The following is a 54416-nucleotide window of genomic DNA, read 5'->3' as shown; positions in this document are numbered from 1 at the left end:
CATCTTGGACGAAATGAAATAAAGCGCACGACGAATCGCACGCTTTATCTCAAGGCAGTGGATAGTCCCATTTGCAGGGATTTCCAAGGGCAAATCTGCCCCGCCGGGTATAATCGCCGCAGCTCAGGCAGCCGCCGCCAGCACCCCTGGTGTCAGGCAGCCGCGAAGCACCCGGGCCTCCGCCGCGCTCAGCGTCATGGCTGCGGTTTCGCCAAAGGCGCCAGCGCCCCCGGCCAGCTCCGGGAACAGCACCAACAGCTCGCGGCGCTGGCTGGCCCCCAAGGCTGCCACGGAACCCGCCGCCAGAAAGAAACTCTCTGTCAGCACGCCGTTTGACCTTAGGATGTGGTGACGGTCGAACATGACATGATGGTAGCGGACCGTCTCCTGAGCACGGATGGCGACGCCTGGAAGTCCGCAAAGGTGCTTTGCGGCGACCAGAACCTCGGCCCGGCTGAACAGCATCTCGGCAACCGGCAGCTCGAAGTGCACCCGGTGCTGCTGAGACAAAACCAGCTCCCGGCCGTTTCCGATAGCCCCCGGCGCAAACACCACCGGGGCGAATGCACCGCTGCCCGCCACCTCAGCGGATGACATCCAGCGGATGGGCTGAAGGCCGCCATCCTTTGTCCAGACGAGCTGCCCCGGGGTCAGATCCTCAACGGGAACCGGACCGTCAGCGGTCTCGATCAGGGTGCCATCGCCAAAGCAGGTGACAAAGTCGTTGTATCGGGCAGTTCCAGTGTTGGAGCCGCCAACCTTCACATACGAAAAGCCGCTCTCAAGCGGTGCGCTGGCGGCATAACCCCAAACATTGGACGTTTGCCCGTTCTGGGAAAAGACATAGATGGTTATTTCAGGCCCCGCGGGATTGCCGTCGCCATCCAGCTGCCGGACCCGAATCTGCGACTCCGCCTCCACTTCGGTGCCATCGGCCACGATGCCGCCGCCATCGGTGATGATATGGTCGTCTTCCCGGTCATCGTTAAACCGGTTCCGCCCGCCCCCGGAATCGTCCAGCGTCACCGTGGTTCCTGTTCCGCCGGAATAGGTGAAGACCGTGCCGTCCGGAGTGTCCGAATTGTTGATGATCGGATTGCCAACGATCGCGCCGCTGGAGCTCGATTCAACAATGAGGCTGGAACTGTCCTGTGCAAAGAAACTGCGTAGTGTCATGGGCCGCAAATATTCTCCGGTGAGGCGTGAACAAGATTTAACCCAAGGATAACCGTATGAAATTTCCGTGAGAAGACCTGCGTGCACGAGCGGCGGAAACCTGCCCTGGGGCCGGATTGCAAGCCCCCCCTGCCCAAGACCAGCCCCAAAGAAAAAGCCCCGGACGTTTGCACATCCGGGGCTTCGAAGTCTGGCAAGGCCGCCCGATTACTCGGTAACAGCGTTGTCCACGTCAACCGTGATGCCCGGACCCATGGTCGAGGACAGGTTGATCTTTTTCATATAAGCGCCTTTTGCGCCCGACGGCTTGGCTTTGGCCACGGCCGACACGAAGGCACGGACATTCTCGACCAGCTTGGCTTCGTCAAAGGACGCTTTGCCGACGCCTGCGTGCACAACGCCGCCTTTTTCCGCTTTGAACTGGACTTCGCCGCCCTTGGCTGCTTCCACGGCCGCTTTCACGTCCATGGTCACGGTGCCGACCTTCGGGTTCGGCATCAGGTTGCGCGGGCCCAGGATTTTGCCCAGACGGCCGACGACCGGCATCATGTCCGGGGTGGCGATGCAGCGGTCAAAGTCGATCTTGCCGCCCTGGATCGCTTCCATCAGGTCTTCGGCGCCGACGATGTCTGCACCGGCTGCCTGCGCTTCTTCCGCTTTCGGGCCGCGGGCGAAGACTGCAACGCGCATGTCCTTGCCGGTGCCGTTCGGCAGGCCGACCACACCGCGGACCATCTGGTCTGCGTGGCGGGTGTCGACGCCCAGGTTCATCGCGATCTCGATGGTCTCGTCGAATTTGGTGGTTGCGTTGGCTTTCACCAGGGCAACTGCTTCTTCCACGGACAGGTTTTCTTTGCCTGCGAAAGCTTCGCGCGCGGCGCGGGTGCGTTTACCGAGCTTTGCCATCTTACTTCACCTCGATGCCCATGGAGCGGGCAGAGCCCAGGATGATCTGCATTGCCGCGTCGATGTCGTTGGCGTTCAGATCTTTCATCTTGGCTTCGGCGATTTCTTTCACCTGGGCCACGGACACGGTGCCGACGGTTTCCCGGCTCGGGTTGTTCGCGCCGGATTTCACCTTGGCCGCCTTCTTCAGGTAGTAAGACGCGGGCGGCGTCTTGATGTCCATGGTGAAGGACTTGTCCTGATAGTAGGTGATCACGGTCGGGCACGGCGCGCCGGGCTCCATGTCTGCGGTCTTGGCGTTGAACGCCTTGCAGAATTCCATGATGTTGATGCCGCGCTGACCCAGCGCCGGGCCGACGGGCGGAGAGGGGTTTGCCTGACCTGCAGGAACCTGCAGCTTCATCGAACCAACAAGCTTCTTAGCCATTTGGTTGTCCTTTCAACGAGGGCGGGACGCGTCCTGCCCGGAGAATGTTGCGTGGTCAGATTTCAGGATCGCGATCCGTCCATCTCCCACGAGAGAATCTCGCCCGAAGACGATAGAGGCGGCGTTTACAGGGGAACGGCGGGGTTGGCAAGTGGGTGAGACAAGCAATCAAGTGGCAGCATCATCCCCTCCGCCCTGCAGAGGATCCTTCTGCCCCGCCATCGGCTGCAGGACCAAATGCCAGGCCGCCATGCGTGCCCGACCCGCAAGTCGGCAGGAAGATGCTAAGTCAAGGCGGCCGCATTTGCCGATAGGTGCGGATTTCCCCTTTGACGGGTCCGGTATTGAAGGATTTTTTGCTGTGCTGCCTTGACCGTCAGGCATTTACGCGCCGGCGCGCCGTTTAGCGCGCCTTCGGGTCCCGGCACCGGGCCGTAAATACCTGCCAGCTGCTGGCGGCCGGCGCGCGGCAGCCCCTGCAGTACCATCGGCCCCAGCAGCAAGGATTCTGAAAAGCAGCCGTTGGCGATTACAATCTCATGCTGGTCGCACGCAAAGTGAACCCAGGTCGCCCTGGTCTTTCCCAGCATATGACGGATCCCCGGCGCCGCGGTCAGCGACTTGGCCGGGGCAAGCCCGCTGTGCAAGAATTCGCGGTGCAGCTGCCCTGCCTCACCAACCAGTATCCGGTGCTGGGGCGAAACCGTCAGATCCTGTGCGGGCCGCCCAGCACCCAGAGACCCAGCCTTGATCAGAACCGGCTTGGCGTGATCGCCCGCCGCATCAAGCGAATGATCGCCACAATGCGTCCAGCGGACTTGCTGAGGACCGTGATCCTTGGTCAGCACATAGTCACCAGGGCGCAAGGTTTCGACCCTCCGGGCCCCTGATGGGGTCTCTATCCGGACTCCCGGCACGTAGCAGGTTGCAAATTCAAAGGCATCCCGCGATGCATACAGACCGGATGTGGTGTCATGAGTCAAACTGTCCAATCTGATCGAACGGATTGGCGCGGCCTCAAGCGCATCCTGATTAGCGTTCTGACTGGTTTCCGGCGCCAGATAGGTATTGCCCAGGACATCCTGAAAAATCGCGACATTCGCCGTCGCTGTTGTCCCGTCGATATATGTTATCGTGACATTGAACCGGGCCGCGCTGTCAAAAGCCTGATCCGCGCCGCCGTCAATGCGAAAATTCTCGGCCGGTGCGTTGTCCTGATCAAAATAACTGGCCGCCCCGCCGCCATAGCTGCCAGTCCCGGGTGAGAAGGAAACAAAATCATCAACCAGCGCATCGCCAACACCACCCAGCGTCGTGCCCACCAGCGCCGAGGCATTTTCAGCCACGTCATTGCCTTCAATGGTATCCATATCGGCCAGATTGCCGAGTGAGATCACATTGAAAGTCGTCGCCATACCACGCGCTCCGCATAACCCAGCTTTCGCCGTTCCAAGCGAAAGCCATTTGCGGCAGTACGTTACCCGAACAATTCTACCGGCTCGTTAATCACGGATTCAACGCCCGGCGCACCCCCCCGCGCGCGTTCACGAGCGCCGAGGCCAAAGCAACGAAAATGCCGCAAGGCTGGACCCCGCGGCACCTAATATTCCAAACTAAAAGACTTATCACCCCTGCTTGGTCACCTGGGTGAAGTCCAGTTCCACCGGGGTCTCGCGGCCGAAGATCGACACGGTGACCTTGAGCTTCTGGTTGTCGTCGTCGACCTCTTCGACCATGCCGTCGAAATCCTCGAACGGGCCGTCGTTGACCTTGACCTTCTCGCCGACCTCGAATGTGATCAGGGTGCGCGGCGCCTCGACGCCTTCCTCGACGCGGCCCAAGATGCCCTGCACCTCTGCGTCGCGCATCGGCATCGGGCGGCCCTGCGGGCCGAGGAAACCGGTGACGCGGTTGATCGAGGAAATCAGGTGATAGCCGCGGTCGGACATTTCCATATGCACCAGCACGTAGCCGGGCATGAAGCGGCGCTCGGTCGAGACCTTCTTGCCGCGGCGGATCTCGATCACCTCTTCGGTGGGGACCAGCACCTCGTCGATCTCGTCCTCAAGGCCCTGTTCTGCGACCGAGGTGCGGATCTGCTCTGCGATTTTCTTTTCGAAGTTCGAAAGAACGCTGACCGAATACCACCGTTTCGCCATGAACCGTTGTCCTTGTTCTGCCGGGCGGGCCTATGCCGCGCCGCTGCTAAATCATCCCGCTGCAGCCCAATGGCTGCGCTCTCCAACAAAAAGCGGCGTGCAAACCGAATCGCTGCACGCCCGCCTCAATAGTTCCGGTTCCCTACCGCCCATCACATCCAAGATCAAGGGCCGCCAAGATCAAGGCCTGCGCAGCAGCCGCATAGGGAGCCTCAGTACCGCTGCGGGCTTAGCCGAACATCCCCAGAAGCCCTTGCAGGCCAAAGCGGATCAGCAGATCGACCAGCGCAAAGAACAGCGCCGTCAGCGCCGCCATGATAAACACCATGACCGTGGTCAGCAGCACTTCGCGGCGGGTCGGCCAAACGACCTTGGATACTTCGGCGCGAACCTGCTGGATGAACTGAACGGGGTTGATAGTCGCCATACCGGGGGAGTCTCTCTGCTAGCAGTGCAGGCGATGTAACGCCTGCCGCCGCTGAATTCAAGCCCCGCCCCGCTGTTGCGCAGGCAGCGTCCGCGCGGTCAATCCAATTTTAATCCACTTCCTGCAAAACTGACTCTAGCAGCCCCGGCCCCTTGATGCGCCGCGCAGGCTTTTTTCGTGTTGATGAATGAGACAGGATGCCATGACACCCGCATTTTCCTTATCCCAGGCCGAACAACTGGAACGCGATTCCAAATTTGAGGATGCCGTCCTGGCCTATTCCGGCATCCTGGCCCGCAACCCCAGGAATACCCGCGCCATGCAAGCACTGGAGTCGCTGCGCGGGCGCCTGCGTGAACAGCGGGAACCGTCAGATGACACCAAGGAAGAGCTGGAGTCAGCTCTGGCGGCCGGACGCCACTTTGATGCGGCTGAAAGCTGCGGCGCCCTGCTCAAGACATTCCGCGAATCGCATTTTCTATGGGACTTCCTGGGCCGCTGCCATCTGGCCGCCGGACATCTGGACAATGCCGCGACCTGCCTGAACAAGGCCTGCGGCCTGAACTCCAAATCCGCCGGAACCTATGCTGCAATGGGCCGCGTTCTGATGGCGCGCGGGCAGCGTGAAAACGCCATCGCCCTGTACCAGAAAGCCCTGGGGCTGGATGCCAATTGCCTTCCCGCCCTGCTCAGCATGGCCGAAGCCCTGCCGCAGGACGGCCGCAGCGCGGAGGCTGCCGTCATGCTGCGCAAGGCAGTTTCCATCGCGCCCGAGGACGCCGCATCCCGCTTTGCCCTCGCCAGCCTGCTGCGCAGCCTTGGCGCAGCAGACGAGGCGAAGGAGCATTATACCCGCGCCGCCAGCCTGAACCCGGACCTGGCAGAAGCCCATTTCCAGCTTGGCCTGCTGCTGAAGGCCGAGGGACGGTTTGCGGAGGCCCTGCCCTGCTTTGACCGGATGCTCAGGATCTCGCCGTCCGACGACCGTGCCCGGACCCAGCGCCTGCACATGCTTGCGGAGCTGAACGATTGGCGCTGGATGCAGGAATACGCAGATTACCGGCGGCTGCTGGGCCTGCGCTGCGGCGGCTGCGACCCCAGCGCGCTGATGCTGATGGAAGACAACCCGGATCTGCTGAGGGCCCGCGCCCAGGCCTATGCCAGCGACGTGTTCCCGGGAGCAGTGCTGCAGACGGAGCCGCCCGCGCAGCAACGCCCGGCCCGTCTGCGGATTGGCTATGTCTTCACTGCCGCAAATGCCGCAGCGGTCCTGGATCAGCACGCCGCCCTGCTCGCCGGGCACGACAGCAGCCGGTTTGAAGTCTGCGCCTATGCCGCAGGCCCCGGCCTGGACAGCGAAGCGGCCCGCAAAATCAGCAGCTGCGTTTCTATTTTCCGGCAGTTGGATGGAACAGCCCCAGACAACGGCGCCGCGGCGATTCAGGCGGACCGGCTGGACATTGCGGTGGATCTGTCCGGTTACAGCGATGGCAACAAGGCACATCCCTTTGCAGCGCGTCTGGCACCACTGCACATCGCCTGGCCGGGCTATCCAGGCACAATGGGCTCTGCCGCCTTTGACTACCTGATCAGCGATGAAACCGTTTGCCCGCCCGGCAGCGAGCGGTACCACAACGAACATCTCCTGCAGCTGCCCGCCAGCTGCCAGGCAGTGGCAAGCGCGGCCCTTGACGCAAACGCCAAACCCGGCCGGGCGGACTTCAGCCTACCGGAGGATGGCTTTGTATTCTGCAGCTTTGCCAGCGGCAGCCGGATCACCCCGCGGGAGTTCGATCTCTGGATGCAGCTGCTGGATGGCGCTGCCGGCAGCGCGCTCTGGCTGCTGGACAATGGCCCCCACGCGGTGTCCAACCTGCGCCGCGCCGCTGCGGCCCGCGGGGTCGACCCGGACCGGCTGATTTTCACCCCCAAGGCAGATGGACATCCTGCCGGCCTGTCTGCGGCGGATCTGTTTCTCGACACATTTACGGTTAATGCATCCGCCGAAGCCAGGAGCGCGCTGGCGGCCGGGCTGCCGGTCCTCACCCTGCCCGGGCAGCAGCTGGCCGCACGCACGACCGCAAGCCTGCTGCAGGCTGCCGGCCTTCCGGACCTGATCGCCGGCAGCATGGAAGATTACAAAGCCAAGGCCGCGGAACTGGCCAGCGATGCCGGCGCATACAAGGCACTGCGCGGCAAACTTATGGCACAGCAGAAGACCGCGCCGCTGTTCGACACTCCCCTTTTCACCCGGCAGGTGGAGACCGCCTATGACGCGGTATACGAACAGCATATGCGCGGAATGCCACCGGGCCATCTGTCCCTCGCCAGAGCTGCGCCGCAAATTGAATAGACGTCCGTTCCAGCGCCCGGAAAGCGCACAGGCGAACCCTGTTTGCAATGTCAGGAAAATGGCAGGGGCAGCAGGGTTCGAACCCGCGACCTACGGTTTTGGAGACCGTCGCTCTACCAACTGAGCTATACCCCTGTGGTGCGGCATGTCCTACGGCAGGTGCGCTGCAGAGGCAAGAGGGAAAAGCGCATTTTCTTGCGCCGCCCGGGCGGTTTGCCCGCCACAGGCTCTCCCTGGGCTTTGCCCCGGCGCAGCCATGCAGTATGACAGGGCAATTGCCGGGGCCAAGCCCCTGTGCCCCTTGCAGGAATGAGCCCTAGCCCCGTGAGCCTCAGAAAGAAAATCGCCGACAGCCCAAGGGTCAACCGCGCCATCGAGGGGCTGTTTGCCGGCTATGTGCGATTCGCCTTCCGCACCTCCCGCTGGACCCGCACCGGGTTTGAGGAGATGGACGCCTGCGTGCGCCGCGGCGAGCCGGTGATTTTCGTGCTCTGGCATCAGCGGCTGATCATGGCGCCTTATCTGTTCGACACCTCGCTGGGCCGCATCTGCGCGCTCACCTCCGCCGCCCGCGCCGGGCGGCTGGCCGGGCAGATCCTGGTGCGGCTGGGGTTCGAAACCATCCCGATGTCCAGCCACAAGCGCCACGTTGCCCTGTCACGCGAAGTGCTGCGCCGCACCCGGGAGGGCTGTTCCATCGGTATCGCTGCTGACGGCCCGCGAGGCCCGGCCCGGGTGTCTTCGACCGTGCCGGTGGTCTGGGCGCGGATGACCGGCTGCCGGGTGTTCACCGTGGCCTTTGCCGAGAAGAAGGTGATGAAGCTGCCGACCTGGGATCGGCAGATGCTGCCGATGCCGTTTTCGCGCGGCGTGCTGATGTGCCGGGAATGGACGGACGAGGTTCCGAAGAAGTCCAGCGAAGAAGAGGTGGAATCGTTGCGGCTGAGCCTGGAGGCGTCGCTGGATACCATTACCGATGCCGCGGATGCCGCAGCCGGGTGCAGCAGTGAGGATCCAAAGACACAGGCGGGCTGAGCCGGCGTTTGCGGCGGCGGGCGGATTACCTGCCCTGCGAACATAATACAACGCACGGGCATGCAGATTGTCCGCAAGAAGTTCGTTGGTTTTTGACCTGGAAAAGACCGCACCAGATTGTATTCAATCGCAAGATGCGTAACGCTGGCTGGAGCCAGCATTCATATTTTCAGTTTGAATTTCCACAGGTCAAAATGCAGTCCATCACCCTACGCCCCCTGCAGGCAGCATCTCTCTTCGCCGTTTCTGCCGCTTTCCTGATTTGCGGCGAGGCCCGGGCGGAGACGGAAATTGATCTTGGGTCCCGCAACACGGTTTCCTTGGAAACAAAACTGCTCTGGCCCCAAGAGTACCGCTTGTACTTGCTGCTGCAGAAAAGCACGGAGCTTTTTTTGGGAACTGACCAGAAACGGGTACGGCGTCAGCCCGCCCAATCAGACAACGGATGACCCAGGCCTGCTCACCTTTTCTGTGAAAATCTACGAATGGGGGAGCGGCGAAGATAAGCTGGTCTTTGAGCAATCGAACCTGCTGCCAAGTGTTCATATGATTTTAACGAAGAATTCGGGCTGGAAGTCGCTTCGGCCCAGCTGTCCACCGGCAGATACCGGATAGAGGCCACACCGGAGAATACGAGTCACGCCCTGGCGGACATCCCCGCAAGGCTGATGTTTATCAAAGCACTAAGGGGAAAATAGGCCGCATTCTATTCCCCGCCCGGACGCTGCGCGTTCGGGCCGCGTCCGGCCTGCGCCGAACCGGAGGTTTGCCTCCGGCAAAACGGGTGGGCGCGATTGCATAGCACCCGGAGCTGACGCTCCCTGCGGCCTCAAAAGCTCCACTGTAGCTTTTGCAATACGGCCTCCGGCCCCAGGCCGGTTCCTGCCCTGTTCTGAGATTGCCGTATAGAAAAAGAGCCTCCCGAGGGAGGCCCTTTCTATTGTCTCAACGGCGCCGGCTCTCATTGATTTTGCTGCGCAAAACCAACTGCCGCCCGCCAGACGGCAAAGCCGTCTTACTCAATGATTTTGGAAACAACGCCAGCGCCGACGGTGCGGCCGCCTTCGCGGATGGCGAAGCGCAGGCCGTCTTCCATCGCGATCGGGGCGATCAGCTCAACCGCGAACTTCAGGTTGTCGCCCGGCATCACCATCTCGGTGCCTTCCGGCAGGGTCACGGTGCCGGTCACGTCGGTGGTGCGGAAGTAGAACTGCGGACGGTAGTTCGCGAAGAACGGGGTGTGGCGGCCGCCTTCTTCCTTGGTCAGGATGTAGGCTTCGGCTTCGAACTTGGTGTGCGGGGTCACGGAACCCGGCTTGCACAGAACCTGGCCGCGCTCAACGGAATCACGGTCCACACCGCGCAGCAGGGCGCCGATGTTGTCGCCCGCTTCACCGCGGTCCAGCAGCTTGCGGAACATTTCCACGCCGGTGCAGGTGGTTTTCGAAGTGTCTTTGATGCCAACGATTTCGATTTCGTCGCCAACGTTGATCACACCGCGCTCGACACGGCCGGTCACAACGGTGCCGCGGCCGGAGATCGAGAACACGTCTTCGATCGGCATCAGGAACGGCTGGTCAACCGCACGCTCCGGGGTCGGGATGTACTCATCCACGGCCGCCATCAGCTCTTTGATCTTCTCTTCGCCGATTTCCGGGTTGTTGCCTTCCATCGCCGCCAGAGCGGAGCCCGCAACGATCGGAATGTCGTCGCCCGGGAATTCGTAGGAGGACAGCAGCTCGCGGATTTCCATTTCCACCAGCTCCAGCAGCTCTTCGTCGTCGACCTGGTCAACTTTGTTCATGAAGACAACCAGGGCCGGAACGCCAACCTGGCGGGCCAGCAGGATGTGCTCGCGGGTCTGCGGCATCGGGCCGTCAGCTGCGTTCACAACCAGGATCGCGCCGTCCATCTGGGCTGCGCCGGTGATCATGTTCTTGACGTAGTCGGCGTGGCCGGGGCAGTCGACGTGCGCATAGTGGCGCGCTTCGGTTTCATATTCGACGTGCGCGGTCGAGATGGTGATGCCGCGGGCTTTTTCTTCCGGTGCGCCGTCGATCTGGTCGTAGGCTTTGAAGTCACCGAAGTATTTGGTGATAGCCGCGGTCAGAGTGGTCTTGCCGTGGTCAACGTGGCCAACGGTGCCGATGTTGACGTGCGGTTTATTACGTTCAAACTTTTCCTTAGCCATTGCTTAGGCGCCCTTTTGAAATGAGGGGTCGCTTGCCGACCCGGTTTCCTCTGCGCCGGCGGATTATTTGGTTTGCCGGCAAAAATCAACCCGTTCCTGCTTGACAGGGACGGTTTTCGCGCGCCTCAGCCAGCCGGTTGCGTCTCTGCCGCAGCCGCGTCCGCGCCGGTGGCGGGTTCCACCGCAGCGCGCGGGGCAAACCAGCCCTCCACCTCGTGCTGTTCGGCCATCCATTCCTCGACCTTGTCGGCGATATTGATGGCCAGGCCCTGGATCTGTTCCTGCTTAGTCCGGGCATGGCCGGAGCCCAGGAGGGCGCTTTCGCCAGTGGTGCTTTCGAAGATTTCCATCTGGTGCTTCTTCGCCAGGAATTTCTTTTGTGCCACGTCATAGACAAAGACATTCACCACCACTGCGCTCTTGGGGGAGAACAGCACCGGCACGCCGGGGGGCGCAAGCATGAAGCCCTCAAGCGTCACCGCAACGTCGTATTCCTGGGTGCCGTCATAGCGGCGCAGGCGGGTGTTCAGCGCGTTTTCGATCGGCGCGGTCCATTCGCTGTGCTCGGCGTCGCGCGACAGCGGCCATTGCAGCGCTTTCTCGGTGTAGACATGGGTGACGCGGGCCTGGAAGGCACCCAGATCCTCCGGTGCCTCATCCAGGCGGGTTTCACCGCAGGCGGTGAGCAGGGTCAAAGAGGCCAGCAGGGAAAGAACGCGGATCATGGAAGTCCCCCAAGAGAAATTCGGTCCCGCCCAGATAGCCGCGGGCGGCGGTTGGGGTAAAGGTCCGGAAGCAGCAACCCCCGCGCGGGTGGCGCGGGGGGCACAGGCAGGCGGCAGGTTTCTGCTGCCTCACTTGAACTTGTAGTTGCGCGGGAAGCCGTGCGGCGGGCGTTTGCCCACGCCGGCGCGCTTGCCGAGCCACTGGGTCAGGTCGGTCTCGTGGCGGGTCTTGCCGCCACCCATTTCCCAGCGCAGCCCGTCATCCCAGTTGAAGGTCGTGATGTCGGAAAGGCCGCCGTCCAGCTCCAGTGAGCCCTGCTTGCCGCGGGCCATGTTGTACTTCTGCAGCCGCACGCCCTTGCCGCGGGTGAGTTCCGGCATTTCCTCGACGGAGAAAACCAGGAACTTGCCGTTCTCAGAAACGATGGCCACATGGTCGCCCTCGACCGGAATACAGATCTTGGCGCGCTCGTCGTCCTTGACGTTCAGCACTTGCTTGCCGCTGCGGGTCTGGGCGACGATTTCCTTTTCAGCGCAGATGAAGCCGTTGCCCGCATCCGAGGCCACCAGCAGGCGGCCGTCGGGGTTGTGGATCATCAGGTCGACGATCTCAGCCTCGTTCGGCAGGTCGACCATCAGGCGCAGCGGTTCGCCCATGCCGCGCCCGCCCGGCAGGTTGGCGGCTGACAAGGTGTAGAAACGTCCATTGGAGCCGAACACCAGCAGGCGGTCGGTGGTTTCGGCGTGGAAGATGAAGCGCGGGCCGTCGCCGTCCTTGAACTTCAGCTCGCGGTTCAGGTCGATGTGGCCAGTCATCGCCCGGATCCAGCCCATCTGTGAGCAGACCACGGTGATCGGCTCGCGGTCGATCATCGCCTCCAGCGGCACGTCCTCAACCTCGCCGGCCTCGGCAAACAACGTACGGCGGGCTCCACCGGCGTAGTCCTTGCCGAACTGCTTCTTGGTTTCTTTCAACTGCTCGGAGATGCGGGACCATTGCAGGTCTTCGGAGGCCAAGAGTTCGACCAGCCCGGCGCGCTCCTCGCGCAGGGCATCGCGTTCGCGGACCAGTTCGATTTCTTCCAGTTTGCGCAAAGACCGCAGGCGCATGTTGAGGATCGCCTCAGCCTGCACCTCTGTCAGTTCGCCCGCGCCGGGCGCCGGAGAGACATACTCGGCCTCGGTGAAGGCGCGGGGGTGGTCCTTGCTCCAGTCCTCGCGGATCAGGGCGGCCTTCGGGTCCTCGTCATAGCGGATGATGTCGATCACCCGGTCGAGGTTCAGGAAGGCGATGATGAAGCCCTCCAAGACCTCCAGCCGGTGGTCGATCTTTTCCATCCGGTGGCGCGAGCGGCGCTGCAGCACATCGCGGCGGTGGTCGAGGAAGGCGCGCAGCACCTCCTTCATTGAACAGACCTTGGGGGTCACACCGTCGATCAGAACGTTCATGTTGAGGCTGAATCGGATTTCCAGGTCCGAATTGCGGAACATCATGTTCATCAGAACCTCGGGGTCCACATTCTTGGACTTAGGTTCCAGGATGATGCGGATGTCGTCCGCCGATTCGTCGCGCACGTCGGCGAGGATCGGAACCTTCTTGGTCTGGATCAGCTCGGCGATCTTCTCGATCAGCTTGGATTTCTGGACCTGATAGGGGATCTCGGTGACGACAACCTGCCACTGGCCGCGGCCCAGGTCCTCGACCTCGTGCTTGCAGCGCAGGCGGAAGGAGCCGCGGCCAGTGCTGTAGGCCTTGGCGATGTTTTCCTTGGGCTCGACGATGATGCCGCCGGTTGGGAAATCCGGGCCCGGCACGTAGTTCAGCAGGGTGTCATCGCGGGCATCCGGGGTCTTGATCAGATGCAGGCAGGCGTCGATCAGCTCTGCAATGTTGTGGGGCGGGATGTTGGTCGCCATGCCAACCGCGATGCCGGCCGCACCGTTGGCAAGGATGTTCGGGAAGGTCGCGGGCAGAACTGCCGGCTCAGTCAGGCGGCCATCGTAATTGTCGCGGAAATCAACCGAATCCTCATTGAGGCCTTCGAGCATCGCTTCGGCCACGAAGGTCATCCGCGCCTCGGTGTAGCGCGACGCCGCCGGGTTGTCGCCGTCGATGTTGCCGAAGTTGCCCTGACCGTCGACCAGCGGGTAACGGACGTTGAAGTCCTGCGCCAGGCGCGCCATCGCGTCATAGATCGCGGCGTCGCCGTGGGGGTGGAAGTCGCCCATAGTATCGCCGGAAATCTTGGCCGATTTCAGGAACCCGCCGGAGGAGCTGAGCCGCAGGCGGTTCATCGCATAAAGAATGCGCCGGTGCACCGGCTTCAGCCCGTCACGCGCGTCGGGCAGTGCCCGGTGCATGATGGTGCTAAGCGCATAGGTCAGATAGCGCTCGCCAATGGCGCGGCGCAGCGGTTCGCGGATTTCGCCACCTTCAGGGGCGGACGGCATGTCGGGGTCTTCTACCAGGTCGGTCATGCATCGGTGATACTGCCGCCGCTGGAATTGGTAAAGCGGGCGCGCGCGAAATTCGCACACCTCTGCCTGGTTGCCAGGGCACGGGGAGAAGCGGCGCGACTCTCCCCTGTTTCCTGGCCGTTAACATGCACTAGGTATAGAGGGACCGGGCAGCTGCGCCGGTCGTTTTTGTACTGGAAATCCATTTTCTGATGCAGCCGCCTTTAGTTGGTCTGGGGGGACCGGGTTATGTCGCGATTTGTTCTGGTATCATTTGCCTTCCTCGGATGGGGATTTTACGAGCTGAGCGGAGGGGCGGATTTTGAACCGCCTAAACGGCCAGAGCCGGTGGCGGCAGCGCAGCCTGCCGCGGCTCAGCCTGTGAGAATCACCGCTGCCGCGCTGACTGCGCAGCCGGTCCTGACACACCGGTCGCAGGTTCAAACGCCAGCCCGCCCGGCTGCGGACCCGGCCCTGCGCCAGCGGGTCGCGGCCCAGCATCTGGCCAGCGCTTCCGGTGTTCTTGCATCGACTCAGACAGCCTTTTCCGGCGAACCCGCCCCTGGTGGCCTGCAACTGGCATCGCTTGACGGCGGCTTGGCGGCGATCACGGCAGCACCTGCCGCCATCGTGGAAGCCGTGCAGCCGGAGCCAGAGGCCGTTTTGGACCGCCGCAGTATCCGTGCGTCACGAGTGAACATGCGGCAAGGGCCAGGCACCAGTTATCCGGTAATCACCCGCTTGCTGGGCGGGGATGAGGTCATCGTGATCGAAGACAGCGGCACCGGCTGGCTGCACCTTCGTGCGCCGGACAAAGGGCACGTGGGATGGATTGCGGCTTCCCTGGTGAGCAAGAAACGCCCATAACTGCACCGGTAGTTTCCGGGTAAAAGGGCGAAACCTTGAAAAAGACCATCCTGATTACCGGCTGCTCCTCCGGGATCGGCCTGGACGCAGCCCGCGGCATGCGGGAACGGGGCTGGCGGGTGTTTGCCTCCTGCCGCCAGCAGCGCGATTGCGACCGGATGCGGGCCGAAGGGTTTGAAAGCCCAAGGATCGACTACACCGACCCGAACAGCATCGAATCAGGCCTTGCCGAAGTGCTGGAAGCCAACGGCGGCACGCTGGATGCGCTTTTCAATAATGGCGCACACGGTCTGCCCGGTGCGGTGGAGGATCTGCCCACCGAGGCCCTGCGCACCATTTTTGAGGCTAATTTCTTTGGCTGGCACGAGCTGACCCGGCAGGTGATTCCGGTGATGCGCAAGCAGGGGCACGGGCGGATCGTGCAGAACTCCTCGATCCTGGGCTTTGTCACCTTCCCATGGCGGGGCGCCTATGTAGCGACAAAATACGCGCTGGAGGGCCTGACCGACACGCTGCGGGTCGAGCTGCGCGGCACCGGCATCCACATGGTGCTGATCGAGCCCGGTCCGGTGACGTCGAAAATCCGCGAGAAATCCATCCCGCATTTCGAGCGCTTCATCGACTGGAAGGCGTCGCCGCTGCGCGAACTGTACGAATCGCGGCTGCTGAAGCGGCTGTATGATGGCAGCAACGGCCCGGACCGGTTCGAGCTGCCGGCCTCAGCTGTCACTGCCAAGCTGGCCCATGCCTGCGAATCCCGGCGGCCGCATCCGCGCTACTACGTCACCACTCCCACCTATATCGCCGGTTTCCTGCGGCGCATCCTGCCGACCCGGGCAATTGACCGCATCCTTGTAAAGCTCGGATAGGGTCGCCATCTGCATCTGCGCAGGGTAGATGAGGCCCAACGAATTGATGCGCTTGGGGGACAGGATGAGCGATCCGCTGTATTATCTGGGGCTGGCTGCGGTGGCTGCCGTGGTTGTGGCGCTGGTCGTCGGCATCGGCGGCTTTGGAAAGGGCGGGGAGTTCAACCGCCGCAATGCAAACAAGATGATGCGGCTGCGCATCCTGTTTCAATTCATTGCAGTGGTGATCCTGCTGGCCTACGTCTATCTGCGCAGCCAGGGAGGATAAGTGGCGATGGTCGTTCTGAACAAGATTTACACCCGCACCGGCGACAAGGGCGAAACCGCGCTCGGCAACGGCGCGCGGGTCGCCAAGCATTCGGCGCGGGTCAATGCCTATGGCACCTCGGATGAGCTGAACTCCTTTGTCGGGGTCGCACGGCTGGAGGCGGAGGGCGAAATGGATGCCGCCCTGGCCCGCATTCAGAATGACTTATTCGATCTGGGCGCCGATCTGTGCCGTCCGGAGATGGAAAAGGACGCCGAAGCGGAATACCCGCCGCTGCGGGTCGCGGCGGCGCAAGTTGAGCGGCTGGAAGCCGAGATCGACGTCATGAACAAGGATCTGGAGGCGCTGCGCAGCTTCATCCTGCCGGGCGGGTCACGCCTTGCGGCGCATTTGCATGTCTGCCGCACCGTGGCGCGCCGCGCCGAACGGCTGGCCACCGACCTCAGCACTGCCGAGGACGTGAACCCGGCGGCAGTGAAATACCTGAACCGTCTCTCCGACTGGTTCTTTGTTGCCGCCCGCACCGCCAACAACGGTGGCAAGGACGACGTACTGTGGGTGCCCGGCGCCAACCGCTGAGGCGACCTGCCTCAGTTTTCCCGGCCTGATTCGCCCTTTGGCGCCGGATTTTTGCGAATCCGGCGCCAAACGCGTCACGCAGGCCAGCTGCGCCCTGCCGTTGCGGCGGGCAGATTTCCCACCGGAAACATTCTTGCAAAAATGATGTTCCAAATGAGCAAACGCGACGTCGGCGTGCGCTAACGTGACGATTTTGCCCTGTTGCAGGCGCACACCAGCCGGTATCAACGCTGCGAGAGCATAGAGGGGGAGTCGCCCTGGGGCGGCTTGCCGTTTGTTAAGGAGAGAACGCAAAATGAAGGTACTCGTGCCTGTCAAACGCGTGATTGACTACAACGTGAAGGTCCGCGTCAAAGCGGACGGCAGCGGTGTCGATCTCGCCAACGTGAAAATGTCGATGAACCCCTTCGACGAAATCGCTGTCGAAGAAGCTATCCGCCTGAAAGAAGCCGGCAAGGCCGATGAGGTGGTTGCGGTTTCCATCGGCGTCAAGCAGGCTCAGGAAACCCTGCGCACCGCCCTGGCGATGGGCGCAGACCGCGCCATCCTGGTGGTTGCTGCCGACGACGTGCACACCGACATCGAGCCGCTGGCCGTTGCGAAAATCCTGGCCAAAGTGGTCGAGGAAGAGCAGCCCGGCGTCGTGCTCTGCGGCAAGCAGGCGATCGACAACGATATGAACGCAACCGGCCAGATGCTGTCGGCGCTGCTGGGCTGGTCCCAGGGCACCTTTGCCTCCGAGCTGGACATCGAAGGCGAAACCGCAAAAGTCACCCGCGAGGTTGACGGCGGCCTGCAGACCATTTCCGTGAAGATGCCCGCCATCATCACCGTGGACCTGCGCCTGAACGAGCCGCGCTATGCGTCGCTGCCCAACATTATGAAGGCGAAGAAAAAGCCGCTGGACGAGAAAACCGCCGCCGACTACGGCGTCGACGTCACGCCGCGCCTGGAAATCGTCAAGACCGAAGAGCCGCCGGCACGCGCCGCAGGCATCGTGGTCGGTTCGGTTGACGAGCTGGTTGAGAAACTCAAAGAAGCGGGGGCTGTGTAATGGCTGTTCTTCTCCTTGCTGAAGTGACTGACGGCGCGCTGGCGCTGGACGCAACCGCAAAAGCTGTTGCCGCAGCCTCCAAACTGGGCGACGTGACCGTTCTGGCCGCTGGCGCCTCTGCTGCTGCCGCTGGCGAAGAAGCTGCGAAAATCGCAGGCGTTGCCAAGGTTCTGGTAGCCGAGGACGCATCCCTGGGCCACCGCCTGGCGGAACCGACCGCGGCACTGATCGCTGGCCTGGCGTCTGACTTTGAGCACATCGTGGCACCCGCCACCACCGACGCCAAGAACGTCCTGCCGCGCGTTGCGGCACTGCTGGACGTGATGGTGATCTCCGACGTTTCCGGCGTTGTCGACGGCAACACCTTCGAGCGCCCGATCTACGCCGGCAACGCGATCCAGACCGTGAAGTCGAACGACGCCAAGAAAGTCGTGTCGATCCGTACCGCGTCCTTTGACGCAGCTGGCGAAGGCGGCTCCGCATCCGTGGAAACCATCTCTGCTGCGGCAAACCCGGGCCTGTCCGAGTGGGTCGAAGACAAGGTTGCCGCAAGCGACCGCCCCGAGCTGACCTCGGCCGGCATCGTTGTCTCTGGCGGCCGCGGCGTTGGCTCCGAGGAAGACTTCAAACTGATCGAGACCCTGGCCGACAAACTGGGCGCTGCTGTCGGCGCATCCCGCGCGGCTGTCGACTCGGGCTACGCCCCGAACGACTGGCAGGTGGGTCAGACCGGCAAGGTTGTTGCTCCGGACCTCTATGTCGCCATCGGCATTTCCGGCGCTATTCAGCACCTGGCCGGCATGAAGGACTCCAAGGTCATCGTGGCGATCAACAAGGACGAAGAAGCACCGATCTTCCAGGTTGCGGACTTTGGCCTGGTTGCCGACCTGTTCGAAGCCGTCCCGGCCCTGACCGAAAAGCTTGGCTAAGCCCTACTGAGGTGTTAGGCAAAGATAAGGCCCGCCGAATGGCGGGCCTTTTTCTGTTCACGGGCGTCACTTGCCTTGCAGCAGGGGGAGAAGGCGATCAGCGAGCGCGTCTGCAATCCTCATATGCTCCTTGGGGCCGATCATGTGGCGGGCAGCCGGCAGTTCCATCTGACCGAAGACCATTCCGGCAATGTCCTGAGCCGTGGACGCGGAGGAGGACTTGAACTCCAGAATGCCGCTGACCTTGGGGCGCAGCGCATCCGCCATAGGCCGGTCCACCAGCACCGGCTCTTCTGTAAAGCCGCCGTCGGCATCCAGTTCATAACGCAGCCAGAGCAGCAGAACACGGCCTTTCAGCTCTTCTATCAGGCCGCTCATCCGCTCCAGCCAGCTGCGCTGCAGCTGCTCCCGGACCTGCTCGAACCTCTGCCCGGAGATGTCCTGAAGGGTGCTGAGCAGGTGCTTGTTGAAGTGGAATTCGGTAAAGTCCACTTCCGGGTACAGTGTCTTGAGCGCCGGCTGGGCTTGCAGGAAGCGGTCGTTGCGGCGCGGGTGGACCCGGTAGTACGGGTTCGAAATGTTCTGCGCACTCAGCATCTGCAGCACCGAGATGTGCGCACCCCGGGCAATACTGATCAGCGTCTTGTCCTGCACAAAACTGTCCAGCCCGGCGTTCACGCTGCCCAGGTTGATACAGTCTATGCCAAGGCGGGGCTGCAGGGTGTCGACAAAGGGAAACTCAACGAATCGCCCGTAGACTTCGGTTCCACCAAGAAAGGCAACATAAGGCGCATCCAGGGACCGTTGAGGCCCCCGAACCAGCAGCCTAGACTGCCCATATCTGCATGGTTCCCCCGCAAGCGCACCTGCGCTTTTGAGTTCATAGCTCATTTCACCACCAATTTTTCACCCGAGACTCACCTTGCAGGGCAAGCATTGCAATTTCCCTAAAGTGAGAATTTGCCTCAAATCGGCTCAAGCTGCCCTTGTGCCTGCCCTTCCCCGGCCAGTAAGGTTGCCGCAGATATTTCAGGAGCCTGAGGCATGGAAATTCAGAAGGTTGGAGTGATCGGCGCGGGTCAGATGGGCAACGGCATTGCTCATGTTATGGCGCTGGCCGGGTACGAGGTCGTGCTGAATGACGTCAGCCAGCAGGCGCTGGACGGCGCGCTGAGCCTGATTCACAAGAACATGGAGCGCCAGGCCAGCAAGGGCAAGATCTCTGAGGCCGACGTGAAGGCGGCGCTGGCGCGCATCGTGCCCTCGCTGAAGCTGGCTGACGTGGGCGCAACCGATCTGGTGATCGAAGCGGCGACCGAGCGCGAGACCGTGAAGCAGGCCATCTTTGAGGACCTGCAGCCGCATCTGCAGCCGCATACAATCCTGACCTCCAACACCTCCTCGATCTCGATCACCCGGCTGGCCAGCCGCACCGACCGGCCGGAGCGTTTCATGGGGTTCCATTTCATGAATCCGGTGCCGGTGATGCAGCTGGTGGAGCTGATCCGCGGCATCGCCACCGACGAGCCAACCTTCAACGCCTGCCAGGAAGTTGTGGCGCGGCTGGGCAAGACCTCGGCCAGCGCCGAGGATTTCCCGGCTTTCATCGTCAACCGGATCCTGATGCCGATGATCAACGAGGCGGTCTATACGCTCTATGAGGGCGTGGGGTCTGTGAAGTCGATCGACGAGTCGATGAAGCTGGGCGCCAACCACCCGATGGGGCCCCTGGAGCTGGCGGATTTCATTGGCCTGGACACTTGCCTAGCGATCATGAACGTTCTGCACGACGGGCTGGCGGATACCAAGTACCGCCCCTGCCCGCTGCTGACCAAATACGTTGAGGCGGGCTGGCTGGGCCGCAAGACCCAGCGCGGCTTTTATGACTACCGCGGCGAGGTACCGGTTCCGACCCGGTAACCGCCCGCACAGAATAAAGAAGCGCCCCGCGGGGCGCTTTTTCGTTTCCGGCAGTATAATCAGGCGGGCTCAGCTTTGCTTACCGAGGCTGAGCGTGTGGTCACGCAGCCAGGCCATGAAACCGCGCGGGTCGGTTTGCAGCTGCTCCATCTGCTCATCCGTTAGCGGCTTGCCGACCACCGGCGCCTGCGGTTTGTTGCAGGAGCGGACGATTTCGTGCAACAGCAGGCCCTGGCGCAGGATCGGGGAGATCTGACAGGCGATCTGATACCAGCGGGAATTCGAGCCGGGGAAGTAGATCGGCACCACCCGCGCGCCGGAGCGGCGGATCAGCTGGGCGGTGAAGACGTTCCATTCGCGCTCTACCGCGGGGCCGAACCAGCTGTCGGACGACATCACTACGCCCGAGGGGAACAAGGCCACCGCACCGCCCTCCTTGAGGAAGGCCATGGTCTTGGCCCGCATGTCCACCATCTTGCGCTGCGCTTCGGGGTCATGCGGGAAGGGCACCGGGATCATGAAGGAGGTTGCCGCCTCATCCAGGCCGGTCAGCACCGAACGGGTCAGGATGCGGTAATCGAGGCGGCGGCGGCCGATGAGATCAGCAAAGATCATGCCGTCGACCATCCCGTGCGGGTGGTTGGCGACGATCACCACAGGACCGTCTGCGGGGATATTTTCGATCTGTGTCTGCGGGGTCTGCAGGTCGATGCCCATGGTGTTGAGGGCGCCGCGCCAGAACTTCTGACCACGGTACTCGGCGTTCCGCTTCTCGAACTTGTTGACCATACGCAGGATGGTCAGCTTGCCGGTCAGCCATTCGATGGTCTTGATCGCCACGGACGTCCAACGGTCATCGAAAGAGTTAGCATAGGTCAGCGTGCGGCGGTCATAGACCTCGCCCGTTGCCTGTTCAGCGGTGTCCGGTGTGATGCCGGTCTTCCTGTCTTGTGCGGTGTCCGCCAATGTGTCTATTCCCGTTCCGCTTCCGGCGCGGACCTAGAACCCTTCGCCGAACTTGTCCGCCACCAGCGCTTCCAGCGCATGTGCCAGCGCATCAGCATCAGGCCCCGAAGTCTCGACGTCAATAGTCGTTCCTTTCGAGGCTGCCAACATCAAAAGCCCCATAATACTGTCGCCGGAAGCGGACAAGCCGTCCTTTAAGACTTCTGCCGTGGCGTCAAACCCTTCGACCACCTCTACCAGCTTGGCCGAGGCGCGGGCGTGCAGCCCTTTTTCATTGATGATTTTCAGCGTCTTCAGAGCCATTTAATGTGCCTGCTCCCCGTCAGGGTTTACGTTCTGGGCATTGATGTACTTGCGCCCGGCCTCCATCGCCTGCCGGACTGCATCGGCGACCGGCAGGTGGCGGGATTTCGCCAGTTTGATCAGCATCGGCAGGTTGGCACCGTACAGAATGCGGCGGTCCGGCGGCGCGCAGGCTTTGAGGCTGAGGTTAGAGGGCGAACCGCCGTAAAGGTCAGTCACCACCACCACGCCGCCGCCGCTGTCAACCTCGTTGGCGGCTGCGCAAATCTCATCCTGCTTGCCTTTCCGGTCGTCCTCAGGACCGATGGCGATGGCCATCAGACTGGGCTGCGGACCCACAACGTGTTCCACCGCGGCGAGGTATTCCCCCGCCAGTCCGCCATGCGCTACGATCACAATCCCGATCAACCCGGCCTCTCACTTCTTTTGCTGGCCTTGCAGCTCGCGGTGTCTAATTGACACTTGCTGGCCGTCTTCTGCAAGAGCCTTGGCCAGGGATTCAGCCAAGGTCACTGAACGGTGCTGCCCTCCGGTGCAGCCAAAGGCGATGGAAAGATGCGACTTGCCCTCTTCCTGATAGGCGGGCAACAGCAGGCGGGTGAGATCCAGCACCCGCGAAAAGAATGGGGCATAGCGCACATCGGCGCGGACGTATTCCTGAACCTCCTGATCCAAACCGCTGTGTTGCCGCAGCTCCGGCTGCCAGTAGGGATTGGCCAGAAACCGGCAATCGAAGACCATGTCTATGCCAAGCGGGATTCCGCGTTTGTAAGAGAAGCTTTGCACGGACAGCGCCAGCCTGCGGCCCTCCGGTGCGAACCAGCGCTCAATCTCGGCCTTCAGCTGATGGACATTCATCGTGGATGTGTCGAGCAGGATATCGGCCCGGTCCCGGATCGGTGCCATCAGGTCCAGCTCCCGCCGGACGCCGTCACCCGGGGATTCAGCCGGCGCCAGAGGGTGGCGGCGGCGGGTTTCCGAGTAGCGGCGCAGCAACACATCGGGCTGCGAATCGAGATACAGCACAGTCAACTCCACCTCCTGGCGGCCTGACATCATGTCGATCACATCCAGCAGCGCACGCGGCGAGAAATCCCGGTTGCGGCTGTCCAGCCCCAGGGCCACCGGCCGCGGGGCCGCGGCTGTTTCGAGCAATCCCGGCAGCAGCCGCAGCGGCAGGTTGTCGATGGCTTCAAACCCGAGATCCTCCAGCACGTTGATTGCTGTGGTCCGGCCCGCCCCCGACGGGCCGGTCACAAGCACTGCCGGCACCGGTTTGTTCCTGGGCTCAGGCATCCGGGTCCAGAGCTCCGCATCTAAGGTATTGAAGCAGCGCCGGTGCGAAATGCGCGCCATCCACACGTTTCAGCCGGGCAATCTCCTGCCCCAGCAGCCGGGTGGAATGGCGCACCGGCAGGCGTTCGGTCTCAGTCTCATCCAGGTCCACCAGCGCCGCTACCGGCACCGGGCTGCGGATCTGCGCATGCAGCAAGCCCATATAGCGGGCTTCCACCAAGCCGCGGATCGGTTCGGGTGCGCTGGCAACCAGCCGACTGTCCAGCAACTGCACCAGCACCCGGTCATCTGCCACCAGCTGGGTGCCAAAGGCCATCAGCTGCAGCGCCAGCGCGGATTTGCCCTGCCCGGAGGTTCCGGTAATCAAAAGCCCCTGCCCCTCCAGCGCGACGCAGGAGGCATGCAGGATGAGACTTTGTGTTTCAGACATGGGTGAAGAAACCGGGATCAGACAGGCAAACCTACCACAAAACGCGCGCCCAAGGGTTCAGAAGTAACGTCAGCCTCTGTCGGACGGATATTCTCGGCCCAGATCACACCGCCGTGCGCCTCGACGATTTGCTTGGAAATCGCCAACCCAAGACCGGAGTTATTGCCGAAATGCTCCACCGGGCGCTGCGAGTAGAAGCGTTTAAAAATTTTCGAGAGGGCCTGATCCGGGATTCCGGGGCCGGTGTCCTCAACCACCACCAGCACCCGGTTGGCGCGGCGGCGGGCCCAGACGCGGATCGCATCGCCGTCCTCGCAAAAGGAAATGGCGTTGGTGATCAGGTTGACAAAGACCTGCGCCAAGCGCGCCTCCAGCCCCTGCAGCAGGATCGGCTGGGCAGGCAGATCGGTGATATAGTCGATCCCCTTGGACCGGGCGTCCTCGCCCAGATACTGGTTCAGATTGCCAAGCATCGTCAGAAGATCGAACTCTTCCTCTTCCTCTTTGACCAGCTCCGCATCCAGCCGCGAGGCGTTGGAAATATCACTGACAAGCCGGTCCAGGCGGCGGACGTCATGTTCGATCACATCCATCAGCTTTTCGCGCTGGTCATCGCGTTTGACCATCCGCAGCGTGCCAACCGCAGATTGCAGGCTGGCGAGCGGGTTCTTGATCTCATGCGCCACATCCGCGGCAAACTGCTCGTTGCTGTCGATCCGCGTGTACAGCGCCTTGACCATGCCGCGCAGGGCACGGCTGAGGCGGCCGATTTCATCCGGACGGGCCGAAAGATCGGGAATCCGGATACGGCCCGGGTTCGACTTGCGGCTGCCGCGCTCGCGGCCCAGCTCCGCCGCCTCAGCCAGGTCGGCCAGCGGATTGGCAATGGTTGAGGCCAGCACCAGGCTGAGACCGACCGAAACCAGCAGGGCAACCACGAACATCTGCAGTACCCGCTCCTGTTCGCCGCGCACCAGCGCATCCACCTCGCCGGTGGGAGAGGTCAGCGCTATCACGCCGACGGCGCTGCCATTGTGCATGATGGGAGTGGCCGCAGTTATTACCCGGCTGCCGCTGGTGTCGACAACGGTTTCAACCCCGGTCCCGCCGTTCATCGCCTTGTCGACCAGACCGCTCAGCCGCTCTTCCAGGGCGGGGCCGGACCCGGCCTCCGCGTCAGGCGTTTCGCCGCCATCGGCAATGTCCCACAGGGCAGACAAAGCATCGCTGATCAGCGTGCGGCTGCGGCCGCTGTCGTTCAGCACATTCAGGGTATCGCTGCGGTCCACGCCCTTTACACTGGAAATAAGATTGCCTGTCGTGTCGAACACAAAGGCCTCCACACCGCCGCGCAGGCTGAGGCGGGCCAGCGTGTCCTCGGCCTGGATCCCGTCGCCCGCGGCAAAGCTGACCGCACCGGCGGCAGGCATTTCCGCCTCAAACACATTGGCCGCCAGCATCGCTTCCGACACCAGCGTGCCGGCACGCTGGTGCACCAGGCTTTGCCGCGAGGAGTTCAGATAGAGAATCCCTGCAACCAAGATGATCAGAGCGATCAGGTTGAAGGTGATGATCTTGCGAGTCAGCGGCGACCCCTTGAGAGACAAGAGGCCGCGGCGCGCGCGCTTGACCTGCATTTCCCGCGTCACTGACTGATCCGGGGTGACCCAGTCCTCCCCCAGAACAACATCGCCGTCCTGCTGGCGTTGCGTTATGCTGGTATCGCGCATCTGCGCTTACTCCTTCGGCGGCGGGCAAAGCGCCCTGCTCAAGCGTGCCGCTTATTCTTCATTATAACGGTAACCGATTCCATAAAGGGTTTCGATTGCCGCAAAATCCGAATCCGCGCTGCGCATCTTCTTGCGCAGGCGCTTGATGTGGCTGTCGATGGTGCGGTCGTCCACATAGACCTGATCATCATAGGCCACATCCATCAGCTGGTCCCGGCTTTTGACAAAACCGGGCCGCTGGGCCAGTGCCTGCAGCAGCAGGAATTCGGTCACCGTCAGCGACACGTCCTTGCCCTTCCAGCTGACCGCGTGGCGCAGCGGATCCATCCGCAGATTGCCGCGCTCCATCACCTTGGCGTCGGGCGAGGCGCTGCCGGACGCATCGCTGCTGATTGCTTCCTGACGGCGCAACAGCGCGCGGATGCGCTCGACCAGAAGACGCTGGGAAAACGGTTTCTTTACATAGTCATCGGCCCCCATGCGCAGGCCCAGCACCTCGTCGATCTCGTCATCCTTAGAGGTGAGGAAGATCACCGGCATCTGGGTTTTCTGCCGCAGCCGCTGCAACAGGTCCATGCCATCCATGCGCGGCATCTTGATATCCAGCACCGCCATATCCGGAAGCTTTTTATTAAACGCGTCCAGTGCCGCCTGGCCGTCATTATAAGTTTCGACCTCAAAGCCCTCAGCCTCAAGAGTCATGGAAACGGATGTCAGGATGTTCCTGTCATCGTCAACCAAAGCAATCTTTGACATTGGAATTGCCCCTAATCTGCTCTGTTCTGTGTTTTGTTTTTACCACTTTCATCGCCGTTATAGTGCGCCGAATCAATCCCATTTGAAGAAACCTGGCGATCTTTGGGTTCAATTGGGGCAAAAATACCTTAGCGTCTGCTGAACAAGCGGGCGCTTTGGCCGGCAAAAAATAATGGTTGCGCTAAACATCGCCTTGGTGGCGCTAACTAGGGGCAGACGGCCTGTTCAGCCCCCGAAACCCCGTGTTAAGACCGCGCCACCGGCAGCGATGCCGTTTTCTATTGCCCCATTGGCGCAGCCGCGCAGCCTGCGTGCCGCAGCGCCGCCACAGGAGAAAAAACGCATGACATCTGGACGGGTTAACCCGCAATTCCGCCTCGAGGATCAGGGCATCGAGGGCCTGGGCAATGTCTATTACAACTTCATGGAGCCGGCGCTGATCGAGGCCGCGCTGCAGCGCGGCGAAGGCACGCTGGGCAATGGCGGCGCTTTTCTGGTCACCACCGGCAAATTCACCGGCCGGTCGCCCAAAGATAAACATGTCGTGAAAACCGACAGCGTGCGCGACACCATCTGGTGGGACAACAACGCCGCAATGAGCGCCGAGGGCTTTGACGCGCTCTACACCGACATGCTGGAGCATATGAAGGGCAAGGACTACTACGTCCAGGACCTGGTGGGCGGTGCCGACCCGGCACATGCGATCAACGTCCGCATGGTCACCGAACTGGCCTGGCACAACCTGTTCATCCGCACCATGCTGCGCCGTCCGGACCGCGAAGACCTGGATGATTTCATCGCCGATTTCACCGTCATCAACTGCCCGAGCTTCCAGGCCGACCCCAAGAAGCATGATTGCCGCAGCGAAACCGTCATCGCGATGAACTTCGACCGCAAGATGATCCTGATCGGCGGCACCGAGTACGCAGGCGAAAATAAGAAATCCGTGTTTACCCTGCTGAACTACCTGCTGCCGGAAAAAGGCATCATGCCGATGCACTGCTCCGCCAACCATGCCAAGGGCAACCCGGTCGACACCGCCGTCTTCTTTGGCCTGTCGGGCACCGGCAAGACCACCCTATCCGCCGACCCGGACCGGGTGCTTATCGGCGATGACGAACATGGCTGGGCCGACAACGGCACCTTCAACTTTGAAGGCGGCTGCTATGCCAAGACCATCAACCTGAACCCCGAGGCAGAGCCGGAAATCTACGCAACCACCTCCAAGTTCGGCACCGTGATCGAGAACATGGTGTTCGACCCGGAGACCAAGGAGCTGGATTTCAACGACGACAGCCTGACCGCCAACATGCGTTGCGCCTATCCGCTGCATTACATCTCCAATGCATCGGCCAGCGCCCGCGGCGGCCATCCGAAGAACATCATCATGCTGACCTGCGATGCCTTCGGCGTGCTGCCTCCGATCGCGCGGCTGACCCCGGCGCAGGCGATGTACCACTTCTTGTCGGGCTTCACCTCCAAGGTTGCAGGCACCGAGCGCGGCGTGACCGAGCCGGAGCCGACCTTCTCCACCTGCTTTGGTGCGCCCTTCATGCCGCGCCGCCCGGAGGTTTATGGCAACCTGCTGCGTGAAAAAATCGCCCAGCACGGCGCCACCTGCTGGCTGGTGAACACCGGCTGGACCGGCGGCGCCTACGGCACCGGCAGCCGGATGCCGATCAAGGCCACCCGCGCGCTGCTGACCGCGGCGCTGGACGGCTCGCTGGCGGATGCGGAATTCCGCAAGGACGCGAACTTCGGCTTTGACGTGCCTGTCAACGTGCCGGGCGTGCCGGAACTGCTGCTGGATCCGCGCCGCACCTGGGACGACAAGGACGCCTATGACACCCAGGCGGCCAAGCTGGTGCAGATGTTCTCCGACAACTTCGAGCAGTACCTGCCGTTCATCGACGAGGACGTAAAGGCCGCAGCCATCGGCTGAACCGCCTGACACTTCAAATCAAAAGCCTCCGGCAAGCCCGGGGGCTTTTTTATTCGATCTCCAGTATCAGCCCGGTCTCCCAAGTGCTGTCTGATGCATCATCCCAGAACTGCGGACGGGAAAATGATCCGCGCATCTGCCGTTTCAAATAGAAGCGGGAAAAATGCTGGCGGCCACGGTGATTATCAGGATTGCCTGGGCTCCATTTCCGGTAAGTCAGAGGCTCGCCCGTCACCCAGGCCCAGCCACCGGCGGGTTCTAAGCGCCGGTCTGCCTGATAGAGACCAATTGTCGGCCCGTAGAGCGTTCCGCCCTCTTCATGAGTAAAGCGGGCGTCCCGGCTGAACAGGTCAACGATGAACTGGTTCTCCTGCGCGGAAGAAATGGTGACAAGATGCCCGCCTGCGTCAGAAGCGAGCTGGTTAATAGTGTGCCAACGCAACTGTGTCGCATGTACAGCGACATACAGATTTCCGCGAAAATAATCGAACATGACAGCATAACGGTTTAGAGCTCCAAGCGCCTTGCGCAGCCGCGGCTCCAGATCTTTGGGCAATTGATCCGGGTCTATACGTTCTGCCTTGTTTGGCATCAGCTCTCGTATCCGCGGCGCGTTCGGCAGAACGCGCAGCAAAGAGTGATCAATGTTCGAACCGCCAGTCAATCTAGCCTTGAGGCGCGCTTGGGCTATGGCGTTTCTGGTTCTGGGGCCGAATTGCCCGTCAATACCACCGGTGTCGAACCCCATCATGTTCAACGCATCCTGAAACTGACGCGCTTCGGTAGCAGTCAGAATGTAAGTGCCCGACGCGTCCTTTCCGGGTTTCAGCCAAGGCTCTGCAACCCGGTAGCCCCGGCGCAGATCCAGCTCAAAGGAGAGCGCATCGTGCCGCTGGGCCGCCAGAGCAACCAGCCGGTGGCCGGGGTAGTGTTCGTATTCTTTCAGGAACCGCTTCCAAATCCAGACGGTGTTGTGCTCCGCCGCCTTGGTGAATTCCTCAATAATTTCCAGATCAATACTCTGAGCCTCCGGAGCAGGCGCAGAGGCTGGAGCAGGAACAGCAGCCAGTTGCGGGACAGGCGGAACCAAAAAAATGTCATGCCCCGGCAGCGAGCCGTAGACAAACGGCTCCTGAACACCGCTGGTGGCAGCAAAAACCGTGTCACGGACCTGGCGGAACAGCTTGCCCAGCTCAAGCCCCGGCGTCTCGATATGGCGGAGCAGCGCCGCGGCATAGGGGCTGTTGCGGCCGGCACCGTCCAGCGCAAGCGTGCCGCCCTTTGCCGAATACCCTACCAGGACGCCGCTTGGCTCGATCCGCGCCAGACCGCGGCCGATGGATCTGGTAGCATCCGACACCTGCATCTGCTGCTGGAACGGATTGTCCCGGCACGCATCCACAAGAACGATCTTCAGGCCGCCGGAGGCTTCAACGGCGGACAGAACACCGCTTAGCCGGATGGCCTCGAATTCCACATCCCGGCTGCTTTTGAGTTCCGCATTGACGGGTATCAGGTAATTGGTGTTTTCAATTTCGATGCCGTGGCCGGCGTAATAGACCAGCGCCACATCCGCCTGTTCAGCCGCGGCGGAAAAATCGCGCAGTGCAAGCCGCATTGCGCGGTAGTCCAGGTCCTGAAGTTCGGAGACATCAAACCCGATCCTCCGCAGGGCTTGCGCAAGATCAGCCGCGTCGCGGCCCGGGTTTCGGAGTTTTGGAACTGCGGCATAGTCCGAATTACCAATAATCAGGGCTACCCGCTTTTCCGGTTTAGCCAAGGCACCGGCAGTGCAGACCGCAAGCAAAATATACGCCGCTAGAACCAGCTGCATGAAAACATGGAATACGCGCATAACTGTGCCTCCCAGAACCTGCACAATCCAAGGTAGCACAAAAACGAAAATCTGCGAATTCGGCGGGTCGGGTCAGGTGCCTAGGGTCAGAAATTGCGCTTCAGAGACTGCCCACCACCATATCCCGCACTTTGACCGCATAGCGGTCGGTCATGCCCGAGACAAAATCCGCCAGCGAATGCATTGCCGTATAGGCATCTTCCACCCCGCGCAGATCCAGGTCCACGGTGCGGATCAGTTTGGCCCAGTAGCCGTTCCTGGCTTTCAGCTCTTCCGCATCCCAGCCGCAACCGCCGAGGTCGGAATAAAGTTCATGGAAGTGATCCAGAACTGCGTAGAGAACCTGGCGGCCCTTGATTTCCAGCTCGGTCTTGCGCAGCGCTGTAAAGATCCGTGCGTTGGAAATCTCCTTCATTTCGTCGAAGGCCTCCCTCTTGGAGGAAATCTCCATCAGCCCATCGTTGAAATCCCCGGCCATGATGGCGCCGTAATTTTCCATGAAGGCTTCAACCGCGGCCTCGATTGCCTTGGTGATTGCACTGGCGCGGCGGAAGGCAACGATATCACGGGTGGTTGCCTGCGGATCATCCGCCCGGTTGGGTTTACCCGCAATTTTCTCCAGGCAATCAATGACAAGCCGGCTGTCCAGGTCACCGACTGTCGCGGCGTCCTCCAGATCCAGAATGCGGTAGCAGATGTCGTCTGCCGCCTCCACGAGGAAGGCGAGCGGATGGCGGCGCCAGTGCCGCGCTGCGCCGCTGCCCTCTGCGCGCAGGTCCACCGCTTCGGCGACCTCCGCAAAATGGTTGGCCTCGGTCCCGAAAACCCCGAATTTCTTGAGCCCCACATAGCCGCCTTCGGCCAATTGGCGTGCCTCGGCTGTACAGGGGTATTTCATAAACGCACCAAGTGTTGCGTAGGACAAGCGCATACCGCCGTCCCGCCGCGCCATTTCCAGGCGGCTGGCAATGCGGAACCCCTGGGCGTTGCCTTCGAACGCGGTGAACTCTGCCTGCTGCGCCCGGCCCACCGAACCGGCAGCGCCTGTCCCTGCCCTGAACTGAGTTGCGAACCATGCCCCGATACTGTCTTCGCCGGAGTGCCCGAATGGCGGATTGCCGATGTCATGCAGCAGGCAGGCGGATTGGATGGTGCCCGCAATCGCGTCGCGCTGCTGCTCCGTGATGAAGCCCTCTTTCAGCATGGCCTGCCCCGCCAGAGTGCCAAGAGAGCGGCCGACGCTGGCGGTTTCCAGGCTGTGAATCATCCGGTGATGCACATGGTCGTGCTCATACAGCGGATGCACCTGGGTCTTCTGCGCCAGCCGCCGGAACGGTTCGGAGAACAGGATGCGGTCATAGTCCTGCAGATAGGCCGGGCGCCCCGGCAGCTCCTCGAACTCCGGCCGGCACAGTCTTCCCGGGTTCAGCAGCCTGTTCCACTCCATTGCCATAGTCCCGCTCCTTGTGCCTGTTTGAGGCTGCTTAAACGGCAGGCGCAGCGGAAATGCAAACGCTTCAGCGCGGCTTGATCCCGGCGGGCTCCAGCTTGTGCTCGGGCTCCACGTGAATCACCACCTGCGCTTCGGGCAAGGCGTCCTGAAGGGCAGTCTCAACAAGATCGCAAATGCCATGCGAGGCCCGCACCGTCATGGCCCCGTCCACCACCATATGGAATTCGATGAACAACGCCTGCCCGGCCCGTCGGGTTTTGAGGCCGTGGACCTGCAGCGCTCCGGCAGCCATCCGGTGAATGATCTCCTCGATCTTCCTGCGTTCTGCTTCCGGCGCGGCGGTGTCCATCAGGCCGTTCACCGAGGAGGCAATTACCAGCCAGCCCTCGCGCAGGATATTTACCGCCACCAGGAGCGCCAGCAGCGGGTCGAGGAAAACCCAGCCGCTGGCCAGCGCCAGGACCAGCCCGGCCAGCACCCCGGCCGAAGTCCAGACGTCGCTCATCAGATGCCGCCCGCCTGCAGACAGCGCCGGCGACTTCAGCCGCCCGCCAGCTCCCAGCAGCACCCGGGCCCAAGCCAGGTTCAGCACCATGGCCAGTGCGTTGACCAGCAGGCCCGCCGTGCCCCAATCGGCAGCCGAGGGGCGGCCAAGGGCATTCACAGCCTCATGCAGGATCACCACTGCGGCGATCACAATCATGATGCCTTCGGCCACAGCCGAGAAATACTCTGCCTTATGGTGGCCATAGGGGTGGCCGTCATCGGCCGGCCGCTGGGCATAGCGCACGGCAAACCAGGCAATCACCGCACCGCCGATGTTCACAAAGGATTCAAGCGCATCCGACAGCAGTGCCACCGAGCCGGTCAGCATCCAGGCAGCAACCTTCAGCCCGGTCACCGCCAGCGCGATCAGGATCGACCCTGTCGCCAGTTGTGTTGCACTGAAGCGTTGAAACATGCTCTCTCCCCGCTTGTGCACTGTTTACATCAGCAGCCCGCGGCGCAAGAGGTTCAAGCCGGCGATCAGCAGCACCACCAGCGTGGCCCGGCGGAACAGCACCTGGTCGATCCGGTCATGCAGCTTGCCGCCGATCCACATGCCCGCCACTGCAGGCACGATCAGAGCCAGCGAGAAAGGTGCTGTTTCAGCCCGCATCACACCAGAGCCAACATGCGCCAGCAGCAGCGCCACGGCGCCAAGGCCGTAGATCACCCCCTGCACCCGGATCTGCTCTGTCTTTTCGGTGCCCAATGCAGTCAGATAGGCCACCGTCGGCGGCCCCCAGACACCCGACACCCCGCCAATCAGCCCGGCAATGCCGCCCACCATGGCCTCGCTGCGGCGGGTCGGATTGGTGATCGAGAAGGTCTTTCCCATCAGCTGGATGAAGGCGAAGACCGTCACCGGAACCCCAATCGCCAGCAACAGCGCCTGCTGCGGCAGCACCCGCACCGACTGGGCGCTGAGCAGCAGGCACATCAGGCCAATCAGCAGAAACACCCGGAACTTGCCGATCGAGGCCAGCGCCGCCTGCGGCCCCTGCCGCAGCGCCTGCATCCCGTTGGTCACCAGCGTCGGCAGAATCAACCCCGCCAGCGCCAGATCAGGCGCCAGGAACATGCTAAGCCCGGAGATGAAGATCATCGGCATGGCAAAACCAACCAGCCCTTTGACGGTGCCCGCCAGCAATGCGATGCCAAAAGCGGCTGCCAGCTCAGCCGGGGAAATCAGGGAAAACAATGCGCTCATAGCCCTGCTCTACCACATCCGCGCCGCGCTGCACCGGCAAAATCAACACGCAAGATTTGATCCAAACGCCGCACCTGTGAGTATTTTTGTTGCGCTGCACCTGCAAAATGATTTACCACCGGGCGACCGAAGAAGGATCTGATTCATGGCTCATGACGGACAGGACTTGCAGATGAAACCGACACTCATTCCCGACCTGCTGGCACTGACCGGCGCCGCCCTGGAACCGCTGGACCAGCTGCTTGATGCTGCCCGTGCCTCCGTGAAGGAAATGGTCAGCAGCGAGGGCCGCGTTTCCGGCAAGCTGATCGAGGAAAACCAGGTGGCCGCGCACGGGCTGTCCTGGCTGGCCACTTACGTCTACTCGCTGCGCCAGATGCAGAAATGGGCTGAGAAGCTGCAGGGCGAAGGCAAGTTCGGCGAAATGGAGCAGCTGATCCATCAGATCGGCTTTGGCGAGTACCTGTGGCAGGTTTACGGCGGCATCCAGATGAACCAGGGCGAGATCATCCGCCTGCAGGACCTGGGTCTTTCGCAGGATGCGCAGCGCTCGCTGATGGCGCCCGCGGTGATGACGCTCTGCGAGCAGGGCAACAGCCAGGCTGCGCGCACCCGTCTGGTGGAGCTGATGGAGGAGCAGGCAGGCTCCACCATGTTCGGCACCTCCGGCCTTGAGGAAGAGCTGGAAATGATCCGCGACCAGTTCCGCCGCTATGCGGTCGAGAAGGTCGAGCCGAATGCCCATGACTGGCACCTGAAGGATGAGCTGATCCCGCTGAGCGTGATCGAAGAGCTGGCCGAGATGGGTGTCTTCGGCCTGACCATCCCTGAGGAATACGGCGGGTTCGGCCTGTCCAAAGCCTCGATGGTGGTGGTCTCCGAGGAACTCTCGCGCGGCTATATCGGAGTCGGCTCGCTGGGCACCCGCTCCGAGATTGCGGCCGAGCTGATCCTCTGCGGCGGCACCGAGGAGCAGAAGGCTAACTGGCTGCCGAAACTGGCCAGCGCCGAGATTCTGCCGACCGCGGTCTTCACCGAGCCAAACACCGGCTCTGACCTCGGCTCCCTGCGCACCCGCGCGGTGAAGGACGAAAACGGCGACTACAAGATCACCGGCAACAAGACCTGGATCACCCACGCGGCGCGCACCCATGTGATGACCCTGCTGGCGCGCACCGACCCGAACACCTCCGATCACCGCGGGCTGTCGATGTTCCTGGCCGAAAAGACCCCGGGCACCGACGAGCATCCCTTCCCGACCGAGGGCATGACCGGCGGTGAGATCGAGGTGCTCGGCTACCGCGGCATGAAGGAATACGAGCTGGGCTTCGACAACTTCCACGTGAAGGGCGAAAACCTGCTGGGCGGCGAAGAGAACAAGGGCTTCAAACAGCTGATGGAGACCTTTGAATCGGCCCGCATCCAGACCGCCGCCCGCGCCATCGGCGTGGCGCAGTCAGCGCTGGACATTGCCATGCAATACGCCCAGGAGCGCAAGCAGTTTGGCAAGTCGCTAATCAACTTCCCCCGTGTTTCCGGCAAGCTGGCGATGATGGCGGTGGAGATCATGATCGCCCGTCAGCTCACCTATTTCTCGGCTTGGGAAAAGGACCACGGACACCGTTGCGACCTGGAGGCCGGCATGGCCAAACTGCTGGGCGCCCGGGTTGCCTGGGCGGCTGCCGATAACGGCCTGCAAATCCACGGCGGCAACGGCTTTGCGATGGAATACAAGATCTCGCGCGTGCTGTGCGATGCCCGCATCCTCAACATCTTTGAAGGCGCCGCCGAAATCCAGGCGCAGGTCATTGCCCGCCGCCTGCTGGGCTGAGCCAACGCAACAGCCTGTCCCTGAGGCGCCTGCTGACAGGCCCGGCGTTCGTGCCGGGCCTTTTTCTCACCGGGGCGTGCTGACTGCGGCCAGTTTGCCATGCCATCCTGGAATAAGACTGTTTCCAGCTGCGGTTGTTCGTTCTTTCACGATTCGTGGTTAATAACGGGACATGACCTTTATGCGCCTGATCCTTATCCCGTTTCTGATGCTGCTTTCCGCCTGCGCAGCGTCTACCCCTTCAGGGCAATCCCCCCGCATCCTGACCATGGGGGATTCCCTGATGGCTTGGCACAGCCTGGCCGGAAATTCCATCTCTGACACTGTGGCCCGCGAACTGCAGGAACCGGTGGTGGATCGCTCAGTCTCTGCTGCGCGGATCATCTACAAGCTGCCGATCTCCGGTGCAGCGGGAATGGAAATCCGCAAGCAATACACGCCCGGAAAATGGGACTGGGTGGTTGTCAATGGCGGCGGTAACGACCTGTGGCTGGGCTGCGGCTGCTTTGCCTGCAACCGCAAGATGGACAAGCTGATCTCAGCCGACGGGCGCAAGGGCGCGATCCCCGGCATGCTGTCGGACCTCCGGGCCACTGGAGCCAAGGTCATCTATGTCGGCTATCTGCGCAGCCCCGGCGTCGGCTCTTTGATTGAGCACTGCCGGGATGAGGGCAACGAACTGGAAACCCGTATCGAACGGCTGGCGGCGCTGGACACGGGTATCTTTTTCCTGTCGAACAAGGACATGGTGCCCTTTGGCGACCGCTCCTATCACGCGCTCGATATGATCCACCCTTCTGTCAAGGCAAGCAGCGAAATCGGCCGCAAGATCGCCGAAGTGATCCGCACGAACTAAAGCCGGGACCCGACGCAATGCAGACCCGCCACTGCAATATGCCTTTTTCCGCGGCGGAGACCTTGCGCGGCCTGCCCTCGGCTCGCAATCTGCGCTGAACCACTCGAACAGGAGGGAAAGATGCTGCGCGCTGCTGTGATGCCCGCTTTGCTTCTGGCCGACGCCTGCGGCGGCGATGAAACCTTGTCTGCCTATGGCGCCGCGGGCAAAACATGGCAGCTGCAAGTCCTGGACGGAGCCGCCTATCCTGCGAAAGCCAGCCTGCTGTTCCCGGAACCGGGAATGATCAGCGGACAGGCCCCTTGCAACCGGTTTCACGGCTCTCAGAACGCGCCATACCCCTGGTTTGAAACCGGGCCGCTGGCAGTAACGCGCACGGCCTGCCCGGAGCTGGAGGCTGAGGCCGCATTCCTGAAAGCCTTGCAGGAAATGACGCTGGCAGAGGTCACCGGCGATGTGCTGATTCTCAGCAACGGGGCAGGGCGCGAAATGCTGTTCAAAGCCGGCGGCTGAGCAGGTCCAACAGCCGCCTGCGCGCCTCTGGCACCGGGTGGCTGCCCAGCGAGGGCGCCAGATGCGTCTCCAGGAAAAAGCCGGTGGTGCGCAGGGCCTGGACGATTTCCGCATCCTCTGCTGCCCCTTCGCCGCGCATCACCGGCGCCAGCGGCAGCAGCCTGTCCGCCCAGTTCCCGGCGCCTTCACGTGAAACAGCCCGGCCCGTTTTCGGTGAGACATAGGCCAGTCCGAAGCGGCTGCCGGTCACAGCACAGGCCGAAAGGTCTAGTCCAAACCCCATCTCCTCTAACAGCGCCAGTTCCCAGCGCAGATAGGCGAGCGGCCAGAGGCCGTCGTTTCCCAGCAGGTCCAGCAGCTGTTCGCTGCGGGTATAAAGATCAGCGTGCGGTTCGCGTTCAGCCAGGCAGAAGGACAAAAGCGCAGTGACGGTGTTGAGGCCGACCAGCGCCAGCCGCCCGGACAGCGCCGCAGCCGCACGGCTGCGCAGGGGTTCGGCATGATAGCTGCCCAGATGATCCTCCAGCCGCGCCCGCCAGGTCACGTCCAGCTGTGCACCCGGCTGCAGGATCGGCGCCATCCGGCGGCTGGCGCCACCGCGCACTATGCCTGCATGGCGGCCGTGGGTTTCGGTGAAAACGTCGATGATAGCAGCGCTTTCACCATGGCGGCGCACCGATAGCAATATGCCCTGATCACGCCATTCCAACACCCGGCCTCCCTGTCCTGCGGTCCGCCCTACCAGAGCGCATTGCCGGAGGGGCTGCAAGCGGCAGGATCATTCCAGGCCGGGTTCATCCAGCAGGTGTCGGCCCTGCCGGTCCTCGACCTCAATCACCCAGAGATCCGGGTCGAACTCGCGCTGGCGGCGGACAGAGGCATCGACGTCCGTCTCAGCGCCCGATGCCAGCTCGCACCATGTGCGGTCACCGCTCATCAGGTCATAGGTGCGGTGAAAGGCGCAGGCCTGACCGTCCAGCGTGTTGAGCTTCACCAGAACCGCGCCGGCGGTGTCGTCGCCATGGGCGGTGATGAAGGCCGGGATGTCCTGGAACCGCAGGCGGGCCAGGTAGGCATCAACCCAGAAACGGGCTGTTAGGCGGGTCATGCCGCACACCTGCCACCGCAGGCGTCCGAGGTGCCTGCGGGAGCCTCCGGCGGGGATATTTCAGGCAAGAGGAAGGGCATGGGGGACTTCAGTTGCCATCCTTGAAGTCGAGACCCATTTCCGAGTAGCGTTCCGCCTCTTCCAGCCAGTTCGGGCGCACTTTCACCTGCAGGAACAGGTGCACTTTGCGGCCCAGGAATTCCTCCAACTCGGCCCGGGCGGCCTGGGAGACGGACTTGATGGTCTCGCCGCGCTTGCCCAGCACGATGCCCTTATGGCCGTCGCGAACCACATAGATCATCTGGTCGACGCGGGCAGAGCCATCCTTGCGCTCTTCCCATTTCTCGGTTTCAACCGTCAGCTGATAGGGCAGCTCCTGGTGCAGGCGCAGGGTCAGTTTCTCGCGGGTCATCTCCGCCGCGATCATCCGCATCGGCAGATCGGCAATCTGATCCTCGGGATAAAGCCAGGGGCTTTCCGGCAGCTTGCCCGCCAGCCATTGGCGCAGGTCGTCGACGCCGTGGCCGCGCTCTGCCGAGATCATGAAGGTTTCGGCAAAGGTGTAACGGCTGTTCAGCTCCTGGGTCAGGCCCAGCAGTTTTTCGGCCGGCACCTTGTCGATCTTGTTGATCGCCAGCGCCACGGTGCGGCCTTCGCCGATTTCCGCAAGGCCTTCGAGGATGGTTTCTACGCCTTCGGTGATGCCGCGGTGGGCCTCAACCATCAGCACCACAACATCGGCGTCCGCGGCACCGCCCCAGGCGGCGGCGACCATAGCGCGGTCCAGGCGGCGGCGGGGTTTGAACAGGCCGGGCGTGTCGACGAACACCAGCTGCGCATCCTCCTCCATCGCGACACCGCGGATGCGGGCGCGGGTGGTCTGCACCTTGTGGGTCACGATCGAGACCTTGGCCCCGACCATGCGGTTCAGAAGGGTGGATTTGCCCGCGTTGGGCTCTCCGATCAGGGCAACGAATCCGGCGCGTGTGGTCATTTCAACTGGTCCTGTTTGCAGATCAGTGCCTCTACAGGAATTTACCCACAGGGGCCAGAGGCGTTTTCGGCGGGTTTTGGCGGCGTCACACAACCTTGCCCTATGTCAAAGACCTGTGGCAAATCCCGTGAAAGAACCGCAGCGCCAAGCCACTCTGACAGCCAGGCCTTTCTTTGAGTGCACATAAGGGGCCTGCCTGATGAACCGCCGTGACTTTCTGCTGGGAACCGCTGCAACTGCCGGGGCGCTTGGCGCGGGCGGCTGGGGATTGGCGGGGGCCGCCGGAGCGCAGCGGCTAACCATCCAGCCTGCCAGTTTTGCCTTCCGGGAAACACCGACCCAGGGGCTGGTGAGCCTGTCGCCGGATGCGCCGCCGCCGGTTCTGTTTGGCACCCAAGGAGAACCGATGCTGCTGCGGCTAGAGAATGGCACGGAGGATTACACCGCGATGCATTGGCACGGGCTGCGGATTGCCAATGCGATGGATGGGGTGCCTTACCTGACCCAGATGCCGATCGCGGGCGGTGAGAGCTTCGACTATGCATTCACCCCGCCGGATGCCGGCACCTACTGGTATCATCCGCATTGCATGACCATGGCGCAGATGGCGCATGGGCTGACCGGGGTGATGGTAATCCGGGAGACGGAAGATCCAGGGTTCGATGCCGACCAGGTCATCAACCTGCGGGATTTCCGGCTGGATGATGCGGGAGTGTTCCTGCCCTATTACACCGCACGCGGGGCGGCGCGGGGCGGCACCCATGGCAATGTGCTGACTGCAAACTGGCTGCAGGCGCCGGTCTATGATCATCCGGCGGGCGGGCTGGTGCGGCTGCGGGTGGTGAACACTGACACCACGCGGATTTACAAGCTGCGTCTGAGCACAGATCAGGCCCGCATCATTGCCTGGGACGGGCATCCGTTAGAGGCGGAGCTGCCCCTGCCCTCAGCTGAGGAGCCATTGCTGGTTGGCCCAGGACAGCGGGTGGATATTGCGGTGCGGATGCCTGACAGCGAAGGGCAGACGGCGGATCTTCTGGCAGAGCTGCCGGGCCAGCCCACCCGCATCATGGCGCGGCTGCGGTCTGCCGGGGCAAGTCTTAATCGTGATCTGCGGGAGCTGAAACCGCTGCCGGCAAACCCGGTTGCCCGGCCGGACCTAAAAAATGCAGAAGTGCATGACTTCGTCTTTGGCTGGACGCCGGAGGGCGGGCCGCCGAATGACGGTTATTGCGGCTCCATGGGGTACAGCTTCTGGTCTATCAACCGCACGCCCTGGGCAGGCGATGCAGCCAAGGGCACCGGCCCGCTGGCTACGCTGGAACACGGCAAGAGCTATGTTCTGCGGCTGCGGAATGAGTCGCCGAACCTGCATCCGATCCACCTGCACGGGCTGGCTTTCGTTCCGATCCGTTCCAACCTGCGCAGACTGCCGCCGCTGATGACGGACACATTGCTGCTTTTGAAGGACGAGGTGGCAGAGATCGCCCTCGTCGCCGACAATCCCGGTGACTGGGCGTTCCATTGCCATGTTATCGAGCATCAGAAAACCGGGCTGGCCGGATACATCCGGGTGGCCTGAGACCTAGCCGAGCTTTTCCAGCAATGCCTTGGCTGCGGCCTGTTCGGCCTGCCGCTTGGAGCCTGCGGTGGCCTGCGCTTCGGTGCCGTCCTGAAGACGTGCGGCGATGGTGAAGACCGGCGCGTGGTCCGGGCCGCTGCGCAACACCTCGACATAAGTTGGGACCTTCTGACCGCGCGCCTGCGCCCATTCCTGCAGCGAAGTCTTGGCGTCGCGCGCGTCGGTTTCAACCTTGTGGATGCGGCTGCCCCAAAGGCGCAGGATCACCTCCGCCGCGGCATCAAAGCCCGCGTCTTTGTAGACCGCGGCAATCACCGCCTCCATCGCATCCCCCAAAAGCGCTTGCTTGCGCCGACCGCCGGACATCATCTCGGAGCGGCCCAGCTTCAGCACAGCGCCGAGGTCGATCTCCTTGGCGACATCGGCGCAAGCTTCCTTGCGCACCAGCGCGTTGAAGCGCGGTGCCAGCTGGCCTTCGGTGGCGGTCTTGTCATGCTCCAGCAGTGCGGTGGCCATCACCAGGCCCAGCACCCGGTCGCCCAGAAACTCCAGCCGCTGGTTGTCCTTGCGGGTGGAAGAGGAGACAGAGGCATGGGTCACGGCGCGCTGCAGCAGCTCAGGGCGGGCGAATTTGTGCCCGATCCGCTCCTCAAACGCACTCAGTTCCTTGGACAGCTTCACTGGATCCCCTTGAAGAAACGGTCGCTGCGCCAGGTCCAGAAATAGAGCATCGAGCGCCCAGCGGAGGAGAACATGATCCGGTCGGCACGGCCAATCAGGTTTTCAAACGGCACAAAGCCAACCCCGCCCGCTGACTGCGGCAGGCGGCTGTCGGAAGAATTGTCGCGATTGTCGCCCATGAAGAAATAGTGGCCATCCGGCACCTGGTAGACACCAGTGTGATCCATGCCCTGGTTGGTGATGTTAAGCACAATATGCTCATTGCCGCCCGGCAGGGTTTCCAGCGTGCGCGATTTTTTGCAGACGGCACCCTGGCCCACCGGGGCGTTTTCGCAGCGCGGGAAGGAGCCCTGCGGCCCTTGGCGTTCCATCACTTCCTCGAACTCACCCGCATCCTGCAGCTTGACCGCTTCGCCGTTGATGAACAGCACGCCATTCTTCAATTGGATCTTGTCACCCGGCAGACCGATCAGCCGCTTGATGAAGTCATTGCCGTTCACCGGATGGCGGAACACCACCACATCACCGCGCTCCGGCTCGCCGCCCATCAGGCGGGTGTTGTCGCCATCCAGGAAACCGCAGATGTCCTTGGCGTCGACATTCAACCCGACGGCAGGGATGCGGACACTTGGGCAGGAGGCATAAGAATAGCCATAGGCCATCTTGTTCACGAACAGGAAGTCGCCGATCAGCAGGGTTTCCTTCATTGATCCGGACGGGATCCAGAAGGGCTGGAAGAACAGGGTGCGGAAGACACCGGCGATCAGCAGCGCATAGACGATGGTCTTCACCGTCTCGATGATCGAACTGCCGGTCTTTGCTTTGGCCGTCATCAGGCTCTCCGGTTTGAAAACAGGGTCCGGGGCTACATGCGGGCCTAAAGGGGGCAAGTCAAGTTCCCGAGGGCATTTCCGCTGTGTCCACGGGCGCGGGGCGCGCTTCGATCACGACAAAGGCCTGCGCCCAGGGGTGATCATCGGTCAATGTCACGTGAATCACCGCCTCATGGCCGGGCGGGGTCATCTGTTGCAGGCGTTCGGCGGCCCAGCCCGTTACATGCATCACCGGCTGGCCGGAGCGCAAGTTGGAGACCGCCATGTCCTTCCAGGCAATGCCCATCCGCAAACCGGTGCCCAGTGCCTTGGAGCAAGCCTCCTTGGCGGCCCATCGCTTGGCATAGGTGCCCACGACATCCCGGCGGCGCTCAGCCTTCTTCTGCTCCACTTCGGTAAAGACCCGGTTGCGAAAGCGGTCCCCGAACCGGTCCAGCGTGCGCTGGATCCGCTCAATATTGGCCAGATCGGTTCCGATGCCGAGGATCATTCTTCCAGCCGCTTCAGCCCCAGTTTGATGCCATGGCCCAGGAACAGGCGGTTGACCATCAGGATGACGGCCAGAAGCAGCACAAAAATGCCCGCGAGGAAAACCAGCGGGATGGTTTGCCGCGCCTCAACAATCACCGGGTTGTTCCAATACAGCGGCAGTTGGGCGATGGTCAGCAGCGCCACAACCCCGGTCATCGCCGCGGCGTTTTTCCAAGCGGCCCTGCCCGTCAAGGGCTGACGGGCCGTTTGTGCGATGCGCATACCCTCCATGACCGAAGCCACCATTGGCGGCAGCACCGTGGCCAAGCCGGCCGGCATGCCCACCCCGAACTGTGCCAGCAGCAGGCCCAGCAGCATCATCCCGACCGAGGCCGCCATCCAGATCAGCCCATAGCGGATCAAATTGACTTGCATTGCAGACTTATCCCCGCACTTCATTCATCAGCCGGCGCATTTCCTGCACAGCCGGCACCAGCCCGCGGAATATTGCCTCACCGATCAGGAAATGGCCAATGTTCAGTTCGCGCACTTCGGGAAAAGCGGCGACCTGCTGGACGGTATCATATGTCAACCCGTGGCCTGCGTGAACTTCCAGCCCCAGCGAATGGGCATAGGCAGACATATCCCGCAGCGCGTCCAGTTCGCGGTCGCGCTCCACGAGTTCCCCCTCTGCGTGGAATTCGCAATAGGCACCGGTGTGCAGCTCGATCACCTCGGCGCCGATCCGGTGCGCGGCCTCGATCTGCTTCTTGTCGGCCGCAATAAAGATCGACACCCGGCAGCCCGCATCCCGAAGCGGCGCGATGTAATGCGCCAGCCGGTTCTCCTCGCGGGCCACGTCCAGCCCGCCCTCGGTGGTCCGCTCCTCGCGCTTCTCCGGCACGATGCACACTGCGTGCGGCTTATGCTGCAACGCTATCTTCTGCATTTCCCCGGTTGCGGCCATCTCGAAATTCAGCGGCACGGACAGCGCCTCCATCAGCCCGTCTATGTCGGCGTCAGTGATATGCCGGCGGTCTTCGCGCAGGTGGGCGGTGATGCCGTCGGCACCCGCTTCCTCGGCCAGTTTCGCCGCCCGAACCGGGTCCGGATAGGCGCCGCCGCGGGCGTTGCGCACAGTGGCCACATGGTCGATGTTCACGCCCAGGCGCAGCAGGTCCTGTGTCATGGCAGTTGTCCAATCCGTCTGAAGTCAAAGCCTTAGCCAAAGACTAGACAGGCCGCAGGCAAGCGCAAGCTTGCAGGCGGAATTGGTACAATACTTCTGCTGCAGTCAGGACCCGGTATTGATGTCGGCGCGCTGCTTGATCGCCTCGAACTTGGCCTTGATCCTGGCCCGGCGGCGCTGCTGATAAAACCGGATCGCAGGCAGGCTCAGCACATAGCAGACAGTGGCAGAAATGATCCCCGGAATGATGCCGCCGATCATATAGGGATAGAACACCTCGTTATAAAACAGGTGCAGCCCCTGCCAGTCCGCCGGCTGATCCATGAACAGGGCAAACAGGTTGTCCTTCAGGTCCTTGCCTGCATCCATGAACTTGCCCACCAGGGATTTGTCCACCTGCTCGTCAAACTCGGTCCCCAGAATCCAATGCCCGGTTTGCAAGGACGCCACCCCGATCGGCACATAGGTCAGAGGGTTGCCAAAGAAAGTCGCACTCAGCGAGGCAAGGATATTGCCATTCATCACCCGCGCGATGATGGCAGCCACCAGAAAGTGCAGCCCATAGAACGGGGTGAAGGTGGTGAACACGCCAGCCCAGATGCCGCGGGCGATGCGTTCAGGCGAATCGGGGAGCCGGCGCACCCGGTGCTTTACATACAGGAACGCCCTGCCCCAGCCGCCGCGCGGCCAGAGGAAATCCGCCAGAGCCCGGAGGGGCGGGCGTCTGTCCCGGCGCCTGAATACCAAAGCTGTGCGTCCTTCCCAGTTCCCGGCCCAGTTCCCAGCTCAGAGTTTCAGCGGCTTACCCCGGGAAGTGGCGCTCTTCCGGCTTTTCCCGGAACCGCGCCACCGCGGCAACATCGCTTTCCGCCTCGAGCGTCAGCATCAGCGAGTGCAGCTGTTCCACATCCCGCAGTTCCACATTGATCATGAGCCGGTAAAAGTCTGGTTTCCTGTCTACAAATTCCAGGTCCGAGATATTGGCCTTTTTCTCGCCAATCAATGTGCAAATGCGTCCCAGCACCCCGGCATCATTGCCGATGGTCAGTTCCAGCGTGGTGCCATAGGCTGCCGGGTGGGTGCCGCTGTGCCACTGCACATCGACCCAGCGCTCCACCTGATCCTCAAATTCGCTCAGCCGGTCGCAATCGGCCGCATGCACCACCACGCCACGACCCCGGTAGGTGATGCCGATGATACGCTCGCCCGGCAGCGGCTGGCAGCAGGGGGCGCGCTCAAAGCTCTGGCCCGGTTCCAGGCCGACCACCGCCCGGCGCGGCGAGATTTCGTCACCGTCGCCGGTGGTCAGTTCGGGGTAGACCGACTGCACCACGTCATGCGCGGTAATCTCGGCAGCGCCCAGCCGCGCCAGCAGCTCATCGACGCCGCTGGCCCGCAGCGCCCGCGCCGCGGTTTCCAGCGCCTTGTCGGTCGCCTTCTTGCCGACGTGTTCAAAGGCTGAACGCGCCAGCTCATGCCCCAGCTTCACAAACCGCGCCCGGTCCGCCTCACGCAGGGACCGGCGGATGGCAGTGCGGGCCTTGCCGGTGGTGGCGATCTCCAGCCAGCTCACCTGAGGTGTCTGGCCTTCGGCGGTGATCACATCCACCGACTGGCCGTTGCGCAGCCGTGTCCACAGGGGCACCCGGATGCCGTCCACCTTGGCTCCGACGCAGGAGCTGCCGATGCGGGTGTGGATGGCATAGGCAAAATCGATCGGCGTCGCGCCCTTGGGCAGCTTGATCACATCGCCCTTGGGGGTGAAGCAGAACACCTGGTCCGAATACATCTCGAGCTTCACGGCCTCGAGGAATTCGTCGTGGTCGTCCTCAGCATCGAACTGTTCCGTCAGCGAGGCGATCCATTTGGCCGGATCGACAGCAAATGGGTTTTCGGTGCGCACCCCGTCCCGGTAGGACCAATGCGCCGCAACCCCGGTTTCGGCCACGTCGTGCATCTGGCGGGTGCGGATCTGCACCTCCACCCGCTTGCCGTCACGCCCCGACACGGTGGTGTGGATCGACCGGTAGCCGTTCGATTTCGGCTGGCTGATATAGTCCTTGAACCGGCCCGGCACAGCCCGCCAGCGCTGGTGGATCGCGCCCAGCGCGCGGTAGGCATCCTCTTCCGAGGTGGTGATTACCCGGAAGCCGTAAATGTCGGAGAGCCGCGAGAAGCCCTGGTCCTTGGCCTGCATCTTGCGCCAGATCGAATAGGGCTTCTTGGCGCGGCCGAATACTTCTGCCTCGATCCCAGCCTTTTCCAGCTCCAGCCGCATGTCGCCGGTGATCCGGTGAATCACATCGCCGGTTTCCCGCTGCAGGGTCACAAAGCGGCGGATGATCGACTGGCGGCCTTCTGCATTCAAGACACGGAAAGCCAGATCCTCCAGCTCCTCTCGCATCCACTGCATCCCCATGCGCCCCGCAAGAGGCGCATAGATATCCATCGTCTCGCGCGCCTTCTGGGCCTGCTTTTCCGGGCGCATCGCCTTGATGGTGCGCATGTTGTGCAGGCGGTCGGCAAGCTTGACAAGGATCACCCGCAGGTCCTTGGACATCGCCATGAACAGCTTGCGGAAGTTCTCCGCCTGCTTGGTCTCACGGCTGGAAAGCTGCAGATTGGTCAGTTTGGTGACGCCGTCGACCAGCATCGCCACCTCGTCGCCAAAGCGGCGGGCGACTTCCTCGTAGTTGGCCTTGGTGTCTTCGATGGTGTCATGCAGCAGCGCGGTGATGATGGTTGCATCATCCAGGCGCTGTTCGGTCAGGATCGCGGCCACCGCCACCGGATGCGTGAAATAGGGCTCGCCCGAGTGGCGGAACTGCCCCTCATGCATCTGCTCGCCAAAGGCATAGGCCTCGGCGATCCTTTCCGCATTTGTTTTGGGATTGTAGTTGCGGACCAGAGCAATCAGGTCGTCAGGGGAAATCATGTCCGGTCCGCAGCCTCAAATTCGTCAGCGCAAGCCTTAGCCCTGGCCCTGGGCCTCCATCAGCGCGCGCAGCAGTTTCTCTTCCGACATATCGTCTTCGGCGGGTTTGTCGCCATCCGCACCCATCAGCAGAGCCATCGAATCCTCTTCCGGCTCGTCCACTTCGATCTGAGTCTGGTTGCTCTCAATCAGGCGCTCGCGCAGCTCGTCCGCGCTTTGGGTCTCGTCGGCGATTTCGCGCAGGGACACAACAGGGTTCTTGTCATTGTCACGCTCAACGGTGATCGGGGCACCAGCCGAAATCTCACGGGCGCGATGCGCTGCCAGCATCACCAGCTCAAAGCGGTTGGGAACCTTGTCTACACAATCTTCAACCGTCACGCGGGCCATCAGCGACTCTCCAATTCATTCCTGGTCCAGAAGGCAGACATCTACGCCCAAATGTTTCTCTTGACAAGGGCGGAAAACACCGCATTGCGCGGATCAGAGAGGGACAACTCCGGCCACGTCCTGTTCCGGCAGTTCCGCCAGCATTTCCTTCACAGTTTTCTGCAGCACCGGGTGGCGCCAGCGCGGCGCAATATCCGCCAGCGGCACCAGCACAAAGGCCCGGTCCTGAATACGCGGGTGCGGAAGGATAAGCTGCCCCGGCGCGTCCTGCATCTGGCGCTCCAGCGGCAGCCCTTGCCAGCGGGCGTATCCCGCCGCATCCGGCAACACCGCGCCGCCGTAGTCCACTAGGTCCAGATCCAGGGTCCGCATCCCCCAGCGCTGCTCCCGCACACGGGCAAACCGCGCCTCTACCTCATGCAGGCGGGCCAGCAATGCTTCCGCAGTCAAACAGGTTTCGACCGCAACGGCAGCGTTCACATAATCCGGTCCCGCTCCTGCCGGGAAACACGGCGTTTGAAAGAACCTTGAAACGCTGCGCAGCACGATGTCTTCCGATTGCAGGTCAGCAATAGCTTTTGACAAGGCGACTTGAGGCGCATTAGCGTCAACAGGCAGGTTGCCGCCGAGGGCGATGAGCGACGTTTTCCGTTTTCCGGCCATTTTTGACCCTATTTCAGAATGGCAGTACACTTGCGGCAAATGACAAATAACTTACATTAAGTCCACCCGTCCCGCCAATTTCAAGCATTCACTCACGGAACACCTGGCTGAGACGGCGATACCGGAAGGAAAAATTTATGTTTTACAAGGACGAACGGCTTGCGCTGTTCATAGACGGTTCAAATCTGTACGCCGCGGCCAAGGCGCTCGGATTTGATATCGACTATAAGCTCTTGCGGCAGGAATTCATGCGCCGCGGCAAGCTTCTGCGGGCGTTTTATTATACCGCCTTGCTGGAAAATGACGAGTACTCCCCGATCCGTCCGTTGGTGGACTGGCTGCATTACAACGGCTTTACCATGGTCACCAAACCGGCCAAGGAATACACCGACAGCATGGGCCGCCGCAAGGTCAAGGGCAATATGGACATCGAGCTTACAGTCGATGCCATGGAGCTGGCGCCGCGCGTGGACCACATCGTGCTGTTCTCGGGTGATGGGGATTTCCGCCCGCTGATTGCCAGCCTGCAGCGCCAGGGTGTGCGGGTTTCGGTGGTCTCGACCATCCGCAGCCAGCCGCCGATGATCTCTGACGACCTGCGCCGCCAGGCCGACAATTTCATCGAGCTGGAAGAACTGCGCGACGTGATCGGCCGCCCGCCGCGCGAGCAAAGCGAACCGCGTTCCGCAACAGCTGCACACGGCTGAGACCGGACCGCCGGAAAGGGTTGCGGAACAGGCACCTGATGGGGTGGGGCCTGTTCCAATGCCTCCGGCCGCCAGCCGCTTTTGAAGACTGGCAAACCATTTTTTTCTAACGGCCGCCGCTGAACACTCGAATTGTGCGGCTTGATGCCGTCACATCCGGGCCCTACCAGCACTGGACCTTGCCGCCCGAAGCGCTTACCTCTGGCGCGCAAGGAGACGCCCATGACCAAGCCAGCCCTGACCCTTTACCTCGCCGCGCCGCGCGGCTTTTGCGCCGGCGTCGACCGCGCGATCAAGATCGTCGAAATGGCGATTGGCAAATGGGGTGCGCCGGTCTATGTCCGCCACGAAATCGTGCACAACAAATTCGTGGTCGACTCTTTGCGTGAAAAAGGCGCGGTCTTTGTCGAGGAGCTGGACGAATGCCCCGACGACCGGCCGGTGATTTTCTCTGCCCACGGGGTGCCGAAATCAGTGCCCGCGGCCGCCGAAGCGCGCGAGATGATCTATGTCGATGCGACTTGCCCGCTGGTCTCCAAAGTGCACATCGAGGCCCAGCGCCATGCTGAGGCCGGGCTGCAGATGATCATGATCGGCCACAAGGGCCACCCGGAGACCATCGGCACAATGGGCCAGCTGCCCGACGGTGAGGTGCTGCTGGTGGAGACCGCCGCCGATGTGGCGCATGTTGAGGTTCGCGACCCGGACCGTCTGGCCTATGTCACCCAGACCACCCTGTCGGTCGATGACACCAAGGGCATCGTCGCGGCGCTGGAGGAACGCTTTCCCAACATCATCGGCCCGCACAAGGAAGACATCTGCTATGCCACCACCAACCGCCAGGAAGCGGTAAAATCGGTGGCCCCCAAGGCGGATGCCCTGCTGGTGGTCGGCGCCCCGAATTCTTCGAACTCCCGCCGCCTGGTCGAAGTAGGCGCCAAGAACGGCTGCGATTACGCCCAGCTGGTGCAGCGTGCCGAAAACATCGACTGGCGCGCGCTGGAGGGCATCCGCTCTGTCGCCATCACCGCCGGCGCCTCTGCCCCCGAACTGCTGGTCAACGAGGTGATCGACGCTTTCCGCCAGCGGTACGAGGTGACCGTAGAGGTCGTGGAGACCGCGGTGGAAACAGTGGAATTCAAGGTGCCCCGGGTACTGCGGCAGCCTGCGTGAACGCACAAGCCAGAGTGCAGCGAAAGTGACAGAAATCACACCCGCTGCGGTCTAACCGTGTTAGGCATAGGCTCCCGGGCATTTTTTCTGGAGCCGCATTCATGATTACGCTGCACTTTCTGATCACTGCATTTGTTGTCGTCCTCGCCCCCGGCACGGGCGTCATTTACACGCTGGCGCTGGGTCTTGGCCAAGGCTGGCGCGCCTCCATTTGGGCCGCGGCCGGCTGCACTTTCGGCATTGCTCCGCATCTGGCGGCTGCCACGCTGGGGCTGGCGGCCGTTCTGCACAGCTCTGCTCTGCTGTTCCAGATCGTCAAAGCGGCGGGGGTGGCCTATCTCCTGTACCTCGCCTGGCAGGCGCTGCGCAGCGGCGGTGCATTGGCCGTGTCCTCGAAACGCACCAGTCAGCCCGGCTGGAAAATCGCCTGGCGCGGAGCGCTGATCAATATCCTGAACCCCAAGCTGTCGGTGTTCTTCCTGGCGCTGCTGCCGCCATTCCTGAGCGGCAACCCCGCCAGCGCGACGCTGGAGATGTCTGTCCTCGGGCTGGTATTCATGGCACTGACCTTTGCCATTTTCGTGCTGTATGGCCTGTTTGCCGCCCAGGCCCGCACCTACCTTCTGAACAGCGAGCGGGTGCTGAAGTGGCTCAACCGCGGCTTTGCTGCCGTCTTTACGGGGCTCGCTGCGCGGCTAGCGGTGGAGCGTGCCTGACCGGACCCTTGGAGAACCCCGATGAGCGATGACAGAACCATCAGCATCTACAACGACCGCGCCGAGGAATACTCCAAGCTGTTCACAGGCAGAACGGACCCGGGAGAGGAGGCCGATTTTCAGGCCTTCACCGCCCGTCTGCCGGAAGGCGGTACGGTGCTGGACCTCGGCTGCGGCCCCGGCCATTGGGCCGCGCGTTTCCGGGATGGGGGCTTTCGTGTGGCTGCACTCGATGCTTCGCCGGAAATGGCAGAGGCCGCCCGCGCAGCCTATGGGATCGAGGTCATTACCGCAGACTTTCACGCCCTGGATGCACAGGCAGTGTTTGACGGCATTTGGGCCTACTTCAGCCTGCTGCACGTACCGCAGGCTGAGCTTGCCACCCACCTGTCCGCTGTGCACCGGGCGCTGACCAAAGGCGGCATACTGTGCCTGGCGATGAAACTGGGCAAAGGCGAAGGCCGCGATGAACTGGGCAGATTCTATGCCTATTACAGCGGGGACGAGCTGCGCCAGCACCTCGAATCCGCCGGCTTCACCGTGCTGGATGCCCGCCGCGGTACAGGCAAAGGACTGGCTGGCACTGCCCAGGAGTTCGTAGTACTGACGGCGCATGCCTGAATTATTTGCTTATACCGACGGCGCCTGCTCTGGAAATCCCGGCCCCGGCGGCTGGGGTGTCCTGCTGCGCGCCATGGACGGTGATACCATCGTCAAAGAAAAAGAACTGCAGGGCGGCGAAGGTGAGACCACCAACAACCGGATGGAACTGCTGGCCGCAATCAATGCACTGGAAAGTTTGGCGCGGCCGTCCACCATCACTGTGGTGACCGACTCTGCCTATGTGAAGAACGGCGTCACGGGCTGGATCTTCGGCTGGAAGAAAAACGGCTGGAAGACATCAAACAAGAAGCCGGTGAAAAACGTCGAGCTGTGGCAGCGGCTGGACGAAGCGCAGGCCCGCCACAAGGTAACCTGGGAATGGGTAAAGGGCCACGCAGGCCACCCGGAGAACGAGCGCGCAGATGAGCTGGCACGCGCAGGCATGGCCCCCTTCAAGAAGAAGAAAAGCGCCTGATGCGCGGGGACGCCCGATGACCTTTCTGGTTTTTCTGGACTATGCCTCGGTGCTGGTCTTTGCACTGACCGGCGCGCTGGTGGCCAGCCGGGCGCAGCTCGACATCGTCGGCTTTGCCTTTGTCGCCTGCCTGACCGCTCTGGGCGGCGGCACGCTGCGCGACCTGCTGCTGGACCGCAATCCGGTGTTCTGGATCGGCAATCCCAACTACATCCTGCTGGCGGCCCTTGCCGCAGTAGCGGTGTTCTTCACCGCGCATCTGCTGGAAAGCCGCCTGCGCTGGGTGGTTTGGCTCGACAGTTTCGCCCTGGCAGTCGCGGTGCCCGCAGGCACCGGCGCAGCCCTGGCCCTGGACAGCCCGCCGGTGATCACCGTCCTGATGGGAATGGCAACCGGCACTATGGGCGGGCTGATGCGCGACGTCGTGTGCAACGAGGTGCCGCTGGTTCTGAAACAGGGCGAACTCTACATCACCTGCGCCATGGCAGGCGCGATCACTGCGGTTGCTGCCATCTGGCTGGGCGTCGAACTGCGGTTTGCCCTGCTGGCCTGCGCCTGTGTGTGCTGGGTTCTGCGGGCTGGCTCTGTACTGTTCGGCTGGCACTTGCCAGTCTACAAAAGCCGGCCGCCCCGCAGCTGAAACCGGTCAGGCGGTTTTCCGGCTGCCCTCCAGCAGCTTAAGGAAAGCCTGGCCCTCTTGACTGATTCTGGCCTTGCGCCCCCTGCGCCGGTGCCAGACCAGGGCCAGCTCATGCTGTTCCCGCAGCCTCTCATCTTGCAGCAGTTCGTCCCTTATCTTCAACGCAGCTGCAAAGTTCTGCGCCAGCGAAGTATCTTCCTCTTCATTCCGGTCGAACTTGTGCCAGTAGCCCGGCTCGATCGAAGACGTGAAATGATTGGCGCGTCCCCGTGCCTTCTTGTTTAAGAACCCATCACGGGAGCGAAGCGCATAGTGATTGAGCTGCGCTGCGGAATACCCGTATCCGCCGCGCACATACAAAATACCTTCCAGCTCATCCCCGGGCAGACGGGTGCCATCCGCCAGCTGCCAGTTCACCTCCTCTGGCGGCACGGCCAGAAAGGGACGGTGGACTCCCATACGGTCGAACTTGCCGTTGTTGCGGTAAGCGGTCTTGAAAAACCGGTGCTCCTCCGGGCTGCCTGCCGACGGTTCAGCGCGGGTAAAGGCCTGCGGTACAGGCGGGTGATCCACGACCCCAACTCCGGCATTGCCGAAAATGCGCCAGACAAAGGAGACCGCATCCGCATCCGCCCGTTCTGCCAGCAATCCCGGCAAAGTGCCGTCACCGGAGTTGATCTGCAAAAACTCATCGACATCAATGACAAGGACCCAGTCAGCCTCTTGCACCTTGGGTTCATATTCCGCCCACATCAGGGCGCTTTTGTGCGGGCCGCGCCGCATCACCCGGTTGAACCGGTGCTCAATCACACCCATCCGGTGCAAGTTGCGCAGGATGTGGTCGGTCGGGTCCGAACAATCGTTGGTGAAAATCACAAAGTCGCTGACACCGATCGCTTTGTAATGGCTGATCCAATCGAGAATATAGGCGCCTTCGTCTTTCATGGTGGTTACAACCACCACTTTCGGCGTGCCAGAGCGGCCGCTGTCCTGTGTCATCTGCTAATGCTCTCTGCCTCGGTTTTCCGCGGCTTTATGCGGCGGTTGGCCTATCTTAAGCATTCGCTGGAGCTGTGCAGCAGAAATTCTGCGCTCATCTATGGGCTGTGGCCTCTGCGCCGCAGCGGCGGCTACCGGCCGCCATAGCGCTGCCACAGCCAGATCAGCAGCAGGGCGCCCAGGACCGCGCCGGCAAAGCCCGCCATGAAGCCCATAACCGTCAGAAGAAACCGCAGCACCAGCCCGCCGATGAGCGCACCTGCCATGCCGATGCAAACTGTGGGGATGATACCGGTTTCCAGCCGCATCAGCCGGGTCGCGAGAAACCCTGCGGCGGCGCCAATGATGATCAGGGCAATGATGGGCATGTCAGCCTCCTACTTGCGCCAATGGGTGGGCACGATCACCAGCGCCCCGATGGAGGAGGCGATGGCGTTCCAGCCCGGCGCGCTGAAACCGATGCCGAACATCAGCCGCACAAAGTAGAACAGGAAGGCGCCTCCGGTGCAGATGATGATCGACTGCACGTAGCCGTTGCTGGTGAAACCGCTGCGCTCGGCCGCGTAGCCGACAATGCCGGCAATCACCACGGTGCCCATCAAGGTCAGGATCATCACGCGCCTCCGGTTGCAGTCTGATTACAGTCCTGATTGCAGGCGGCTGCCCTTGGGAACAGGGAAGCCGCGCAGGAATACGTCCGGATCCTGCGCGCTTTTGCCTGCCCGTTGCAAGCGCAGCAGTTGAACTGCCCCTTCGCCGCAGGCGATGGTCAGCCCGTCATCAAGCACTTCGCCTGGATTTCCCTGGCCTTCCGCCAACCGTGAGGCCAACAGCTTCACCCGCTGGCCTTCGACCTCGCACCAGGCGCCCGGGAAGGGCGACAGCCCGCGGATCTTGCGGTCCACTTCCGCGGCGGGGCGGGACCAGTCGATCTGCGCCTCTGCCTTGTCGATCTTTTCGGCGTAGATGACGCCGTCTTCCGGTTGCACCTCAGGCATCAGCTCCGCAAGCCGGGCCAGCGCGTCCACGATCAGCCCGGCGCCCATTTCCGACAGCCGGTCATGCAGTTGGGCTGTGGTTTCTTCGGTGCCAATGGCTGTGGACTCGCGCAGCAGCACTGGACCGGTGTCGAGCCCCGCCTCCATCTGCATAATGCAGATCCCGGTTTCCGCATCGCCTGCCATGATCGCCCGGTGAATCGGCGCCGCGCCGCGCCAGCGCGGCAGCAGGCTGGCGTGAATGTTCAGACAGCCCCGCGCCGGCGCGTCCAGCACCGCCTGCGGCAGGATCAGCCCGTAGGCCACCACCACGGCAACGTCGGCGTTCAGCGCCGCAAAGGCCGCCTGCTCCTCTGCCCCTTTCAGCGACACCGGATGGTGCACCTCCAGCCCCAAAGCCGCGGCGCGGGCGTGGACGGGGGTGGGACGGTCCTTCTTGCCGCGGCCCGCAGGCCGGGGTGGCTGGCAGTAAACGGCGGCAATCTCGTGCCCGGCCGCAACCAGCGCGTCCAGCACCGGCACCGAGAAATCAGGTGTTCCCATAAAGATGATGCGCATCAGCATTCCCGTCCCTGCCCCGCTGCCTTGCCGCACGTCTGGCGGGGCCTTGCAGCGCAACAAAAGGGTCGCGCCCGGTCCCGGGGTGGGCGTTTCGCGCCTGCCCTGGGGGCGGGGCCGGGCGAAAACCGGGCCGCAACCGGCCCGGAGAATGGAAATCCGGCCTCAGCCGTTCAGCTTCTTCGCCTTGCGGATCAGCATGTCGCGCTTCACCTTGCTGAGGCGGTCGAAATACATCTTGCCGTTCAGATGGTCGATCTGGTGCTGCACCGAGGTCGCCTCGATGCCGACAAAGTCGCGGCGGTCGACCATGCCCTGCTCATTGATGTAGCGGACCGTCACCGCCCGCGGCCGTTTGATCTTGGCCGACACACCCGGCAGGTTGGGGCTGGCCTCGTCATGCTCGCGCAGTTCGATCGAGGCATGCAGGATCTCGGGGTTGGCCAGCTTCACCGCCTTGCCGCGCTCGGTGGAGCCATCCACCACCGCAAGCCGCAGCATCACACCGATCTGGTTGCCCGCCAGGCCGACGCCCGGCATCGCGTCCATGGTATCGACCATGTCGTTCCAGATCTCGCGGATCTCGTCGGTGATCTCGGTTACTTCCTCGGCCTTGGCGCGCAGGCGCTTGTCAGGCCAGGGCAGGCAGGTGCGGACAGTCATGTCTGGTAATCC

60 protein-coding genes and 1 tRNA gene are annotated in these 54416 nt (G+C 62.3%); 22 read left to right on the top strand and 39 right to left on the bottom strand.

Annotation, left to right across the window (positions count from 1 at the left end; genetic code table 11):
• Positions 1-123: 123 nt before the first annotated feature.
• From ACXAHG_RS02720 to secE, 6 genes are all read right to left on the bottom strand, one after another.
• Positions 124-1176: a Hint domain-containing protein gene (locus ACXAHG_RS02720; RefSeq protein ID WP_475055761.1), complete on the bottom strand. Its 1053-nt coding sequence runs from the start codon at positions 1174-1176 to the stop codon at positions 124-126.
• 207 nt (positions 1177-1383) lie between these two features.
• Positions 1384-2082 carry a 50S ribosomal protein L1 gene (rplA, locus tag ACXAHG_RS02715; RefSeq protein WP_475040816.1) on the bottom strand — a complete coding sequence of 233 codons (699 nt, stop codon included), beginning with the start codon at positions 2080-2082 and terminating at the stop codon, positions 1384-1386.
• 1 nt (position 2083) lies between these two features.
• Entirely contained in the window at positions 2084-2509 is a 426-nt protein-coding gene (rplK, locus tag ACXAHG_RS02710) for a 50S ribosomal protein L11 (RefSeq protein WP_039134872.1), read from the bottom strand.
• Between the two features lie 284 nt (positions 2510-2793).
• Complete coding sequence (locus ACXAHG_RS02705) at positions 2794-3924, bottom strand: Hint domain-containing protein (protein ID WP_475040815.1); 1131 nt, start codon at positions 3922-3924, stop codon at positions 2794-2796.
• 210 nt (positions 3925-4134) lie between these two features.
• Complete coding sequence (gene nusG / locus ACXAHG_RS02700; protein WP_222456137.1) at positions 4135-4668, bottom strand: transcription termination/antitermination protein NusG; 534 nt, start codon at positions 4666-4668, stop codon at positions 4135-4137.
• Positions 4669-4897: 229 nt separating this feature from the next.
• Entirely contained in the window at positions 4898-5095 is a 198-nt protein-coding gene (gene secE, locus ACXAHG_RS02695) for a preprotein translocase subunit SecE (protein WP_019298606.1), read from the bottom strand.
• Positions 5096-5297: 202 nt separating this feature from the next.
• On the opposite strand from secE, the gene ACXAHG_RS02690 reads away from it, so the two are divergent.
• Complete coding sequence (locus ACXAHG_RS02690) at positions 5298-7448, top strand: O-linked N-acetylglucosamine transferase, SPINDLY family protein (RefSeq protein ID WP_475055760.1); 2151 nt, start codon at positions 5298-5300, stop codon at positions 7446-7448.
• Between the two features lie 59 nt (positions 7449-7507).
• Here ACXAHG_RS02690 and ACXAHG_RS02685 read toward each other — a convergent pair.
• Positions 7508-7583, bottom strand: a tRNA-Trp gene (locus ACXAHG_RS02685).
• A 189-nt stretch (positions 7584-7772) separates the two neighbouring features.
• Here ACXAHG_RS02685 and ACXAHG_RS02680 point away from each other — a divergent pair.
• The gene (locus ACXAHG_RS02680) at positions 7773-8483 is read left to right on the top strand and encodes a lysophospholipid acyltransferase family protein (protein WP_475055759.1); all 711 of its coding nucleotides are present in this window, start codon (positions 7773-7775) and stop codon (positions 8481-8483) included.
• A 134-nt stretch (positions 8484-8617) separates the two neighbouring features.
• Positions 8618-8932 (top strand): hypothetical protein, encoded by a 315-nt coding sequence (locus ACXAHG_RS02675; protein ID WP_475055757.1) that lies wholly within the window; start codon positions 8618-8620, stop codon positions 8930-8932.
• 566 nt (positions 8933-9498) lie between these two features.
• On the opposite strand, the gene tuf is transcribed toward ACXAHG_RS02675, so the two are convergent.
• From tuf to ACXAHG_RS02660, 3 genes are all read right to left on the bottom strand, one after another.
• Positions 9499-10674 carry an elongation factor Tu gene (tuf, locus tag ACXAHG_RS02670; RefSeq protein ID WP_475040809.1) on the bottom strand — a complete coding sequence of 392 codons (1176 nt, stop codon included), beginning with the start codon at positions 10672-10674 and terminating at the stop codon, positions 9499-9501.
• A gap of 125 nt (positions 10675-10799) precedes the next feature.
• Positions 10800-11399 (bottom strand): hypothetical protein, encoded by a 600-nt coding sequence (locus ACXAHG_RS02665; RefSeq protein WP_475040808.1) that lies wholly within the window; start codon positions 11397-11399, stop codon positions 10800-10802.
• A 129-nt stretch (positions 11400-11528) separates the two neighbouring features.
• Positions 11529-13877 carry a DNA topoisomerase IV subunit A gene (locus ACXAHG_RS02660; RefSeq protein ID WP_475040806.1) on the bottom strand — a complete coding sequence of 783 codons (2349 nt, stop codon included), beginning with the start codon at positions 13875-13877 and terminating at the stop codon, positions 11529-11531.
• 228 nt (positions 13878-14105) lie between these two features.
• Here ACXAHG_RS02660 and ACXAHG_RS02655 point away from each other — a divergent pair, with 228 nt between their 5' ends.
• The 6 genes from ACXAHG_RS02655 (at position 14106) to ACXAHG_RS02630 (ending at position 18422) form a co-directional block, all read left to right on the top strand.
• Entirely contained in the window at positions 14106-14723 is a 618-nt protein-coding gene (locus ACXAHG_RS02655; protein WP_475040805.1) for an SH3 domain-containing protein, read from the top strand.
• Positions 14724-14758: 35 nt separating this feature from the next.
• On the top strand, positions 14759-15592 hold the full coding sequence (locus ACXAHG_RS02650) for an SDR family NAD(P)-dependent oxidoreductase (protein WP_475040804.1): 834 nt from the start codon (positions 14759-14761) through the stop codon (positions 15590-15592).
• Positions 15593-15656: 64 nt separating this feature from the next.
• On the top strand, positions 15657-15860 hold the full coding sequence (locus ACXAHG_RS02645) for a twin transmembrane helix small protein (RefSeq protein WP_475040802.1): 204 nt from the start codon (positions 15657-15659) through the stop codon (positions 15858-15860).
• Between the two features lie 6 nt (positions 15861-15866).
• On the top strand, positions 15867-16439 hold the full coding sequence (locus tag ACXAHG_RS02640; protein ID WP_475040801.1) for a cob(I)yrinic acid a,c-diamide adenosyltransferase: 573 nt from the start codon (positions 15867-15869) through the stop codon (positions 16437-16439).
• A 295-nt stretch (positions 16440-16734) separates the two neighbouring features.
• A complete protein-coding gene (locus ACXAHG_RS02635) occupies positions 16735-17493 on the top strand; it encodes an electron transfer flavoprotein subunit beta/FixA family protein (protein ID WP_039159202.1) in 759 nt (252 codons plus the stop codon).
• The gene (locus ACXAHG_RS02630) at positions 17493-18422 is read left to right on the top strand and encodes an electron transfer flavoprotein subunit alpha/FixB family protein (RefSeq protein WP_475055756.1); all 930 of its coding nucleotides are present in this window, start codon (positions 17493-17495) and stop codon (positions 18420-18422) included. Before ACXAHG_RS02635 ends, ACXAHG_RS02630 begins: the two co-directional genes overlap by 1 nt.
• A gap of 66 nt (positions 18423-18488) precedes the next feature.
• On the opposite strand, the gene ACXAHG_RS02625 is transcribed toward ACXAHG_RS02630, so the two are convergent.
• Positions 18489-19313 (bottom strand): DUF6473 family protein, encoded by an 825-nt coding sequence (locus ACXAHG_RS02625; protein ID WP_475055755.1) that lies wholly within the window; start codon positions 19311-19313, stop codon positions 18489-18491.
• A 153-nt stretch (positions 19314-19466) separates the two neighbouring features.
• Here ACXAHG_RS02625 and ACXAHG_RS02620 point away from each other — a divergent pair, with 153 nt between their 5' ends.
• A complete protein-coding gene (locus ACXAHG_RS02620) occupies positions 19467-20342 on the top strand; it encodes a 3-hydroxybutyryl-CoA dehydrogenase (protein WP_475040797.1) in 876 nt (291 codons plus the stop codon).
• Between the two features lie 69 nt (positions 20343-20411).
• Here ACXAHG_RS02620 and ACXAHG_RS02615 read toward each other — a convergent pair whose 3' ends face one another.
• The 7 genes from ACXAHG_RS02615 to ACXAHG_RS02585 are packed head-to-tail and all read right to left on the bottom strand — an operon-like array spanning position 20412 to position 25823.
• Entirely contained in the window at positions 20412-21308 is an 897-nt protein-coding gene (locus ACXAHG_RS02615; RefSeq protein ID WP_475040796.1) for a lysophospholipid acyltransferase family protein, read from the bottom strand.
• A 33-nt stretch (positions 21309-21341) separates the two neighbouring features.
• Positions 21342-21611, bottom strand: a complete 270-nt coding sequence (locus tag ACXAHG_RS02610; RefSeq protein WP_475040794.1) for an HPr family phosphocarrier protein — start codon at positions 21609-21611, stop codon at positions 21342-21344.
• Complete coding sequence (locus ACXAHG_RS02605; RefSeq protein ID WP_475040793.1) at positions 21612-22019, bottom strand: PTS sugar transporter subunit IIA; 408 nt, start codon at positions 22017-22019, stop codon at positions 21612-21614.
• Positions 22020-22028: 9 nt separating this feature from the next.
• The gene (gene rapZ, locus ACXAHG_RS02600; RefSeq protein WP_475040792.1) at positions 22029-22907 is read right to left on the bottom strand and encodes an RNase adapter RapZ; all 879 of its coding nucleotides are present in this window, start codon (positions 22905-22907) and stop codon (positions 22029-22031) included.
• A complete protein-coding gene (locus tag ACXAHG_RS02595; RefSeq protein ID WP_475040791.1) occupies positions 22900-23337 on the bottom strand; it encodes an HPr kinase/phosphorylase in 438 nt (145 codons plus the stop codon). The genes rapZ and ACXAHG_RS02595 overlap by 8 nt, the downstream gene beginning before the upstream one ends.
• 17 nt (positions 23338-23354) lie before the next feature.
• Positions 23355-25067, bottom strand: coding sequence for a sensor N-terminal transmembrane domain-containing protein (locus ACXAHG_RS02590; RefSeq protein WP_475040789.1), 1713 nt, complete (start codon positions 25065-25067; stop codon positions 23355-23357).
• 51 nt (positions 25068-25118) lie between these two features.
• Positions 25119-25823 carry a response regulator transcription factor gene (locus ACXAHG_RS02585; RefSeq protein ID WP_475040788.1) on the bottom strand — a complete coding sequence of 235 codons (705 nt, stop codon included), beginning with the start codon at positions 25821-25823 and terminating at the stop codon, positions 25119-25121.
• A 343-nt stretch (positions 25824-26166) separates the two neighbouring features.
• Between ACXAHG_RS02585 and ACXAHG_RS02580 the strand changes: the two genes are divergently transcribed.
• Positions 26167-27765 carry a phosphoenolpyruvate carboxykinase gene (locus ACXAHG_RS02580; RefSeq protein ID WP_475040787.1) on the top strand — a complete coding sequence of 533 codons (1599 nt, stop codon included), beginning with the start codon at positions 26167-26169 and terminating at the stop codon, positions 27763-27765.
• Between the two features lie 49 nt (positions 27766-27814).
• Here the strand turns inward: ACXAHG_RS02580 and ACXAHG_RS02575 are convergent, their stop codons facing one another.
• The 4 genes from ACXAHG_RS02575 to ACXAHG_RS02560 all read right to left on the bottom strand — a co-directional run bounded on the left by ACXAHG_RS02575 (position 27815) and on the right by ACXAHG_RS02560 (position 32826).
• A complete protein-coding gene (locus ACXAHG_RS02575) occupies positions 27815-29620 on the bottom strand; it encodes a caspase family protein (RefSeq protein WP_475055753.1) in 1806 nt (601 codons plus the stop codon).
• A gap of 100 nt (positions 29621-29720) precedes the next feature.
• Complete coding sequence (dgt, locus tag ACXAHG_RS02570; protein WP_475045216.1) at positions 29721-31067, bottom strand: dGTP triphosphohydrolase; 1347 nt, start codon at positions 31065-31067, stop codon at positions 29721-29723.
• Between the two features lie 70 nt (positions 31068-31137).
• Complete coding sequence (locus tag ACXAHG_RS02565; protein ID WP_475055752.1) at positions 31138-32034, bottom strand: cation diffusion facilitator family transporter; 897 nt, start codon at positions 32032-32034, stop codon at positions 31138-31140.
• Between the two features lie 24 nt (positions 32035-32058).
• A complete protein-coding gene (locus ACXAHG_RS02560) occupies positions 32059-32826 on the bottom strand; it encodes a sulfite exporter TauE/SafE family protein (RefSeq protein WP_475055751.1) in 768 nt (255 codons plus the stop codon).
• Here ACXAHG_RS02560 and ACXAHG_RS02555 point away from each other — a divergent pair.
• The 4 genes from ACXAHG_RS02555 (at position 32711) to ACXAHG_RS02540 (ending at position 36026) form a co-directional block, all read left to right on the top strand.
• Positions 32711-32968, top strand: a complete 258-nt coding sequence (locus ACXAHG_RS02555; protein ID WP_475055930.1) for a hypothetical protein — start codon at positions 32711-32713, stop codon at positions 32966-32968. The genes ACXAHG_RS02560 and ACXAHG_RS02555 overlap by 116 nt on opposite strands.
• 3 nt (positions 32969-32971) lie before the next feature.
• Entirely contained in the window at positions 32972-34657 is a 1686-nt protein-coding gene (locus tag ACXAHG_RS02550) for an acyl-CoA dehydrogenase family protein (RefSeq protein ID WP_475055750.1), read from the top strand.
• A gap of 181 nt (positions 34658-34838) precedes the next feature.
• Positions 34839-35513, top strand: a complete 675-nt coding sequence (locus ACXAHG_RS02545; protein WP_475040779.1) for an SGNH/GDSL hydrolase family protein — start codon at positions 34839-34841, stop codon at positions 35511-35513.
• A 120-nt stretch (positions 35514-35633) separates the two neighbouring features.
• Complete coding sequence (locus tag ACXAHG_RS02540; protein WP_475055749.1) at positions 35634-36026, top strand: META domain-containing protein; 393 nt, start codon at positions 35634-35636, stop codon at positions 36024-36026.
• Here the strand turns inward: ACXAHG_RS02540 and recO are convergent.
• The 3 genes from recO to era all read right to left on the bottom strand — a co-directional run bounded on the left by recO (position 36010) and on the right by era (position 38128).
• The gene (gene recO / locus ACXAHG_RS02535; protein WP_475055747.1) at positions 36010-36735 is read right to left on the bottom strand and encodes a DNA repair protein RecO; all 726 of its coding nucleotides are present in this window, start codon (positions 36733-36735) and stop codon (positions 36010-36012) included. The genes ACXAHG_RS02540 and recO overlap by 17 nt on opposite strands.
• Before the next feature lie 69 nt (positions 36736-36804).
• Positions 36805-37134: a DUF1491 family protein gene (locus tag ACXAHG_RS02530; protein WP_475055746.1), complete on the bottom strand. Its 330-nt coding sequence runs from the start codon at positions 37132-37134 to the stop codon at positions 36805-36807.
• Positions 37135-37222: 88 nt separating this feature from the next.
• Entirely contained in the window at positions 37223-38128 is a 906-nt protein-coding gene (gene era, locus ACXAHG_RS02525) for a GTPase Era (RefSeq protein WP_475055744.1), read from the bottom strand.
• A gap of 199 nt (positions 38129-38327) precedes the next feature.
• Here era and ACXAHG_RS02520 point away from each other — a divergent pair, with 199 nt between their 5' ends.
• Positions 38328-39710: a multicopper oxidase family protein gene (locus ACXAHG_RS02520; RefSeq protein WP_475055742.1), complete on the top strand. Its 1383-nt coding sequence runs from the start codon at positions 38328-38330 to the stop codon at positions 39708-39710.
• 3 nt (positions 39711-39713) lie between these two features.
• On the opposite strand, the gene rnc is transcribed toward ACXAHG_RS02520, so the two are convergent.
• The 9 genes from rnc to folK form a co-directional block, all read right to left on the bottom strand.
• Positions 39714-40391: a ribonuclease III gene (gene rnc, locus ACXAHG_RS02515; RefSeq protein WP_475040772.1), complete on the bottom strand. Its 678-nt coding sequence runs from the start codon at positions 40389-40391 to the stop codon at positions 39714-39716.
• A complete protein-coding gene (gene lepB / locus ACXAHG_RS02510; RefSeq protein ID WP_475040770.1) occupies positions 40388-41224 on the bottom strand; it encodes a signal peptidase I in 837 nt (278 codons plus the stop codon). Before lepB ends, rnc begins: the two co-directional genes overlap by 4 nt.
• Positions 41225-41282: 58 nt before the next feature.
• Positions 41283-41714, bottom strand: coding sequence for a holo-ACP synthase (gene acpS / locus ACXAHG_RS02505; protein WP_475040768.1), 432 nt, complete (start codon positions 41712-41714; stop codon positions 41283-41285).
• Positions 41711-42130, bottom strand: coding sequence for an ABZJ_00895 family protein (locus tag ACXAHG_RS02500; RefSeq protein ID WP_475055741.1), 420 nt, complete (start codon positions 42128-42130; stop codon positions 41711-41713). Before ACXAHG_RS02500 ends, acpS begins: the two co-directional genes overlap by 4 nt.
• A 7-nt stretch (positions 42131-42137) precedes the next feature.
• Positions 42138-42884, bottom strand: coding sequence for a pyridoxine 5'-phosphate synthase (locus ACXAHG_RS02495; protein WP_475055739.1), 747 nt, complete (start codon positions 42882-42884; stop codon positions 42138-42140).
• A gap of 105 nt (positions 42885-42989) precedes the next feature.
• Positions 42990-43631 (bottom strand): DUF2062 domain-containing protein, encoded by a 642-nt coding sequence (locus ACXAHG_RS02490; protein ID WP_475055737.1) that lies wholly within the window; start codon positions 43629-43631, stop codon positions 42990-42992.
• Between the two features lie 55 nt (positions 43632-43686).
• Complete coding sequence (locus tag ACXAHG_RS02485; RefSeq protein WP_475055735.1) at positions 43687-45819, bottom strand: RelA/SpoT family protein; 2133 nt, start codon at positions 45817-45819, stop codon at positions 43687-43689.
• A 36-nt stretch (positions 45820-45855) separates the two neighbouring features.
• Positions 45856-46209, bottom strand: coding sequence for a DNA-directed RNA polymerase subunit omega (gene rpoZ / locus ACXAHG_RS02480; RefSeq protein ID WP_475040760.1), 354 nt, complete (start codon positions 46207-46209; stop codon positions 45856-45858).
• A 93-nt stretch (positions 46210-46302) separates the two neighbouring features.
• On the bottom strand, positions 46303-46872 hold the full coding sequence (gene folK / locus ACXAHG_RS02475) for a 2-amino-4-hydroxy-6-hydroxymethyldihydropteridine diphosphokinase (protein WP_475055733.1): 570 nt from the start codon (positions 46870-46872) through the stop codon (positions 46303-46305).
• A gap of 137 nt (positions 46873-47009) precedes the next feature.
• Between folK and ACXAHG_RS02470 the strand changes: the two genes are divergently transcribed.
• The 6 genes from ACXAHG_RS02470 to ACXAHG_RS02445 all read left to right on the top strand — a co-directional run bounded on the left by ACXAHG_RS02470 (position 47010) and on the right by ACXAHG_RS02445 (position 51186).
• The gene (locus tag ACXAHG_RS02470; RefSeq protein ID WP_019296609.1) at positions 47010-47579 is read left to right on the top strand and encodes a LabA-like NYN domain-containing protein; all 570 of its coding nucleotides are present in this window, start codon (positions 47010-47012) and stop codon (positions 47577-47579) included.
• A gap of 222 nt (positions 47580-47801) precedes the next feature.
• Positions 47802-48752 (top strand): 4-hydroxy-3-methylbut-2-enyl diphosphate reductase, encoded by a 951-nt coding sequence (ispH, locus tag ACXAHG_RS02465; RefSeq protein WP_475055732.1) that lies wholly within the window; start codon positions 47802-47804, stop codon positions 48750-48752.
• A 101-nt stretch (positions 48753-48853) separates the two neighbouring features.
• On the top strand, positions 48854-49468 hold the full coding sequence (locus ACXAHG_RS02460; protein ID WP_475040754.1) for a LysE family translocator: 615 nt from the start codon (positions 48854-48856) through the stop codon (positions 49466-49468).
• A 21-nt stretch (positions 49469-49489) separates the two neighbouring features.
• Complete coding sequence (locus tag ACXAHG_RS02455; protein WP_475055730.1) at positions 49490-50089, top strand: class I SAM-dependent DNA methyltransferase; 600 nt, start codon at positions 49490-49492, stop codon at positions 50087-50089.
• Entirely contained in the window at positions 50082-50546 is a 465-nt protein-coding gene (rnhA, locus tag ACXAHG_RS02450; RefSeq protein WP_475040751.1) for a ribonuclease HI, read from the top strand. Before ACXAHG_RS02455 ends, rnhA begins: the two co-directional genes overlap by 8 nt.
• Positions 50547-50562: 16 nt before the next feature.
• A complete protein-coding gene (locus ACXAHG_RS02445; RefSeq protein WP_475055728.1) occupies positions 50563-51186 on the top strand; it encodes a trimeric intracellular cation channel family protein in 624 nt (207 codons plus the stop codon).
• A 6-nt stretch (positions 51187-51192) separates the two neighbouring features.
• On the opposite strand, the gene ACXAHG_RS02440 is transcribed toward ACXAHG_RS02445, so the two are convergent.
• The 5 genes from ACXAHG_RS02440 to def all read right to left on the bottom strand — a co-directional run bounded on the left by ACXAHG_RS02440 (position 51193) and on the right by def (position 54404).
• A complete protein-coding gene (locus tag ACXAHG_RS02440; protein WP_475055726.1) occupies positions 51193-52185 on the bottom strand; it encodes a glycosyltransferase family 2 protein in 993 nt (330 codons plus the stop codon).
• Between the two features lie 131 nt (positions 52186-52316).
• Entirely contained in the window at positions 52317-52553 is a 237-nt protein-coding gene (locus ACXAHG_RS02435; protein ID WP_475055724.1) for a GlsB/YeaQ/YmgE family stress response membrane protein, read from the bottom strand.
• A gap of 9 nt (positions 52554-52562) precedes the next feature.
• Positions 52563-52799, bottom strand: a complete 237-nt coding sequence (locus tag ACXAHG_RS02430; protein ID WP_039159127.1) for a hypothetical protein — start codon at positions 52797-52799, stop codon at positions 52563-52565.
• 24 nt (positions 52800-52823) lie between these two features.
• Complete coding sequence (fmt, locus tag ACXAHG_RS02425; protein ID WP_475055722.1) at positions 52824-53741, bottom strand: methionyl-tRNA formyltransferase; 918 nt, start codon at positions 53739-53741, stop codon at positions 52824-52826.
• Between the two features lie 165 nt (positions 53742-53906).
• A complete protein-coding gene (gene def / locus ACXAHG_RS02420; protein WP_475034273.1) occupies positions 53907-54404 on the bottom strand; it encodes a peptide deformylase in 498 nt (165 codons plus the stop codon).
• Positions 54405-54416: the final 12 nt, after the last annotated feature.

The sequence above is a fragment of the Leisingera sp. ABD4_442 genome (assembly GCF_056160905.1).
The sequence above is the reverse complement of the archived record's forward strand: the minus strand, read 5'-3'. Positions and strand labels throughout refer to the sequence as shown.

Excerpts from the sequence above, each read along its gene's own strand:
- ACXAHG_RS02720 (WP_475055761.1), bottom strand. The coding sequence starts at position 1,176 with ATGACACTACGCAGTTTCTTTGCACAGGACAGTTCCAGCCTCATTGTT.
- rplA (WP_475040816.1), bottom strand. The coding sequence starts at position 2,082 with ATGGCAAAGCTCGGTAAACGCACCCGCGCCGCGCGCGAAGCTTTCGCA.
- rplK (WP_039134872.1), bottom strand. The coding sequence starts at position 2,509 with ATGGCTAAGAAGCTTGTTGGTTCGATGAAGCTGCAGGTTCCTGCAGGT.
- ACXAHG_RS02705 (WP_475040815.1), bottom strand. The coding sequence starts at position 3,924 with ATGGCGACGACTTTCAATGTGATCTCACTCGGCAATCTGGCCGATATG.
- nusG (WP_222456137.1), bottom strand. The coding sequence starts at position 4,668 with ATGGCGAAACGGTGGTATTCGGTCAGCGTTCTTTCGAACTTCGAAAAG.
- secE (WP_019298606.1), bottom strand. The coding sequence starts at position 5,095 with ATGGCGACTATCAACCCCGTTCAGTTCATCCAGCAGGTTCGCGCCGAA.
- ACXAHG_RS02690 (WP_475055760.1), top strand. The coding sequence starts at position 5,298 with ATGACACCCGCATTTTCCTTATCCCAGGCCGAACAACTGGAACGCGAT.
- ACXAHG_RS02675 (WP_475055757.1), top strand. The coding sequence starts at position 8,618 with ATGCGTAACGCTGGCTGGAGCCAGCATTCATATTTTCAGTTTGAATTT.
- tuf (WP_475040809.1), bottom strand. The coding sequence starts at position 10,674 with ATGGCTAAGGAAAAGTTTGAACGTAATAAACCGCACGTCAACATCGGC.
- ACXAHG_RS02665 (WP_475040808.1), bottom strand. The coding sequence starts at position 11,399 with ATGATCCGCGTTCTTTCCCTGCTGGCCTCTTTGACCCTGCTCACCGCC.
- ACXAHG_RS02660 (WP_475040806.1), bottom strand. The coding sequence starts at position 13,877 with ATGACCGACCTGGTAGAAGACCCCGACATGCCGTCCGCCCCTGAAGGT.
- ACXAHG_RS02655 (WP_475040805.1), top strand. The coding sequence starts at position 14,106 with ATGTCGCGATTTGTTCTGGTATCATTTGCCTTCCTCGGATGGGGATTT.
- ACXAHG_RS02645 (WP_475040802.1), top strand. The coding sequence starts at position 15,657 with ATGAGCGATCCGCTGTATTATCTGGGGCTGGCTGCGGTGGCTGCCGTG.
- ACXAHG_RS02640 (WP_475040801.1), top strand. The coding sequence starts at position 15,867 with ATGGTCGTTCTGAACAAGATTTACACCCGCACCGGCGACAAGGGCGAA.
- ACXAHG_RS02635 (WP_039159202.1), top strand. The coding sequence starts at position 16,735 with ATGAAGGTACTCGTGCCTGTCAAACGCGTGATTGACTACAACGTGAAG.
- ACXAHG_RS02630 (WP_475055756.1), top strand. The coding sequence starts at position 17,493 with ATGGCTGTTCTTCTCCTTGCTGAAGTGACTGACGGCGCGCTGGCGCTG.
- ACXAHG_RS02625 (WP_475055755.1), bottom strand. The coding sequence starts at position 19,313 with ATGAGCTATGAACTCAAAAGCGCAGGTGCGCTTGCGGGGGAACCATGC.
- ACXAHG_RS02620 (WP_475040797.1), top strand. The coding sequence starts at position 19,467 with ATGGAAATTCAGAAGGTTGGAGTGATCGGCGCGGGTCAGATGGGCAAC.
- ACXAHG_RS02610 (WP_475040794.1), bottom strand. The coding sequence starts at position 21,611 with ATGGCTCTGAAGACGCTGAAAATCATCAATGAAAAAGGGCTGCACGCC.
- rapZ (WP_475040792.1), bottom strand. The coding sequence starts at position 22,907 with ATGCCTGAGCCCAGGAACAAACCGGTGCCGGCAGTGCTTGTGACCGGC.
- ACXAHG_RS02595 (WP_475040791.1), bottom strand. The coding sequence starts at position 23,337 with ATGTCTGAAACACAAAGTCTCATCCTGCATGCCTCCTGCGTCGCGCTG.
- ACXAHG_RS02590 (WP_475040789.1), bottom strand. The coding sequence starts at position 25,067 with ATGCGCGATACCAGCATAACGCAACGCCAGCAGGACGGCGATGTTGTT.
- ACXAHG_RS02585 (WP_475040788.1), bottom strand. The coding sequence starts at position 25,823 with ATGTCAAAGATTGCTTTGGTTGACGATGACAGGAACATCCTGACATCC.
- ACXAHG_RS02580 (WP_475040787.1), top strand. The coding sequence starts at position 26,167 with ATGACATCTGGACGGGTTAACCCGCAATTCCGCCTCGAGGATCAGGGC.
- ACXAHG_RS02575 (WP_475055753.1), bottom strand. The coding sequence starts at position 29,620 with ATGCGCGTATTCCATGTTTTCATGCAGCTGGTTCTAGCGGCGTATATT.
- dgt (WP_475045216.1), bottom strand. The coding sequence starts at position 31,067 with ATGGAGTGGAACAGGCTGCTGAACCCGGGAAGACTGTGCCGGCCGGAG.
- ACXAHG_RS02565 (WP_475055752.1), bottom strand. The coding sequence starts at position 32,034 with ATGTTTCAACGCTTCAGTGCAACACAACTGGCGACAGGGTCGATCCTG.
- ACXAHG_RS02555 (WP_475055930.1), top strand. The coding sequence starts at position 32,711 with ATGAAGATCATCGGCATGGCAAAACCAACCAGCCCTTTGACGGTGCCC.
- ACXAHG_RS02560 (WP_475055751.1), bottom strand. The coding sequence starts at position 32,826 with ATGAGCGCATTGTTTTCCCTGATTTCCCCGGCTGAGCTGGCAGCCGCT.
- ACXAHG_RS02550 (WP_475055750.1), top strand. The coding sequence starts at position 32,972 with ATGGCTCATGACGGACAGGACTTGCAGATGAAACCGACACTCATTCCC.
- ACXAHG_RS02545 (WP_475040779.1), top strand. The coding sequence starts at position 34,839 with ATGCGCCTGATCCTTATCCCGTTTCTGATGCTGCTTTCCGCCTGCGCA.
- ACXAHG_RS02540 (WP_475055749.1), top strand. The coding sequence starts at position 35,634 with ATGCTGCGCGCTGCTGTGATGCCCGCTTTGCTTCTGGCCGACGCCTGC.
- ACXAHG_RS02530 (WP_475055746.1), bottom strand. The coding sequence starts at position 37,134 with ATGACCCGCCTAACAGCCCGTTTCTGGGTTGATGCCTACCTGGCCCGC.
- era (WP_475055744.1), bottom strand. The coding sequence starts at position 38,128 with ATGACCACACGCGCCGGATTCGTTGCCCTGATCGGAGAGCCCAACGCG.
- ACXAHG_RS02520 (WP_475055742.1), top strand. The coding sequence starts at position 38,328 with ATGAACCGCCGTGACTTTCTGCTGGGAACCGCTGCAACTGCCGGGGCG.
- lepB (WP_475040770.1), bottom strand. The coding sequence starts at position 41,224 with ATGACGGCCAAAGCAAAGACCGGCAGTTCGATCATCGAGACGGTGAAG.
- acpS (WP_475040768.1), bottom strand. The coding sequence starts at position 41,714 with ATGATCCTCGGCATCGGAACCGATCTGGCCAATATTGAGCGGATCCAG.
- ACXAHG_RS02500 (WP_475055741.1), bottom strand. The coding sequence starts at position 42,130 with ATGCAAGTCAATTTGATCCGCTATGGGCTGATCTGGATGGCGGCCTCG.
- ACXAHG_RS02495 (WP_475055739.1), bottom strand. The coding sequence starts at position 42,884 with ATGACACAGGACCTGCTGCGCCTGGGCGTGAACATCGACCATGTGGCC.
- ACXAHG_RS02485 (WP_475055735.1), bottom strand. The coding sequence starts at position 45,819 with ATGATTTCCCCTGACGACCTGATTGCTCTGGTCCGCAACTACAATCCC.
- rpoZ (WP_475040760.1), bottom strand. The coding sequence starts at position 46,209 with ATGGCCCGCGTGACGGTTGAAGATTGTGTAGACAAGGTTCCCAACCGC.
- folK (WP_475055733.1), bottom strand. The coding sequence starts at position 46,872 with ATGGCCGGAAAACGGAAAACGTCGCTCATCGCCCTCGGCGGCAACCTG.
- ACXAHG_RS02470 (WP_019296609.1), top strand. The coding sequence starts at position 47,010 with ATGTTTTACAAGGACGAACGGCTTGCGCTGTTCATAGACGGTTCAAAT.
- ispH (WP_475055732.1), top strand. The coding sequence starts at position 47,802 with ATGACCAAGCCAGCCCTGACCCTTTACCTCGCCGCGCCGCGCGGCTTT.
- ACXAHG_RS02460 (WP_475040754.1), top strand. The coding sequence starts at position 48,854 with ATGATTACGCTGCACTTTCTGATCACTGCATTTGTTGTCGTCCTCGCC.
- ACXAHG_RS02455 (WP_475055730.1), top strand. The coding sequence starts at position 49,490 with ATGAGCGATGACAGAACCATCAGCATCTACAACGACCGCGCCGAGGAA.
- rnhA (WP_475040751.1), top strand. The coding sequence starts at position 50,082 with ATGCCTGAATTATTTGCTTATACCGACGGCGCCTGCTCTGGAAATCCC.
- ACXAHG_RS02445 (WP_475055728.1), top strand. The coding sequence starts at position 50,563 with ATGACCTTTCTGGTTTTTCTGGACTATGCCTCGGTGCTGGTCTTTGCA.
- ACXAHG_RS02440 (WP_475055726.1), bottom strand. The coding sequence starts at position 52,185 with ATGACACAGGACAGCGGCCGCTCTGGCACGCCGAAAGTGGTGGTTGTA.
- ACXAHG_RS02435 (WP_475055724.1), bottom strand. The coding sequence starts at position 52,553 with ATGCCCATCATTGCCCTGATCATCATTGGCGCCGCCGCAGGGTTTCTC.
- ACXAHG_RS02430 (WP_039159127.1), bottom strand. The coding sequence starts at position 52,799 with ATGATCCTGACCTTGATGGGCACCGTGGTGATTGCCGGCATTGTCGGC.
- fmt (WP_475055722.1), bottom strand. The coding sequence starts at position 53,741 with ATGCGCATCATCTTTATGGGAACACCTGATTTCTCGGTGCCGGTGCTG.
- def (WP_475034273.1), bottom strand. The coding sequence starts at position 54,404 with ATGACTGTCCGCACCTGCCTGCCCTGGCCTGACAAGCGCCTGCGCGCC.